General features: G+C 40.2%; 45 protein-coding genes (2 of these 45 running past the window's edge). 17 read left to right on the top strand and 28 right to left on the bottom strand.

Annotation, left to right across the window (positions count from 1 at the left end; genetic code table 11):
• Positions 1–784, bottom strand: the 5' portion of a protein-coding gene (lipA, locus tag SAE01_RS04670; protein ID WP_147202491.1) for a lipoyl synthase. The gene continues 152 nt to the left of window position 1, outside the view; only the first 784 of its 936 coding nucleotides appear in the window; it begins with the start codon at positions 782–784; the stop codon falls past the left edge of the window.
• A gap of 259 nt (positions 785–1,043) precedes the next feature.
• Positions 1,044–1,844, bottom strand: coding sequence for a hypothetical protein (locus SAE01_RS04665; RefSeq protein ID WP_147202490.1), 801 nt, complete (start codon positions 1,842–1,844; stop codon positions 1,044–1,046).
• Between the two features lie 46 nt (positions 1,845–1,890).
• Between SAE01_RS04665 and SAE01_RS04660 the strand changes: the two genes are divergently transcribed.
• Positions 1,891–2,295, top strand: a complete 405-nt coding sequence (locus tag SAE01_RS04660; RefSeq protein WP_147202489.1) for an OsmC family protein — start codon at positions 1,891–1,893, stop codon at positions 2,293–2,295.
• Between the two features lie 47 nt (positions 2,296–2,342).
• Here SAE01_RS04660 and SAE01_RS04655 read toward each other — a convergent pair whose 3' ends face one another.
• The 6 genes from SAE01_RS04655 to SAE01_RS04630 form a co-directional block, all read right to left on the bottom strand.
• A complete protein-coding gene (locus SAE01_RS04655; RefSeq protein WP_147202488.1) occupies positions 2,343–3,632 on the bottom strand; it encodes a DUF2851 family protein in 1,290 nt (429 codons plus the stop codon).
• Positions 3,633–3,688: 56 nt separating this feature from the next.
• Positions 3,689–4,291 (bottom strand): Maf family nucleotide pyrophosphatase, encoded by a 603-nt coding sequence (locus SAE01_RS04650; protein WP_147202487.1) that lies wholly within the window; start codon positions 4,289–4,291, stop codon positions 3,689–3,691.
• 46 nt (positions 4,292–4,337) lie between these two features.
• A complete protein-coding gene (locus SAE01_RS04645; protein WP_147202486.1) occupies positions 4,338–5,279 on the bottom strand; it encodes a geranylgeranylglycerol-phosphate geranylgeranyltransferase in 942 nt (313 codons plus the stop codon).
• A gap of 54 nt (positions 5,280–5,333) precedes the next feature.
• On the bottom strand, positions 5,334–5,855 hold the full coding sequence (locus SAE01_RS04640; protein WP_147202485.1) for a KdsC family phosphatase: 522 nt from the start codon (positions 5,853–5,855) through the stop codon (positions 5,334–5,336).
• A 204-nt stretch (positions 5,856–6,059) separates the two neighbouring features.
• Positions 6,060–6,299, bottom strand: a complete 240-nt coding sequence (gene iscX / locus SAE01_RS04635) for a Fe-S cluster assembly protein IscX (RefSeq protein ID WP_147202484.1) — start codon at positions 6,297–6,299, stop codon at positions 6,060–6,062.
• 44 nt (positions 6,300–6,343) lie between these two features.
• Positions 6,344–6,679 carry a 2Fe-2S iron-sulfur cluster-binding protein gene (locus SAE01_RS04630; protein WP_147202483.1) on the bottom strand — a complete coding sequence of 112 codons (336 nt, stop codon included), beginning with the start codon at positions 6,677–6,679 and terminating at the stop codon, positions 6,344–6,346.
• Between the two features lie 536 nt (positions 6,680–7,215).
• Between SAE01_RS04630 and SAE01_RS04625 the strand changes: the two genes are divergently transcribed.
• The gene (locus tag SAE01_RS04625; protein ID WP_147202482.1) at positions 7,216–9,309 is read left to right on the top strand and encodes a CHRD domain-containing protein; all 2,094 of its coding nucleotides are present in this window, start codon (positions 7,216–7,218) and stop codon (positions 9,307–9,309) included.
• Positions 9,310–9,396: 87 nt separating this feature from the next.
• On the opposite strand, the gene SAE01_RS04620 is transcribed toward SAE01_RS04625, so the two are convergent.
• Complete coding sequence (locus SAE01_RS04620; RefSeq protein WP_147202481.1) at positions 9,397–10,170, bottom strand: Rossmann-like and DUF2520 domain-containing protein; 774 nt, start codon at positions 10,168–10,170, stop codon at positions 9,397–9,399.
• A gap of 24 nt (positions 10,171–10,194) precedes the next feature.
• Between SAE01_RS04620 and SAE01_RS04615 the strand changes: the two genes are divergently transcribed.
• Complete coding sequence (locus SAE01_RS04615) at positions 10,195–11,067, top strand: alpha/beta hydrolase (RefSeq protein WP_147202480.1); 873 nt, start codon at positions 10,195–10,197, stop codon at positions 11,065–11,067.
• A 249-nt stretch (positions 11,068–11,316) separates the two neighbouring features.
• The gene (locus SAE01_RS04610; RefSeq protein WP_147202479.1) at positions 11,317–12,267 is read left to right on the top strand and encodes a carbohydrate kinase family protein; all 951 of its coding nucleotides are present in this window, start codon (positions 11,317–11,319) and stop codon (positions 12,265–12,267) included.
• A 38-nt stretch (positions 12,268–12,305) separates the two neighbouring features.
• On the opposite strand, the gene SAE01_RS04605 is transcribed toward SAE01_RS04610, so the two are convergent.
• The 11 genes from SAE01_RS04605 to SAE01_RS04555 form a co-directional block, all read right to left on the bottom strand.
• Positions 12,306–13,613, bottom strand: a complete 1,308-nt coding sequence (locus SAE01_RS04605) for an amidohydrolase (RefSeq protein ID WP_147202478.1) — start codon at positions 13,611–13,613, stop codon at positions 12,306–12,308.
• Between the two features lie 165 nt (positions 13,614–13,778).
• Positions 13,779–15,329, bottom strand: a complete 1,551-nt coding sequence (locus tag SAE01_RS04600) for a vanadium-dependent haloperoxidase (protein WP_147202477.1) — start codon at positions 15,327–15,329, stop codon at positions 13,779–13,781.
• 1 nt (position 15,330) lies between these two features.
• The gene (locus SAE01_RS04595) at positions 15,331–16,293 is read right to left on the bottom strand and encodes a hypothetical protein (protein WP_218029094.1); all 963 of its coding nucleotides are present in this window, start codon (positions 16,291–16,293) and stop codon (positions 15,331–15,333) included.
• A 49-nt stretch (positions 16,294–16,342) separates the two neighbouring features.
• Positions 16,343–17,419, bottom strand: coding sequence for a transporter family protein (locus tag SAE01_RS04590; protein WP_147202476.1), 1,077 nt, complete (start codon positions 17,417–17,419; stop codon positions 16,343–16,345).
• 30 nt (positions 17,420–17,449) lie between these two features.
• Positions 17,450–18,880, bottom strand: a complete 1,431-nt coding sequence (locus SAE01_RS04585; RefSeq protein WP_246113159.1) for a vanadium-dependent haloperoxidase — start codon at positions 18,878–18,880, stop codon at positions 17,450–17,452.
• 195 nt (positions 18,881–19,075) lie between these two features.
• Positions 19,076–19,642, bottom strand: coding sequence for a hypothetical protein (locus SAE01_RS04580; RefSeq protein ID WP_147202475.1), 567 nt, complete (start codon positions 19,640–19,642; stop codon positions 19,076–19,078).
• Between the two features lie 94 nt (positions 19,643–19,736).
• Positions 19,737–21,770 carry a kojibiose hydrolase gene (locus SAE01_RS04575; RefSeq protein ID WP_170234075.1) on the bottom strand — a complete coding sequence of 678 codons (2,034 nt, stop codon included), beginning with the start codon at positions 21,768–21,770 and terminating at the stop codon, positions 19,737–19,739.
• Between the two features lie 216 nt (positions 21,771–21,986).
• Positions 21,987–22,760, bottom strand: a complete 774-nt coding sequence (locus SAE01_RS04570) for a 3-keto-disaccharide hydrolase (RefSeq protein WP_147202474.1) — start codon at positions 22,758–22,760, stop codon at positions 21,987–21,989.
• Between the two features lie 69 nt (positions 22,761–22,829).
• A complete protein-coding gene (locus SAE01_RS04565; RefSeq protein ID WP_218029093.1) occupies positions 22,830–24,863 on the bottom strand; it encodes a c-type cytochrome in 2,034 nt (677 codons plus the stop codon).
• 12 nt (positions 24,864–24,875) lie between these two features.
• The gene (locus tag SAE01_RS04560; protein ID WP_147202473.1) at positions 24,876–26,726 is read right to left on the bottom strand and encodes a 3-keto-disaccharide hydrolase; all 1,851 of its coding nucleotides are present in this window, start codon (positions 26,724–26,726) and stop codon (positions 24,876–24,878) included.
• A 360-nt stretch (positions 26,727–27,086) separates the two neighbouring features.
• On the bottom strand, positions 27,087–27,437 hold the full coding sequence (locus tag SAE01_RS04555; protein WP_147202472.1) for a hypothetical protein: 351 nt from the start codon (positions 27,435–27,437) through the stop codon (positions 27,087–27,089).
• Between the two features lie 201 nt (positions 27,438–27,638).
• Between SAE01_RS04555 and SAE01_RS04550 the strand changes: the two genes are divergently transcribed.
• Positions 27,639–28,583, top strand: a complete 945-nt coding sequence (locus tag SAE01_RS04550; protein ID WP_246113158.1) for a GyrI-like domain-containing protein — start codon at positions 27,639–27,641, stop codon at positions 28,581–28,583.
• A gap of 144 nt (positions 28,584–28,727) precedes the next feature.
• On the opposite strand, the gene SAE01_RS04545 is transcribed toward SAE01_RS04550, so the two are convergent.
• From SAE01_RS04545 to SAE01_RS04535, 3 genes are all read right to left on the bottom strand, one after another.
• The gene (locus SAE01_RS04545; RefSeq protein ID WP_246113157.1) at positions 28,728–31,976 is read right to left on the bottom strand and encodes a VCBS repeat-containing protein; all 3,249 of its coding nucleotides are present in this window, start codon (positions 31,974–31,976) and stop codon (positions 28,728–28,730) included.
• A gap of 454 nt (positions 31,977–32,430) precedes the next feature.
• Positions 32,431–33,954, bottom strand: a complete 1,524-nt coding sequence (locus SAE01_RS04540) for a RagB/SusD family nutrient uptake outer membrane protein (protein WP_218029092.1) — start codon at positions 33,952–33,954, stop codon at positions 32,431–32,433.
• Positions 33,955–33,971: 17 nt separating this feature from the next.
• Positions 33,972–36,929 carry a SusC/RagA family TonB-linked outer membrane protein gene (locus SAE01_RS04535; protein WP_147202470.1) on the bottom strand — a complete coding sequence of 986 codons (2,958 nt, stop codon included), beginning with the start codon at positions 36,927–36,929 and terminating at the stop codon, positions 33,972–33,974.
• 479 nt (positions 36,930–37,408) lie between these two features.
• Between SAE01_RS04535 and SAE01_RS04530 the strand changes: the two genes are divergently transcribed.
• The 12 genes from SAE01_RS04530 to SAE01_RS04475 all read left to right on the top strand — a co-directional run bounded on the left by SAE01_RS04530 (position 37,409) and on the right by SAE01_RS04475 (position 51,806).
• Complete coding sequence (locus tag SAE01_RS04530; RefSeq protein ID WP_147202469.1) at positions 37,409–37,789, top strand: transmembrane 220 family protein; 381 nt, start codon at positions 37,409–37,411, stop codon at positions 37,787–37,789.
• Position 37,790: 1 nt separating this feature from the next.
• Positions 37,791–38,660, top strand: coding sequence for an EboA domain-containing protein (locus SAE01_RS04525; RefSeq protein ID WP_147202468.1), 870 nt, complete (start codon positions 37,791–37,793; stop codon positions 38,658–38,660).
• A 32-nt stretch (positions 38,661–38,692) separates the two neighbouring features.
• Positions 38,693–39,679, top strand: coding sequence for a TatD family hydrolase (locus SAE01_RS04520; protein WP_147202467.1), 987 nt, complete (start codon positions 38,693–38,695; stop codon positions 39,677–39,679).
• 135 nt (positions 39,680–39,814) lie between these two features.
• Positions 39,815–40,705 carry a UbiA-like protein EboC gene (eboC, locus tag SAE01_RS04515; protein ID WP_246113156.1) on the top strand — a complete coding sequence of 297 codons (891 nt, stop codon included), beginning with the start codon at positions 39,815–39,817 and terminating at the stop codon, positions 40,703–40,705.
• A 98-nt stretch (positions 40,706–40,803) separates the two neighbouring features.
• Positions 40,804–41,967, top strand: coding sequence for a 3-dehydroquinate synthase (locus SAE01_RS04510; RefSeq protein ID WP_147202466.1), 1,164 nt, complete (start codon positions 40,804–40,806; stop codon positions 41,965–41,967).
• Between the two features lie 37 nt (positions 41,968–42,004).
• The gene (eboE, locus tag SAE01_RS04505; protein ID WP_147202465.1) at positions 42,005–43,216 is read left to right on the top strand and encodes a metabolite traffic protein EboE; all 1,212 of its coding nucleotides are present in this window, start codon (positions 42,005–42,007) and stop codon (positions 43,214–43,216) included.
• 12 nt (positions 43,217–43,228) lie between these two features.
• Positions 43,229–44,584, top strand: coding sequence for an alkaline phosphatase family protein (locus SAE01_RS04500; RefSeq protein WP_147202464.1), 1,356 nt, complete (start codon positions 43,229–43,231; stop codon positions 44,582–44,584).
• A 166-nt stretch (positions 44,585–44,750) separates the two neighbouring features.
• A complete protein-coding gene (locus SAE01_RS04495) occupies positions 44,751–47,357 on the top strand; it encodes a PAS domain S-box protein (protein ID WP_147202463.1) in 2,607 nt (868 codons plus the stop codon).
• Between the two features lie 6 nt (positions 47,358–47,363).
• On the top strand, positions 47,364–47,792 hold the full coding sequence (locus SAE01_RS04490) for a response regulator (protein ID WP_147202462.1): 429 nt from the start codon (positions 47,364–47,366) through the stop codon (positions 47,790–47,792).
• 1 nt (position 47,793) lies between these two features.
• Positions 47,794–49,620, top strand: a complete 1,827-nt coding sequence (locus tag SAE01_RS04485) for an ATP-binding protein (RefSeq protein ID WP_147202461.1) — start codon at positions 47,794–47,796, stop codon at positions 49,618–49,620.
• A gap of 4 nt (positions 49,621–49,624) precedes the next feature.
• Positions 49,625–50,050 carry a response regulator gene (locus SAE01_RS04480; RefSeq protein ID WP_147202460.1) on the top strand — a complete coding sequence of 142 codons (426 nt, stop codon included), beginning with the start codon at positions 49,625–49,627 and terminating at the stop codon, positions 50,048–50,050.
• Positions 50,051–50,132: 82 nt separating this feature from the next.
• Complete coding sequence (locus SAE01_RS04475; RefSeq protein ID WP_147202459.1) at positions 50,133–51,806, top strand: helix-hairpin-helix domain-containing protein; 1,674 nt, start codon at positions 50,133–50,135, stop codon at positions 51,804–51,806.
• A gap of 91 nt (positions 51,807–51,897) precedes the next feature.
• Here SAE01_RS04475 and SAE01_RS04470 read toward each other — a convergent pair whose 3' ends face one another.
• The 5 genes from SAE01_RS04470 to SAE01_RS04450 all read right to left on the bottom strand — a co-directional run.
• Positions 51,898–52,920, bottom strand: coding sequence for a tetratricopeptide repeat protein (locus SAE01_RS04470; RefSeq protein ID WP_147202458.1), 1,023 nt, complete (start codon positions 52,918–52,920; stop codon positions 51,898–51,900).
• Between the two features lie 78 nt (positions 52,921–52,998).
• Positions 52,999–55,026, bottom strand: a complete 2,028-nt coding sequence (glgB, locus tag SAE01_RS04465) for a 1,4-alpha-glucan branching protein GlgB (RefSeq protein ID WP_147202457.1) — start codon at positions 55,024–55,026, stop codon at positions 52,999–53,001.
• A 176-nt stretch (positions 55,027–55,202) separates the two neighbouring features.
• On the bottom strand, positions 55,203–56,177 hold the full coding sequence (locus SAE01_RS04460) for an ROK family protein (protein ID WP_147202456.1): 975 nt from the start codon (positions 56,175–56,177) through the stop codon (positions 55,203–55,205).
• Between the two features lie 112 nt (positions 56,178–56,289).
• Positions 56,290–57,357, bottom strand: coding sequence for a class II fructose-bisphosphate aldolase (fbaA, locus tag SAE01_RS04455; RefSeq protein WP_147202455.1), 1,068 nt, complete (start codon positions 57,355–57,357; stop codon positions 56,290–56,292).
• 230 nt (positions 57,358–57,587) lie between these two features.
• A protein-coding gene (locus SAE01_RS04450; protein WP_147202454.1) for an arsenate reductase ArsC crosses the window boundary here: on the bottom strand, positions 57,588–57,671 show its end. 336 nt of this gene lie beyond the right edge of the window; 84 of the gene's 420 nt are visible here — the last part of the coding sequence; its start codon lies off the right edge, out of view; its stop codon occupies positions 57,588–57,590.

The raw sequence follows: 57,671 nt of genomic DNA, 5'->3' as shown, positions 1-57,671 counted from the left end.
ACTCATTAGGATGAACAAATCTTTCAACTGGTAAATGTTTTTTAGTTGGTTGCAAGTACTGACCGAGGGTGAGTACGTCTACACCTACCGCTACAAGATCCTGCATGCTTTGGACAACCTCGTCCTTTTTTTCGCCCAGCCCTAACATAATACCGGTTTTTGTTCTCATCCCTCCCTCCTTCAACATACGAAGTACTTCGAGACTTCTTCGATACTTAGCCTGGATTCTAACCTGGCGGCTTAACCTTTCAACCGTTTCCATATTATGGCTTACTACGTCGGGTGCTGCATCAATTATTCTTTGCACCTGGTCAGCATATCCTTTAAAGTCAGGTATTAAGGTTTCTAAAGTGGTTTCAGGATTTAAGGTTTTAACGGCTTTAATTGTATTATACCAAATTATTGAACCTCCGTCTTTCAGCTCGTCACGATCTACACTGGTTAAAACAGCATGTTTCACCCTCATCAAATTGATTGCTTCCGCAACCCTTTGCGGCTCATCCCAATCAACAGGGTCAGGACGACCGGTTGCCACCGCACAAAAGCCACAACTACGCGTGCAGGTATTACCCAGGATCATAAATGTAGCTGTTCCCTCGCCCCAGCACTCACCCATATTAGGGCAATTGCCACTCTCACAAATTGTGTGAAGCTTATGCGTGTCAACGAGGCCACGAACATGTTTATAGCTTTCGCCGATTGGCAGCTTAACCCTAAGCCAATCAGGTTTTTTAATCTTTGAATTTGCAGGATCGATCTTCGCTACTACAGGTAATTCTATCATGGAGTACCAATGAGATTAATAATGATAATTGTCTTACTTGAATTCTTTGTACTGGCAAGTACGAGGCAGCAAAGGTCTTATATTTCAACCGTAAAAAAGCTAGAATCCAATTGGAGTCTAAGGAAATTTGGCAAAAAGCACATCAAAGAGTGGAAAGTACAAGTGAGTGACACAACGATGTTGAGGCTGGTGAAACGCAGGGAAAAAGAACACCTTTATTTTCTATTAAACCAACTAGAACTTTTTGCAAGTTGCCTCGCTACTTCCTCTTTCCAAATTCAATTGCCGCGTATGCCTGAAAAAACATCTGCTTTTGTTTTTGCTCTAACATCCACCGCATCTTCTTGCTATAAAACTCAAGGTTTATACCAACTTCAATAGCGCTGACTAACTCGTTATAGCGACCGTAATCGAAGCGAAGTGCTGTCTTTGCATACAATCCCGGTGTGAATTTAATTTCTCCAAAACCTTTTGAAAAACCAGAGGAGCCGAGTACATAACCAGGGTTGTCTAAGAAAATAGAGTCGTTGTTATTGTATTTAACATCGGTTGTCGAGTTGCCTTGGCGACCAGCCACTTTTAAATAATACGGTTTTAATAAACCCGCGCTTAGACCTCCACCATAAATCGCTGAAACTGCAACTCCATTTTTGTTTCCTTTGTTGCCTATTAAACGTTGTTGTGCGTAGCCAAGTTTGGCGTAATAAAAGTTATTTATTTTTCCGTAGATGTAGGGATTACTCAAATAGGTACCAGTAATGGTAGAAAGTTTCTCCTCCTTTGAATGTTTTCTTTCACCTATTTCAAGGCTGTATAAATTTGCCTTTCTTGCAGTTTTCATTCGGCCCATTTCTAAAAACATTCCGTAACCATCTGTATTTAACTTAACCCCAAATACAGTTTGTTTTTGAAATATGATTGCCCCCTCTTCCTCCTGGCTAATCATGCGGTTTATTTGCTCTCTTTTCTCTGCTTTTTTCTGTTGTTTCAAATCCTTAGCCTGACTGTAACTAACCGTAACAATAAGGGTAGAGATTGCCACTAAAACTATATTCTTCACTTTCATTTGATTTGATACCTGTAAATTTAATGCAAAATCGCAATCAATGACATCCCATATAATATACGAAGGAAATTTAAGAACAGTTGCCACTCATTTGCAAAGTGGAACGGTTATAGAAACCGATGCACCTACTGATAACCAAGGCAAAGGAGAGCGTTTTTCACCAACTGATCTTGTGGCTACAGCATTGGGAAATTGCATGCTAACTATCATGGGAATCAAGGCAAGAGATATGAAAATAGACCTGGAAGGAACACAGATAGATGTAACAAAAATTATGGTTGCTAACCCACGCAGAATCGGCGAAATAAAAGTTGTCATAAATTTTCCTAAAAGTTTAGAAACCGATGAAAAACAGCGTGCGATTATTGAAAGAGCAGCGATGACTTGTCCCGTGTTTGAAAGCCTCCACCCGGACTTGAAAAAGGATGTAGAATTTAAGTGGTAGAAGGTTAGGAGGTTTGTAGGTGCCTATTTTCTTTTGTCGAAATTTATCTAGTAACTTCTAATGAGTTCGTGCCCTTTTAAAATGCTGTTCCCTACAGCACATTCCAAACATCTCTTTTTATTGCAATAACTATTTTTAAGCTCGATTAGTGCCTGGCTTTCCAAAGCACTATTGCTAGTTACACCAAACGAAGTCCATGTTTGTGTAATGCTATTTTTTTCAGGGGAGAGTTCTGCCAGCCACTCGAGCGCTTTGTCTTTGAGAAGAGTGTCGCCGTTTAATAAACCATAGGCAAACAAGACAGGTGTCACAGTATTGATAATGATATTTTCCACCATCTGCTTACCCAGCTGTTTTGGATGATAATCACCCGGCTCATCAAGTAAATAATGGTAATGCCAGTAATCATTTGCTGTCACGTTCAGCAACTTCTTTATCTCTGTAACAGAATCAGTCTCTTTTATTTTTGAAAAAAGATGAGAGGACTTATGAACCAGCATCGCCAACTGAGCTAATCTTATAGTTGGAAAATTGGCTGGTCTCATCCTAAGAAAAAACGGTTTAATAAAAACCCGCTTTAACTGGTATTTCTTCTGGTAAAAAAGATATTCTTTCTTCAAAAGGTTGGGATAGTCTTCCGAAAATTCGTGATTAAGGAGACCCGCTTGTCCCAGTAAAAAACCTTCTAGTTGATGAATTTGATTTTTGTGCCTACCGACAATGTTTAAAGGAAGACTTTTAGCAATTGCTTCAAAGATGTCTGCATTTACCCTAATTCCAAAGTTTCTTGCTAGCATCCACCAAAAAACTTCTTCCCAGTGATTTTTAGCTTCTTTCAAAAGCTCTAATACAAAAGCCGACTTTCGCTGCAATCTTTCTATTATCATCCGTTCTTTCCACGCCGTCCATTTCATTTCGTTAAATACTGGCAGGTAGGCTTCGCATGGTACAAAAGCTTTTCGGGCCATTAGATCTCTAAACCTATCTAATAATAACTTCGAGACGAGATTATGTAACTCAAGTGTAGGAAGGATTGAGCCGTTGTAATAAGCTATATCGCCATCATTGTTCCAGACGACGTGAAGAATAACGTTTGAATAATTTATATCATTACCGTGCGTATGCTTTATCCAATCAGAAGAATTTATATGAATTTCGATGTTACCTGCCCAGGTTGTATTTCCGATAGTTACTTTTCCATCAAGAAAGTCAGGCCCTTGGTGAGTATTGTAGGTGCCGGGATGAATAATGGTCAACTCTTGTCCCTGCTCTACCTTCAATGCAGTTTTATTAAAGTATTGAAATTGCCAAATGTATTGAAGTAAGCGCTCATTCATAAATGCCTATTATCTAAATATAATTTTATATTATGATAACTGCAAAAGTGTAACTCTTACTCCTTTAGTTCTTTTCGTTTCAACTTTTCTAGTTCTTGAACCACCCTACTCACAGGCAGTCCCATTACATTGTAGAAATCTCCCGACACAGATTTTATTCCAACAACTCCTATCCATTCCTGGATAGCATAAGCGCCTGCCTTATCGTAGGGCTTGTATTTATCGACATAAAATTCTATTTGTTGTTTCGTTAGCTCATGAAACTGAACGGAAGTAATATCGGAAAAAGCGATTTCCTGATCGCCCTGCTGAATTACCACCCCTGTTATCACTCTGTGCAAATTCCCTGAAAGAGATATAAGTATGTCAATTGCGTCTTGCCTGTCTACAGGCTTCCCAATTATCTTATCGCCAAGTACTACTACCGTGTCTGCCGCAAGAATAATTTTTGGTTCTTGCGAAAGCTTTACCATTTTAGTAATTGTTTCAGTCACCACAATCGCTTTTTGCCTGGCAATGTGTATCGGAATTTCTTCTATAGGTAAATCTTCGGGGTATGTTTCTTCTGTGCTCTTTACCACAATTTCAAATGGAATTTCTGCCCACTCTAATAATTGCTTTCTTCGGGGAGATTGCGACGCAAGTATAATTTTTTGCATGTGCAAATCTATTCCAAATGCCGATTTTAAATGAGTTTGGCGGTAATTAGCGTAAATAGATGCGAAAGAACAGCATTGATAGAATGCCTGCAAACATTACCATCTTAATAAGTGTACTCAAGTGATGGTAATCTTTACTGGTCTTTGCACTAACCAGTAATTTGAAGATATAGATTAAAGGAACGATAATCAGCACAAGAGAGTATGCGGCACTCCACCACCAATTCAAAATAAGCACATAAAACTGTACTACAAGCAGCATGGCGATCAATACGACAAGCCATACAGAAACAAAGACCTTTGTAGATTGAATACCCCAGGCAATTGGCATGGTGTTACAACCATATCGTCTATCGCCATCTACGTCTTCCATATCTTTTACTACTTCTCTTATTAAAGAAATTACAAACGCAAAAGCAGTGTAGAGAAATGAAATCCGCGTTATCTTTTGGGTATAAGAACCGGAAACATCAAGGTGTAAAAGGTTGGAAGTCTCACAAAAAGTAATCACAAGAATAGCCCATGCAGTTAAAACGGAAACGAGAATATTTCCGACCAATAGCTTTTTCTTCAGCGAAATCGAATAGACAAACAAGAGTCCGACAATACCCATATTTAACAATCCAAGGAAACGCACGTCTGTTTTCCAGTCGATGTAGAATCCTAAAGCAACTCCAAACACACTAAGAATGACATGCCAAAAGATAACCCACCTACGTGAAATAATTTTTTCGACGACTACTTTATCCGGTTTATTTATCTGGTCTATATTAAGGTCAAAGTAATCGTTGATGACATATCCTTCTGCATAAATAAGCACGTAAGACAAAACCAACAGCAGGCAATACACCCCTTTTATGTTAGGAACGGCACCGCCGGCAAACATAATTGGGTGAATAATGCAATACACAAAAAGGATTTGAGTAAGTGCAAAAAATAATAAATTCGGCCATCGAACGAGCCGTAGAAATGCAGGAGTAAGTCTCAAGCCAATATTGATTTACACACAAAATAATAATTGAACCTTAAACGAGATATTTATTTAGGCAGACGGTATGTGAGCGTCCTCGTTCCAGTTTCCCCTCATCTTCAAAACCTTTTCAATTACATCCCGTCCACAACCAAAACCGCCATTTAACGGAGAGATGTAGGCGGAAATTTCCTTAATCTCCTGAACTGCATCAGCGGGACAGCACGCAAACCCGACTTTTTTCATTACAACCAAATCGGGAATATCATCACCCATAAACAATACTTCATCCCAGCGAAGACCTTTTTTTTGAAGATAATTTTTCAACACGTCTGCCTTATCTGTTACCCTCATAAAAACTTCCGAAACACCCAGTTTGTGCAGGCGATCAGCAACCTCTTCCGATGCTCCGCCGGAGATCACTACTATCTCATAACCTCTCTTAACGGCAAGTTGCAAAGCATATCCATCCTTTACATTCATCTTCCTCGCCATAACACCTCGAGGTAAAACAGTTAGAGTTCCATCTGTCAGCACCCCGTCTACATCAAAAACAAATGTTGTAACTGCTTTAAACTTTTCAAGAAGCTTCATATAAGTCAATTGGAATTCTAAAAAAAGAGCAGAAGATGTAGCAGTCAACGTGCTACGATAGTTTTAACCTTTTGTAACAAGCTTTTATATTTTCAATAAAACATCTGTTGTGTCACTCACTTGTACTTCGCCTAAATATGAACATGAATGATTAAACTAAAATATCTCAGGTGAATCATACAATGACTAGTGAAACGCGTGCAACTACTTCTGGTTATCTCTCCATTCGTACACCCATGAACTTTGGATCATTTCCAAGTGCCCTTCTGTACTCTGTTCCCGGGTACCGTGAAAGTTTGGGATCTGTAGAACATACTCAAGTAAATCAGTGAAACGAATTCTATAAATTTTCCCTTCGTTAAATGCATCACCGAAGCGCTCATACAATTTAAGTGCAATGTCTTCGTAGTCGTTCCAGTTGATTGGCGGTTCATATTGAGCCATAGAAATTTAAGTTAATTGATTTTTAATCGGGGAAGCTTTAAAGGTTATTCTCCAAGAAATTGGGTTTGGTCAGGTAAAGTGACTTCTACTTCTCCGTCACCTTCTAACAATACACACTGGCATCCAAGCCGGGAGTTGATTCGTGGGTTTACGGCGCGATCAATAAAGTCCTCTTCTTTGTCACTTAGCTCTTCAAGATAGTCTTCGCCTTTATTGATGTAAACATGGCAGGTACTGCATGCGCATACACCACCGCAATTATGATGAAGCTCTATATCGTTTAATAATGCAACCTCCAGTATACTTTGATCAGGTTCTATATTTGACAAGGTCACCGGTTCACGTCCTTTCTCCTCAAACCTGAATTTAATTGTGTACATATTCCTTCTTTGCCTGCAAAAGTATTAGAAAACAGTGGCTAAATTCATTGAAATTCAAAAGCATCGGAAAAATTGGATACACTAGCTCATTTCTAAACCACAAAGAACATCTAATAGTTTCGAGCAAACTATTGGAATTTGAAAAATTACTTATAAAAACATTAAAAGAGTGTTTTTTGAACAGTTCCCCGCAACCCGTATTCACCTTAGTACTAACTTTTTTACAACTCCAGGCATTGAAAAAGAGAAAAACATTGTCCAATAAATCTATCGTCCTACGACTGATATTGGTTAAAAAAATAATCGGTCTAGTTGAATTTGTTGTACCCTAATTACCTATTTTTGTCCGCATGTTTAACCTTTTTTTAAATAATCCTAATTTTTATAACCTAACACTTCCAATACAATACTGCTTAGTTCCGACTTTTTTCACCTTTAATATTATTTTTACAAAATTAAAATTCTATTAAAACACCATTAATCTTTATTCAATCTTTGTGTTAACGATTGTTAATCACTTTCAAAAAAATGTACAAATGAGAAAAATTTTTACACTCAGTCTACTCTTAATCGTCACTATTGCGGCGAATGCTCAAATGCGGTATTTGAGAGGCCAGCTAAATGCAGGGCAAGTTGCGACCCCCTCCTCTTCTAGTGGAAGTGGGATAATAATCGTCAAATACAACACAACAACTAAAGTACTACAGCACTTTGGTAATTACCGTGGCTTGTCCGCTCCAGTCTCTAGTGCTCACATACATACAGGAGGCATTAATGTCGATGGACCTATTGTAATGACATTAGCGAATTCAGGTGGAACAGATGGAACGCTGATGGGTTCACAAGTTTTAACAGCTGCACAGGAAACAGACTTGCTTGCTGGAAATATGTATACTGATGTACATACAAGTGCCTTCCCTGCAGGTGAAATAAGAGCGCAATTGACGGTTACTGCTGACGGGCAGACTCTATTTTTCTCATCAAGACTACAAGGTGCCCAAGCAGATCCTCCTAATGGCTCTGTTGCAAGCGGTAATGTTTATTCAATTATAGATAAATCAACCAATCGGCTATATTTAACAGGTAGTTACAATAACCTTACAGCGGCAGCTAATTTTGCAGACTTGCACAACGGTGCGCCTAATACCAGTGGTGCATCTCTTACTACAATAAATTATAGTCCTAGTACCTCTGGAACACTAAACACAATAAAACAGCTTACAGCAGCTGATGTTGATCTTTATGTTAATGGAAACGTTTACGTAGATATTCACACTGGCACTTATAGCAATGGAGAAGTTAGAGGACAACTATCTATGCTAAGCGAGCTTCGTTACTTTGCAGGCGCGCTTAATGGAGCTAAAGAAGTACCGGCAAATACGTCACCAGCCAGAGGAACTGTCATTGTCAGGTATAACACAGTTACTAATTTGCTAGAGTTGACCGGGGATTACCAGAGGTTATCTGCTACCATAAGCGGCTCTCATATTCATGGCCCTGCAACACCAACCACTACTGCACCTGTATTATATGATGTTACAAACACAGGAGGCACAATGGGAACATTGACCGCATCAATAACAATTACAGAAGCTCAGGAAACAGATCTTCTTGCAGGTAACACTTACGTGAACGTTCATTCTACCACTTTTCCTAACGGGGAAATAAGAGCACAATTGTTGCCGTCTACCAGTGGACAAACAGAATATATCACAGGTAGATTTTCTGCCGCACAGTCTGTCGCTACTCCTGCAGTAGTATCATCAGGTACAGGTACCACTACAGTTTTACTTGATAAAGCGACGAGGAAAATTTATGTAACTGCAAATTATTCAGGTTTAACAAGTGGTATAACAAACTCACACATTCACAGAGGAGCTGCCGGAACTAACGGTCCAGTTTCAATTCAATTGTATTTCGTTCCTGGAACAACATCTGGTACAGTTACCGGCCCTGTAGATACAGTTATTTCTGCAACATTGGCTGACTCAATTATCAATGGTTTCTCTTACTTGAACATTCATACTACTAATTATCCTGCGGGAGAAATACGTGCCCAACTTGGAGACTTGGTTCTACCAGTGAAATTGGCTTACTTCAACGGCTACAAAGACCGTAACACGGTAGCGTTAATATGGGAATCTGCGCAGGAGGTTAATGTGAAGAATTATGAAGTAGAGCAGTTTAACCAGGAAACAGGCGAATGGATTAAGAAAGGCACCGTTGCTGCAACTGGCGGAAGTACATCAGCTAAATATCGTTTTGACGATATGCCTGCAATTGGTACTAAAGAGTTCATATTGTACAGATTGAAAATGGTTGATTTACAAGGAACAGTAACCTACTCATCTATTATCCGTATCAACTATTCTCAAACGAAAGCGGCTCTTAACTTACTGGCTAACCCTGTTGTAAATGGTACATTAGGATTTACTGTATCAGGTTTGGCTAATAATAATCAAAAAGCTGAGATTTCTATAATTGATTTCAGCGGAAGGATTGTACACAAACAGTCAGCTTCAACTTTACTTAATAATTTCGTAAACGTTAGCAAGCTTTCTAAAGGAATGTATAAACTGGTTGTAAAAACAAACAGTACTGTTTTACAAGAAACTTTTAGCAGACAATAAAAACTTGCTAGAAACATTTAAACTAAAAGAGGCTGCCTTAGAAAGCAGCCTCTTTTAGTTTTATAACTTAGTCACATCCTATTAATCCTACTCTTTGTCTAAATGGTAGAACCGAATAATGCTACTAGTAACGGCTTTATATAGGCCGAGAGCCTTTGGATGTTTTTCAAGCACTTTTTCATGTTTGGCAATTGTTCCAAAATCTTTCCTAATGGCTGGACCTGTTTGTACATCCTCTGCCCTATGTCCTTCTATTCTTGCTATTGTTTCTTTGATTAAGGGCTTCAAAAGGTTGAACTGAATTGAGTTTTTATCGCAGAGTTGTTCCGCAACTGCAATCAAATGATTAGTAAAATTGTTGGCGAACACAGCCGCAACGTGCAGTTGTAATCTCTCCTCATCGTTTGCTATAGACACATCATCAGCCCACCCTTTGGCAAATTGTGTTAGTAGTTCTTTTGTCTCATTGCTATTACCATCAATTAGAATTGGGATTGCAGGTGTTGTAATTACCTCCTTTTTTAGCGTTTGAACCGGATATAGAACTCCGTAAAAGTTTGATGTTTGAGCCAATACATCTTTAGATACAGCAGCTGCAGTATGTACAACCAATTTATCGCCCAATTCTAATTGTAAAGCAACAGAACTAATAGCTGCGTCAGAAACAGCAACTATATAAATATCGGCCGAACGATTAATGTTCGATAAATCGGTTGTGTATTTAGTGTGTAAAGAAGCAGCTAGCGCTTCGACCTGAGGAGCGCTTCTGCTTGCTACCTGTATTATCTCGTGTTCTGATCTAAGTATTTTTTTGCCCAGTACTGTTGCAACATTTCCGGAACCTATAATAACAACTTTCATCTAAATTTGAATTAATTACAACTGATGAAATTAACACAAAGAATCTTCCTTGCATATTATATCACTAAGATTAAAGTATTAGAGCTGGCATCTCCGGCAAGAGCTGCAAGGTCTGCTTTCCAGTTGTTTTGTACACCTTACTCCACAAGGAAAACCTATGAAGCGCCAGCTGTTTTTACACACGCGGAAAAATTGTCTTTCGCTTTCGAACAGCACGATATACATGGCTTTTCGTGGAAACCTAAAGTTCCGAACGGTCACAAGGTTTTGATCTGCCACGGCTTTGATAGCAATAGTTACCGGTTCGAGCGATATATTGATCCGCTGTTAAATCAGGGCTTTGAAGTGTATGCTTTCGATGCGCCGGCGCATGGATTAAGTACAGGCAGAACCATTAATGCACTGCTGTACAAAGAAATGATCCAAAAGGTTATCCACTCCTACAGGCCTTTTAGTGGTTTGATGGCTCACTCTTTTGGAGGAATAGCGGTAACGCTAGCTATTGAAGAAATGAAAGAGGATCTTCCAAAAAGGCTGATTCTAATTGCACCTGCTACAGAAACGACCCGATCTGTAAATGACTTTTGCCGCCACTTAAAAATAAGCCCGGCAGTGAGGCGGGAAATGGAAAAACTAATCGTGCAAATTGGAGGGCAGCCTCCTTCGTGGTATTCGGTTTCGAGAGCGATTAAATCTATCTCCGTACCGACACTTTGGTTGCATGACATAAAAGATCGCATTACTCCTTACGAAGACATGAAGCATTTGACGGAGCTCGATCTACCACACTGTGAATTTATGATAACTGAGGGCTTGGGTCATAGCTTGTATAGAGACGATGCGGTTGCTAACAGGATTATCGGCTTTTTAGTTACCCTTAAAAACAATGTTTATTAACGGTTTTTGCTGTAAAGCTAAAATCTCTAATCAACTGGGTTTTTTCTTTTTACCCGACATTAAAAGTTTTATTAGACATCGTTGCGTCGCACTCTTGTGCCTGAGTTTTCTGCATCAACCGCGATGCGCGCATAACGATGAGAGGAATCATATAACATGAATTTTTGTTGAATAAAGCATAAAAGGTACAAGTGAGTGACACAACAAAAGACCCAATAACGGTTTGATGCCGGTAACAAAAACAACCATATGAAAATTCTTTGCATTGGCGAGGCGCTGATTGATATGATCTGCACCGACGTTGGAACCTCCCTGGTAGAAGGTCAACATTTTTTAAAAAAAGCGGGCGGTGCACCCGCTAATGTTGCCGCTGCAATTGCTGCACTTGGAGGCAAAGTTGAACTTGCAGCAAAAATTGGCGCTGATCCTTTCGGGCATCACTTAGTTGATGTAATGAAATCGTTTGGCGTTGGTACTGCATGGATGCTTAAAGATGAAAACAACTTTACCACTTTCGCTTTTGTATCTCTGATGGAAAACGGGGAAAGAGATTTTTATTTTAACCGCGGAGCTGACGGACAGTTAAAAAGACAGGAAATCGAAGACATTGATCTTGGCTCATTCTCTATAGTTCATTTTGGATCGGCAACCGCTTTTTTACCTGGCCCACTTCAGGCGGCTTACCAGGGCTTGCTGCAAAAATGTCTGCAGCAGGAGATTTTCATCAGTTTTGATCCAAACTACAGAAACCTGCTGTTTCAGCACAACCAGCAAAGCTTTATCGACCAATCCTGGAATTTTCTAAAAAGCTGTCACTTTTTCAAACTAAGCGATGAGGAAGCCATGTTGTTAACGGGTAAACTTACGGTGAAAGATGCAGCCCACGCGCTGCTTCAAAAAACGGATGGTGTGTTTGCCATCACTCTTGGTAAAGAAGGGACTATGCTGGGATTTAATAACACGACTCATATCATAGAGAGCATTGTAGTTAAACCTGTAGATACTACCGGTGCCGGCGATGCCTTTGTTGGCGCTGTGCTACACCAGTTAAGCGATAAAACACTTACCGGAATCAAGGCTATGCTGTTAGATGAATGGCGGCAAATCATGTACAACGCTAACAAAGCTGGTGCTCGCACGTGTGAGTACATGGGCGCAATGGAAGCTTTCAAACATTTAAGCAGCGATATCTTCAAATGACATATTTGCTTCTGTAAGAAACGGTATCAAAAAGGTTGTTACCTGGCCGGCATCTCCATATAATCCAGGGTAAGGTTTGCTAGTGCCTTTACTCCCAACAGCAGCCCGCTATCATCTATAAAAAAATCAGGAGTATGGTGAGATGGCGCGGTTAACGGATTGGCGCCCTTGGGCATACCGCCAAGGAAGAAGAAAAGCCCCGGTACTTTTTCCTGGAAGAAAGAAAAGTCTTCAGCACCTGTAACTGCAGCCTTTAACTGCACATTTTCGGTACCCGCTGTCTTCTGTAAAGACGGTAGCATTTTTTCGGTCAAAGCAATATTATTGAAGGTAACAGGGTAATGGTTTGAATATGGAATGAGAACTTCAGCGGTGGCGCCGGCACTTTCGGCCGTCTTGGTAACTACCTGCTTAATTCGTTCAACAAACATTTTCTCATCTGCGGCACTTAGCGTTCTTACTGTTCCCATCATTTCGACCTGCTCAGGAATGATGTTAGAGCGATTACCTCCGTGAATGGTACCGATTGTTACCACACCGGCGTTTTCAGTTACATTTAAATTACGGCTGACGATTGACTGTAAGTTGTTAATGATCTGAGCCGAAACAACTATCGGATCAATTGATGACCATGGATAAGCGCCGTGTGCAGATCGTCCCTTTACAGTAATCTTCATATCGTTTACACTTGCCATAGTTCCCCCCGGGCGATAAGTAATTTTTCCAACCTCTGTCTGCGAATTGATGTGTAAGCCAAATATTACATTAACCGTTGGATTTTCAAGTGCACCTTCCTTTATCATACGTTCAGCTCCTCCCGTTTCGCCTGCGGGGGCACCTTCTTCTGCAGGTTGAAAAATAAACTTCACCGTTCCCTTTAAATCATTTTTCATCGATAAAAGAAGCCGGGCTACTCCCATAAGGATGGCTACGTGCGTATCGTGTCCACATGCGTGCATCACTCCTACTTCCTGGCCATTGTAAGTCGCTTTCACTTTCGAGGCGAAAGGAACGGGCGTTCTTTCTATCACCGGAAGTCCATCCATGTCGGCCCTTAGGGCGACAACAGGACCAGGCTTGCCGCCCTTTAATATTCCGATAACGCCGGTTTTTGCGACGCCTGTTTTCACTTCAATTCCAAGCGATTTCAGATGCTTTGCGATGATGTCAGCAGTTCGAATTTCATTATTACCAAGCTCGGGGTGTTCATGAAAGTCGCGGCGCCAAGCGATAACCTTTTGCTCAAGCTGACCGGCAGCGCTTGCTACCTTAGCTCTTCGTGCATCGTTCTGGGCAAATGAAGTAAGCGAGATCACGAGGAAGGACGACAGAAAAAGTTTTCTCATATACAAAGGTTAAGAGACTAATCTACATTATTGCAGTGAAAGGAAAAGCTATCCTCCAAACAAACTTTATTGATACGATTTTTTTAACCCCTTCATTCGAACACTTAAAAAAATTGCCTCCTGTTTTCGCAGGAGGCAGTGAATATAAAGAAGGTTAAAAAGATACTAGTCAGCACCATCGGTCCGGGCCCTTGAAACAGCGAAAAGGCCGACCTTTTTACCAGTTACAAGCCCGGCTTCACAATCGCTTCTGTAGTGTATGCCACCATACATTCTCGATACTGATGCTTCCTGTGCCAAGCTTTGGTAAGCAGCGGATCTCTCGGGAATCATATAACCCAGAACTTCAGCTGCCGCTCCGCTGAAAGTTGAATGACCTGAAATATAAGCGGGAAAATTAGGGATGCCGGTAATGGTTTTTATAGCCGGGTTCATTTGGGAGGGTCGTGGATTAAAATAATAGTACTTCGTTTCCCAGCATACAATTGCAGCATCCATTAGCGCCATGTTCAATAATGCCAGGTTACGCGCCCATCGAATTTCACTATAATTTCTTGGTATAAAATCTTCTGCGGCTATCGCATTCCAATGACCGGGAGGAGTGTAAGTACCAGCTCCATCAGCCCAATAATGAACGATCCTTATTTGTTCTCTCGAAGGATTCTTTACAAACTGATAAATTTCTTCTGTTTCTTTTTTCATTAAGTCACTACCTGTTGCAGGCGGTGGGCCCGGGCGAAGGGCGACGCATGTGGCAGAGTCAAATAAGAAGGCCTTTACTTTTCCATAAAACGGAAGCATGGGCGGCCTGATAGGGGTTTCAAGACTTAACCAAGGCTTTTCGCCTTTCGCTATACAGTCCATTTCCAGCTTCGACCAATCTGCCTGTGTTCCAACTGCTTTACCAGTATTATCAGTTCTGCCGCGTGCAGCAAAGGCTTGTGCTACAGCTCTTCCCAAAGCTTCTCCGGCGGCAATTTCACTACGAACATTAGCACCTGCCATCATACGGCTTTTTGTGGCTTCCGCTGCCCTTTGTTCTATATACGCTACTTCGGTAGGGAAAAACAGTTTCATCATTTCAGCCATTACACCGGCAACCACTGCATCTTCAGATGGGTAAGAAGGCAGATCACTTGTTGGAACCAATGTTTTGATCGAAGGATCAAATTTATAAGGAGCAGCCCTGTTATATACCTTTTTGTAATGCCATGCTGCTACCAATGCGTCATATTGAGCAGCACTAATGTAAGCATAAGCACGAGCAGCATAAGGTGGATTGGAAAATGGAAACTCAGGATATGAAAATGGGTTAGCTGCGTTGGGTAAGGGATAGGAACCATCTTCATTTTGGTAAGGAGGCAAATTGTGTTTTGCTACCAATTCTCTTAATATTTCATTCCAGCGCAGCACACAACCGGCGCTCCAATAACTAATGCTGTTCTTTTGGTCATCTGATAAATTTTGCTGGAGTCCTTTGATCTCATTTAACTCTCCAACATAGCCGGGAGAATTAGTAGCCACAGGTGCAGCGACGTCGAACTGGTTGGGCTTCGATAATAAAATTGTTTTCCAGGTTCCTGCGTTTAGATCATTATTTGATGGGCTTAGGGCGGGTATATCGTCAGTACGGCCCTTTACAGCTTTTGAGCAGGAGGTGTATAGTAAGGTAGATGCTACTACCAGTATTGTGATAGGGAGAATAACTCTTTTCATACTAAAGGGCTTGAGTATTAGAAATAACTTTTTTTGTCTTGTAAGAAAAATCGATAATATAGAAAACCCCTCCGTTTACCGTTAATGCGCGTCCGACATTTCTGCCTGCTATCACCTGGTTGGCGCCCGCAGTTAACTCCAGGCCACGTACTTTCTCAACTGTATATTTCATATTAACACCGGCCGTAGTTGCAATCATTTTGTTGGAGGGAAAAGGCATGTCGTTTCTTCTTATATCAAAACCACCAAGAGTTGTCATGTTGGCCAGTACTACCTCTGCTATAAGATACTTACTTCTAAGCCCGGTTCTGAAGTTAGCAGAAGCAACATCTGGCATTTCCACCTGGTTAGTAAGATGGGCATCAGTAGTGTAGTAGGATGTACGGTCTACGCTAACATTACTTCTCCTGGTGTAAGTGCCGGATCCCGTTACAAAAAACTTTCCTGTTTGATAGTCCGCCATTACCCTTGCGGAAAGGCTCTTATTATGCAAACCAATAGACAAGGGCAGATAGTCGGCTACATAGTTAGATAGTGGAACAGATAAACCGGTAATACCAAAGAGGGAGAAAGTTCCTTTGTCCATTTTTATTTTTAGCGCTCTCCACTTCAACCAAAGCGACAAATCCTGGAAGCCTTCCATTCCTCGCATGGTTCCTTCTGACGCCTTTGTCTTTACATATGGAACAGAAAACAAAACGTTTAGGTTATTCGTAATTCCGTAATTCCCCATTACTGCAAACATCTGCGTACTAACTCTTCCAAGGTTGCGGTTGTCCCTTTTATAAGTGCCTTCCCAGTAATTTGTCCAACTGCTATAGCTGTAAGCCGGCCCAACACAGATATTTCTTTTTGCCATCATTATAGCATCAATATCAGTTTGAGCTTGCAGTTGTTTAAAAGAAAGGATGCAAAGAAGTATTATAAGGGAAGCAGGAAGCTTGCCCTTGGATATAATTCTCATATAAGTGAGTATTAAGTTTGGTTAAAATCGAAAAATGATCCGAAAAGATTTAAAACTTGAAAGAAGCACCAACATTTATACTGTAGTCAGCAAAAGCAGCGTCGCCCTGAGTGAACTTTCCTGTACGAGCAGTTGATATTTTGTCTGGTACACTTTGAGTACGGTTGCGTGAAAGAGCCGTAGGCACATAAGCAAAGAGACTAACCTTAGGCAGGCTATAAGTAATACCGGGCTCAACTGTCAAAATTCTACCTGGCCTTCTAAAGCCATTGCTTCCCCCGATTAAGTCATACACCGGTAACACTTCTTCACGCAGACCTGCAGAAACAGTCAGGCGATGTATCATGTAATTTACACCTGCCCTTATCATCATTTGGTCAGGAACGCTCATCACATCACTGCCGTTGAATACTGCAGTTGCAGATGGAGTACCACCTCTTGCAGTAGATACGCCGTTTTGTTCTCTTGGATTGCTTAGGTAATAAAAGTTACCATAGAGCCCTACAGAATGGGTTACATTATAGAAGCCGTTTATTTCAAGAGTCAATCCTGTTCCACCATCACCTAGTTGAATCGATTGGTCAACAGGTCCTAATCTCTTTGTACTATCTGTTACCTTGAAGTAGTCCTGGTAATTGTAAGCACCTGTTGGCAATTTAATACCCAAGCCAACTTGTATGTTTCCTTTATACAATTTTTCAGGGTTCCATAACCAACTGTATAGAGCAATACGCATGTCACCAAGACCAAATGAATGTGTTGTGTTTCTACCCAAGTTTGCGTGCTCATATAACGAAGACCTTGCGTTAGAAAGAATGGGCATATCTAACATAAGCGACCATCTTGAATTGAGCTTGCGGGTAATAGCAATATCAGTAGCTGTTGAATGATTGATTACTTCAGTACCCAATTCCATTCTTTGCTTTTGTTCATCAGTTCCGACAAAGTGCCTAAAAGATTTAAAGTACCTGTTATTAATGCTGAGCTGCCATTTGCTGCTGTCAGCTTGTTGCATGCTGCAATATCCCCCGGTGCTGCGAATAGCCACACAACCTTGTGCACTCGCTTGATTCGCAGTAAATATGATAGAGAAAGAAGTAATTAGTATAGATAATTTTTTTTTCATAATCTTTATGTTTTGATCGTTTGTGTTAGTTTAGTTTTTTGCCAAGAAACCTTTTTTAAGGTCCTTCATTTTAAGACGTTGTAAAACCAGTTCTCCAACCTTAATGCCCATGTCGCGCCCAACTTCGCAGGAGTGTTTGAAATGGATTCCTCCAAATACTCTTGACATTCCCGCTTCGTTTGCTGCTGCACGAACAGATTCAAATGAACGACTGGGTATACCAAATTCGAGCTCAGAAGTATCGGTGTAGTTGATGTTATCTCCAAAGTAATGAGTCATCACCTCTGCTGCGGCTGCTGAAATAACTGCGTGTCCACTAGTATATTCAGGAAACGGTGGAGTTTGAATATATGGCTGCCATTCAGGATCGACGTACTTGTTAATTGCAGTTTCGGGCCTGATATAATTGCTTCTGAATTTCTCGTCCCAACAGCTAATGAATGCATCAAACAAAGCAATAGACGTTTGAGCATAGGCCGAAACGGTCGTATTAAAATCTGATTTTTTGTTTGCTGCTATGATACCTACAATGTTCATCCAATGGCCGCCGGGAGAAAACTTCTTAGTGGCATACATTACGTGACCGTTTACATTTAATTTAAAAGAATTGTCATCCCAAAAATCCGCCATGTGCTTTTGTTCGGGAGTAAGGCTGTCAACTGCCTTCTTCACCAGCATCATCGCATTGTAGAAAGTACTCGAAATGTTTTTTGGGTCGTACTTAGGCGGACGAACAGGTTTAAATTGAGAACAAGAATCAAGCACAAGGGTTCTTACTTCCATCCAGTGCGGCTCAACGGCCTGGGCATACATGGGCGGCGTTGGTATCCACCTGCCATCCTCGTTCGTAACCGTAAATTTGCTTGAACTACGTATTTTGGCGTAGTTGTCTTTTTTGCTCCAGCTCATAATGCTGTCAGCAACCAGACTGGCATAGCTTACGCTGCCTTCAAAAATATCCGAAGGCATTCCCGCATCTTTTGCCTTTTTTTTCAATTCATTCACGTAAACATCCATACTACCCTCAGGAAAAGTAACGGCGTTGCCGACTTTGCAAAATGACAGCAAAGCTGCAAACGGAAAGTCTACTTTGTTTGGCGCGACAGGTTTGGGTATAGTTGTAAGACCATGTATTTGCCCGGCAAGAGATGGATAACTTTTATCCCCGGCAGCTATTACTTCGTAAGCGGCAATATTGGCGTAGGCGTAATTACGCGCAGCAATCATCGGGGGAAAATTGTTTTCCAGCACTATGTCATTGAGCTTTTTAACAGTCTTGCTATACAGGAGAGGGTCGTGTGTAACCTTTGCATATTCTCCTGAATTCTTGCATGCCTGTAGCAGAACCATAAATATTACAACGAAAAGAATTATCCTCATAAGGTCTTTAAATACGATGAATTCTTTTAAAATTTTTTTGTTGCCAACGGTATCAATAAGGGCAACATCGTTGCGTCGCACACTTCAACTTTCTCTGGATTTTCTCTGCGGTTTCTAAGGGAAGCTCTTTCCAATGTTACTAAGTTTCCCTTTAAAGGATTCGAGCACATTTTTGGAAACAAAGCAAAATGCAGCAAGCAGTAGAAAGTTGATCAAGCCAGGTTTAAATTATCATGATAATAAGATCGACCTGCCAAACAAGTATAATGTGTGCCTTTATAGCAACGTCAGCTCGGGCGGCTGCTCAGGGGAAGAATGGGGTGAAGAAGGAAGGCAGCTTAACTGTTCCTTTATAGAATAAATGCGGTTACTTAAAATTAAAATTGCAGGCGCTGAAATGCTTGTATGACAATCATACTCTCCAACAAGGTTTTTAAAAAATCCTTTTGAATTGTTCGACTTTTTAGAATTGTCGTTTTGCGCGATGTCATTTGTATTTTTGAAAAAGTCGTGCTTGGCAGACTCAATCCTCATTTTATTATTATCGGGCAAGCATAACAAAACCAGGTTGCCATCAGCAATCTTCCTTTTTACATACTTGTAAATTTTACCTTTTACGGTAATCTCGCCATCCACCCGCTCAAAGTTTTGCTGGTTGTTTAGGTAAGGAAGAGAAAGAGGAATTTTTATGGCGACAAGCTCAGCTTCATTAAAATCGTTCTTATCAAATGATGCTTCAAGTCTCGTGTCCGATTGCTGTTGAGCGTAATTGAAGAGTAGCCTATAACCAAAAAGATTAAAGAGGAAAATAGAAATCAATAATATGGCAGCAAGTTGTTTCACAAATCTTTAGGAAAAATACTTATTCTACAGTTACGGGCAAAAAGTATTAAAAATTTTTAAGACGATCTGCCCGGAAACTTGGTCCATGTACATTTTACTTTACGATGAATGTTTTTTTCTCCGGACCAATTCCTGTTAATTGTAAAGACTTCCAGTGAGGAGGCAGCTTTGTTGGCAACCGCACAATACCTCCGGGTGTTATTTCAAGTCCTCCAAATCCGTTTAGCATCGCCTGAATCATTCCGCCAGCTCCTGTTGCGAAATAAGGGTTGTTACCTGTCGCTGTTTCGGCAATGACACCAAAAGGTGGACGCATATTAGGAGTATATCCTACTTTAAAAGCTTTGAAAGCCTTTTCCGGATTTCCCAAACGTTCGTGCAAAATAGTAAAAATGGCATGGGTCATAGCTGGCCCCTCACCTACTCTAGGTTCATAATATTCAAGGTCTCTTCTAACGGCTCCAGGGTCTGTGATTTCTTTCAATGGATAAGCTAGCAGGTTTACATCAGCTTGCTTAATCTTTTCACCTCTGTATGCTTCATGTTCTTTTGTTACGCCATCTGCAAATTTTAGAATAGGAATATTTTTATAAACATTCATCCAATCCGGATCAGGTGTAAGACCAAGTATAGTAGCTGCATCCGTCGCATACTTTAAATTTGCTTTTGCAGCGGCATTCGTAAAGGCATTATTGTCTACGTTTTCAGCCCATTCATCTGCTGCCACCACATTTTTAATTTCGTATTTTCCGGGGCCGTTTCTTTCTACCCGGCTGGCCCAAAAGTCTGCCGTTTCTTTTAGCAACGGGTAACCTCTCTCTCGTAACCATTCCTTATCGTGAGTAACGGAATAATAGTTCCAGGTGGCTATCGCGACGTCAGCAGTGATGTGATGCTCAAAAGGTCCACTAAGCGCCCAAACGGGTGTTTCCTCGTTACCACTAGCGGCACTCTCCCACGGAAACATGGCGCCTTTATAGCCATGTGAAAAAGCGTTGTGCTTTGCAGTTTGTAAACGTTGGTACCTGTACTCAAGTAAAGACTTTGCTATCCCTGGTTGAAGTAATAGCAAAGAAGGATACATCCACAGTTCTGTGTCCCAAAAAGCATGACCATTATAACCAAGACCACTGAGGCCCATCGGAGATAAACTATAAGCTGTGCCTTCTCTTGCAAAGGAATATAAATGGTAAATCATACTTCGCACTTCACGTTGGGAAGCATCGTCTCCCTGTATAATTATATCGCTTTTCCAAAGTTCGTCCCATGCCTTATTATGAAATTGAAGCAATCGGTCTCGTCCCTCAAGCTTTGCAAAAATGGTTAGGCGTTCGGCTTCGTTTAATGGATCATCATGATGAGCAGAAGTAATAGCCGAACCAACGACAGCAAAATGATATGTTTGACCTGCTTTCAATTTCTTTTTAAATTTCAACAGGTGCATGTTGTTATCCCACATTTCATGAATGACCGAAGGCTCGCTTCCATGTTGTTCATCAAACAAAAAACTGTTTGATGCAGCCATTAACAATTTTCCTGTAGGGCTTTTAGCTGTCGAAGTGAGTAAGGATATACGAATGTGAGGCCGGTCAATTTCGTTGTAATAGTTCTGTACATCCTTCAGCATATCTGGTGCCTCCATTACGCTTGCCGGAGTTATCTCAATATCTTTTTTTGCAACAATTGTCACATCAACCAAAGCAGTGTAAGGCAGGTGGCGCAAAGAATAATGAGTATAACTGACAGTTGCTTTATCACCATAACTGAAAGTAGTTGTCATATTAGCGTGTTTCATGTCAAGCACCTGCTGTACGTTTTGAACCTGGCCAAAATTTTCTATTCTTGCACCATCCACTTCCAGGTACATGTTTACGAAATTGAAAGTCTTCAGAATATTGCTAACCCTGCCGCGGCCATATAAATCGAATGCACCGTTTAAAACAATGTCTTTTACTTTAAAGGGCTCAGGAGAAGAGACAATGCCAATCATTCCGTTTGCCACCGTTTCTCCAAAGTAGTTAGAAGGATTTATTGATGATGCCTTAATGGTCCAGGTGTCTTGGGCACTACCGGTTTTCAGCAGGAGATTAAAAAGACAAAAAAGTAAAAGGCGTGATTTTATGTGCATTCGGGTTAAGTTTTAAGGAACGGTACTTCAAATGTTTTTAAATACAAAAACCAAAAAATCAAATATTTGTTTGCCCCGGCCAGCAACTTGTGCTGTTGATGCTGACGCAAAATTGTCAGAACTATATAACCAGCTTCTTAGACAATTGCCTTCAAGAAGAAAAGCTGCCACATCTGTAACAGCTTTTCTTCGATTTATGAAATATGTCTTCAATTCTTACAAAAGTCTCAACCAAATATTTCTATAACTAATTGGCTCGCTCTTGTCTCCATGCGATTGTAACTTAATTGGTGCTGCGCCATGTTTTCTATAAGAGGGTTGACCGATATAAGGAGTATCACCCAGCAGCGATGTGTTGTTTTGTACAAGCACGCCGTTGTGAAAAACTGTAACCCTTGCCATCGATTTCAAAATGCCATGATCGTCGAACTTCGGTGCAACCCAAACTACGTCGTACGTCTGCCACTCACCCGGCTTCTTCGAAGCGTTGGCTAATGGAACAGCCTGCTTATACATGCTTCCTACCTGCCCGTTTACGTAGGTGGTATTTTTATAGTTGTCCAGCACCTGCAGTTCGTATCCACCGGCTCCCCATGGAAGTGCTGCTAAGAAGATTCCGCTATTACCACGGGCCTGCCCGGAACCGGTAATGTTAGAGGGAATACGGTATTCGATATGGAGTTGATAATCCGTGAAAGAACTGCGGGTTTGAATGTCGCCTACACTTTTATTTACCGTCATCGCATTATCGCCAAGCGTCCATTTCGCTGCAGTTGAGTCTTTTGAATTAATCCATTGATCCAAATTCTTCCCATCAAATAAGATGATCGCGTCAGATGGCGCATCACTAAAACCTGCACCGGGTGTAACTACGGGAGGTACCGGCGAATAATATTCCGTTTCCTCAGGCTTAGCTCTCTGGGGCTCTTGGGCCGCGGAGGTAAGAGTTAAACCTGGTAGGAGAAGTGCTAAGATTAGAAATTGTTTCATTTCCATTTTGTGTTTAAAAACTATAAAACTGTTCATTGTTATTTTGTCGAAAAACTATTTTTGCCCTTTTTACTTCGACTTATTCAAAGAGTTAATCCACTCTGCAATTTTACGTGCCTCCGCATTTGGCACCTGCGGCATCGGAGGCATTGGCGTTGAATAATCAGGCCAATGCTCTGGCTTTGGATTATGAATTAAATCTATGATTTGAGCAACGGTATACTTACGTTTTGCAACATCCTTGTAGGCAGGACCTACTTGTCTTGTATCAGGATTGTGACAAGCGAGACAAGTGTTCTTTTGCAGCAGATTTTTAACTTCTGCAAATGATGGAGCTTTCGTTGCTTTTGTTTTTGATGAAACTGGCGTTGCTGTAGTGGGTGTCTGGTCAGAGGTGGCAGGATTTGCAGCCGCGCCTTTTGTATTTTTGTAGCGGACAGGGACGGTACTTTTTGAAGGAAGTGAAGAACCCTTCCCACCCTTGCCCGAGTTCTTTGTACTTACTTCACTTGGAAGCAGTTTTTTACCCTCAGGGATATTATTCAAGGTGTAATAAGCTACCGGGTGAACCAGTGAAAAAAAAGTTTCTTTATCCTGAACGCCGTTAATCGTAATTGTATGGATGAAATTTTTACGGAGGTTACTAACTACTATTCTTGCCTTCATTCCATCATCTGACACCTTTACGCCAGTAATCGTACACTTTTCCGTATTTACAGGAGGACTGCCGTAGACTGCATGATATTTATAAGTATAACTTTCTACCGAATAAGAAGCTATATCTTCTGCTGTTTTCTGATCGGCAGGTTTCGTGAACTCAATTTCAAATCCATCAGGCATTGCACGAACTGCTCTCATTTCAAATGGAATTGAATTGTTCCAAACAAGTCGCTGAAGTCCTTCTGTGGCTTCGCCTGCTGATCCCCAGCCGCGATTTGTTTCACCAACCATTAATGACCCGTCTTTCGCCCACGCCAAACGAACGATACCTGATTGAAAGCCACTTCGAAATGCCCATGAAGCTCCCTGGTATTCGCCGTTAACTTTTTCCATAAAGACGCGATCAATAATACTTTGCCCCTGGTCACCAACCAACAGCTGTCCGGCAAAAGGTCCAAAAGAACCTTCCGGTATTTTTACGATTTCAGAATTGGAAATTCCTAGAATACCGTGGGGCAGCCATACAGCAGCTGCCTGCAGTTCAGGTACGAATTGCTTCATATCCGCTTGCGTCATAAACTGTTCGTTCACGATATTTGCTGGCTTAACAGGACGGCCCTCTTTATCTACATCCAACCTCGGATTTATTTTCGACAATATCTGCTCCTGCTTAACCTTTACAGGTGAGTTTGGTAAATTAGCCCAAACCAGACCGGCAGGATGACCTAGAAAAGCGCCTTTTCTTATTGGCTTCAAGCTGCCGGACCCTACCCAGTCGCCCTGGTTATCGGTATACCACAACTCACCGTCTATCATGCTTATGCCACAGGGAGAACGCAGACCGGTTGCCCATGGCTCCATGCTGCCATCCTCCTTAATATTAAGCGCCCAACCTCTCCATGGCACAAAACTTCTTGGGTGCCACCAATCCTCGGGAAAGCCTAAATTCAGTGTCACAAAGAAAGAACCGTCCGGCGCTAGCTTTGGTCCGAAACTATATTCATGGTAATTTCCGGATACCGGCCATGCATACACTGTTTCGTATACATCCGCTTTACCATCCATATCTGTATCAACCAGTTTTGTTAGCTCTCCCCGTTGGGCACAATACAATGCACCCTCTTTATACACCAGTCCCAAGACTTCGTGCATGCCACTTGCAAATTTTCTAAAGTACGGACGTTGGCTTGTCGGATTTTCCACAATAAACACGTCGCCGCGCCTCGTCGTGACGCCTACGTCTCCATTAGGCAACGTACAAAGACCGCCTACTTCGAGTATAATACCTTCCGGTGCTGGCACCCTCATTATTTTGAAGTAATCTTCTTCTTTAGCACTTTCTGCCTGTGCCCATCCTTCAGTCTTCAGTCCTGATATTGCCAGCGTCAGCAACACAACAGGGAGCATTTTACTGAAGACATTCTTCTTATTAAAACGAATCATTTTTACTATATTTTAAAAAAGGATAGAATAACTTATTTTACTTTGAACAGGCACCAACAATTCTTTATGCCCATTAGAGTCTCTTATTATTGCCTTACCTGTTCCACTATCATCTATTCTTAAATAGTATGATTTGTCATTTACGAGGTAAAGATTTTCGGCGGATGTTTCGATTTTAAAACCTTCAGCTAGTCGCATATACAAGTTTGGAACAGCTCCAACCACAGATATCTCGCGGTGAAGGCCTTCGTTTTTATCCATTATCCTCGTTACGTCGTTTACCATTGCGTTGTAAATCTGGTAGCGAAAAGTGGGTCGGTCACTAGCATCAAGAATGTATCCCTTTGGACGATAACCAGTGCCTGCAGTATCAAACGACCAGGATGCCGTAGGAGAGCTCAGCGTTTGTAAAGCCATAATCGGCTTTCCAAATTTTAGTAACGAGCCCGAAGGTCTTGACGACCCGTCGCCTCTCGAATGCCACATAGGTGTCGCATCCAGAAACCGTCCACGCCATGCCTGCACAATCATCCCTTTGTCCAGGTCATAGGTGTAATTAACCTCTGATGGACTTCCAACATTTACAGCATGCGTTACTCGTACTGTGTCAACATCCATGAAGCTGCGAAGGATGGTGTTAACGGGTGCATTTATTAAGATAGGATCAATCGGATCACCGGAAGCCACATTGGCGTCACTAATCAGGTATTCTCTTATTCCAGGACCGGCAATAGCAAGGCCTAAAGCGGGTTTAGCAAAATCGAAGATTTTTGAATAAATAAGCTGAAACGGAAGGTCGCCAGCAGGCAAAGTCACTTTTCCCCGCCCCCTCTGCTGGCCTACATTTACTGCCACATTGTTATTAATGGTCATGGACCCGCGGCCCGCCAAAAGACTTAGATTGAAATTGTAATCACCAGCCTCTTTAACTCTAAGCGTACCTGTATAAACTATCGTAAACTCATTCTCTAGCTTACTAATATTAGACGAAAGAATTACAGAAGAACCCTCAGCATCAGGAGGCAACTTTTTAAAATCAGGTTGCGTTTCAAACTTTCCTTTATACACTTTATACTTCAAGTCAATTAATTCAGGGCGAGGCTTATCATAAGTTGTTAGTTTAATGTTTCTAAAGGCAACAGAGCCGTGATCTCCCTGCAGACGCAAAGGCCCTGAGGCTACTTCATCATTGCCTAACGCACCTCTTGTAGGGCCCGACAGTTCGACATTCTCTTGTATAGAAACACCGTTCAACTCTACACGTAAGATTTTTGCGCCCTCCAGCTTTAGTCCATTACTATTTACGCGTGGTGCCTGAAAAGATATTTTAATGTGTTGCCATAAACCTGGTGCGCGGCTCGCATTCTGCCTTGGAGCGTGTCCTTCATATCCCTTTTGCCCCTCTGGCTTTCCTTCATTCCAACGCTCGTAAATTCCTCCATTGTCGCCCGCTTTAGGGTTTACTACTCCCCAGCTATCTAACAATTGAATCTCATAACGGCCTTGCAAATAAATTCCCGAGTTAGAGCCTTTAGCCATCATGTAGTCCAGCTCAAGATCGACGTCGCCATGCTGCATGTTCGACACAAGGTCTTGCCCGGGATTATTGAAATCAGTGATGTTTGCAAGCACCCCGGTTCCCGGGGTCAGAGTGAGCACTCCGTTTTTTTCAAGATCTCCCTTTACATCTCCGGCAAGTTTCCAGGTAGAGCCGGGGCTTTTAAAAAAGGAAAGGTCTGTAAGCGGTAAAGTAGTTTGCGCTGCTAAAACATTGTAACCGAAAGCGCCGGCAAAAAGTAGAATTGCCTTTGCATTAGTCACTCGTTTCAATCCCGGCGGAAAACAAGAAAATGGAAACTTCATGTGTTTCAAATTGATTATAATTAATGATGTAAATAGTTTTATTGTTTGAAAAACTTACGTGGAAACAATGGAAATTTTCGAAATTCACTCTAATCGATATCCAAGGCAGCACTTGTGATTTTATAAGTTGCATTCGCAAGGCGAATGCGGGAGAAAACACACTTTGAATGAAAGGCAGGCATAAAAGGAAATTTTAAATAATCGTTGAAATTAAAGTTGAAAGTTATGATTTACCGAATAACATTATTACAAATAATTTCTACAATATTCCACTTGTATCATGTCCATTCAATTTATACAGAACTAAAATGTCTAACCATTCGAGCGTCGTCCGGTTAATGCTCGACGTCTTAGATTTCTCTATCGATTACTTTTTCTTTTAAATAAACACAGTTTGTCGTTGTTGATTGCTACAGCTATATACTCTGCCCCATTGGCGCCTCTTATTGTCGCAATATCCCGCGCTTCACCTTTCACTAACAATCCACTTATTGCCGGATGTACATAGTTAAAGGTATTGCCCCCAGCACCCAAAAAAGTACTACCATAAGAAGCATCAAAACGGCCGGTTTGAGGCTTCAGGCCAAAGAAGTTTCCAGCAAGAAAAAGATCCTGTCTGCCATCCTTGTTTAGATCATTTGCTAGGATACCAAATACCGGCAATAGCTGAGCCATTACCGGCAAAGGGCTTTCGGACACTGTAATAAGCATTAGCAATTATTTTTAATCAGTAACATGAACCAGTAATAAAAGAATAGAAGGCACAACGAATCCTGAATTGAAAGAAGTAGCTATTAAAAAATGCACTATTAGTTTATCAAATAATAATACTACCGTTAAACTTTTACTAGGAAATGTCATGGTAAAGATGCTCTTGCATTACTTTGCATCATTTGTTCAATTTATTTTTTTATGAGAAAAATCATGGTGGGGTTACTTATAATTGTAGCACTCTCCTCTATAGCTACTTTCATTTTAATACCAGGGCAATTATCAGTTTCCTCAATATCTATAATGAAGGCAAATGAAAACGCCACATTCAGAAATCTATCAGACCAAAACAATTGGACAAAGTGGTGGCCATCTCAAATAAAAGAGGATCTTCGAAAAGGCTATTTTTCATTCAATGGGTATAATTACGAGCTAACGAAAAAACTCTACAACGCAATAGAAGTAAACATGGTGATGGGAAATAAGGCGTTTACAGGGGATATTATATTAACACCAATTGCTCCTGACTCAATTGCTGTAAAATGGGAAAGCACCTTAACAACAGGCAATAATCCTCTGAATAAAATTTTAAGCTATCAGCAGGCTAAAAGGATTAAAAACAATATGCGGGTAATACTTGATAGCCTAAAATCTTTTAGTGAAAACGAACAGAGAGTTTATGCGTGCAATATTCAAAGGACTACAGTAAAAGACACTTTTTTAGTTGCAGCTAAACTAACCACAACCCATTATCCTTCAACAACAGAAATTTACAATTTAGTTGAAACTCTAAAAAAATATATTGAAAGCCGGGGAGCCAGTAAAACAAACTATCCCATGCTAAACGTTACCACTAACGATAGCATTGAGTATACAACAATGGTAGCCATTCCGACAAATAAAGTTCTTCCTGACAATGGTAATATTGCTTTTAAAATATTGATGTCTGATAAAGACAAAACATTAACAACAGAAGTAAAAGGAGGCGTTCAAAACATCAAAAAAGCGTACAAAGAGTTAAACATGTATATGAAGGATTACAATCTCTCAAGTCGTGTTATTGATTGGCAATCACTGATTACAGACAGGTCTAAAGAAACAGACAGTACTAAATGGATTACTAAAATATACATTCCTATTGTGTAATAAAATAAGGTGTTCGGCAAGTGCATATAGAATAAACTGTACAAGAGTGCCACGCAAGAATGCTAGATACAGAGGAGCGGTAGGTCTGAAAAAAAATACCTCTTTTTATTGTTACTATAAATAACTGTTACGTAAGATCACCAACTACCTGCGGCTGTCTTTGAAACTAATAATCATCGTACTATCGTTATTTCTTGCTAAGATATATGCTTCCTTTTTTGCTATATTAATTGAAGAAATGTTTCGAACCTGACCTTTTACTTTTACGCCATTAAAGCTTTCGACTGCAAAAGTACCCGCGCCTTTGTTTAACAACAGCGTGCCAAAATCAGCGTCATATCTTCCCATTTCAACGTTGCTTTCATAGTAATTACCAACCAGCAGAATGTCGGGAAGATTATCTCCGTTCGCATTGACAACGGCTGCGTCGCGGTAAGAAGAAAACTGGGCATTCCATGGTAAATCCTGAATCTTAAAAGCCATCTTTCCATCATTCATAAGAACAGCGTTGGATAAATAATTTGCAGTAAAAAGATTGGCTTCACTCAGTTTTTGATCAGAAAAAATCTCACCAAGTGAGGCGTCAGCAAAATCTCTTGCATACAGGAATTTCTTCTTAAGAAAAGGCATTTGCTTTTCTAATTCCGCTTTGTTCGCGAAAGGAATTTCTTTTCCGTTTAGATAATATGTCAGCACCTGTTCCTTTCTTTCATTTTCATCAAAATCGTTATAGTAAAGCTTTACCTCTTCTTTTTCGGAAGCTTTTAACCTGCTGTTTCGACCTAGATTACCTGCTATTAGGTCAATATCTCCATCATTATCAATATCACAAGGGGTAATAAAATTCCACCATCCTTTCTTTTCGGTTAATAACTTCTTTCTAAAACTTCCCTTTTCATTGATGAATGCAATAATACGGTCCCATTCAAGTGAGAGAACCAGGTCTTTGTCGCCGTCTTTATCCAAATCGAGCCATATACCGTGTGTCACAAATCCTACATCATGCAATTCTTTTGCATAAAAAGAAGTAATGTCTTTGAACCTGCCGGTTTTATCGTTGAGCAAAAGATACGAGTGAGGAACTTCACCATAACTCATAGGGACAGAACGTCCACCGATAAACAAATCAATAAATCCATCACCATTAAAATCACATGGAGCAATTGTGGAAGCATTAACGAACAAATGATTAAAAGCATTATTCAAAACAGTAAAATGTGCCTTTCCATCGTTTAGATAAACACGGGGACTTAAATATTTATCCTCGCCATAATATTCGTTTCCCCCACTTGCCACGACAAGATCTGTATTGCCATCGTTATTTACATCTGTCCAGCAAGCATCTACATCTTCATAGGTACTATCATTATCTAAAACAGGTATATCTATTTTATTAAATTTTGCCTGCTTATTTTGAATAAAAACCGCGCTCTTTTTTCCTTTCGAAGAACCGATAAAGACATCGTCAAGTCCGTCATGATTGATGTCAGCTACTGCTAGCCCCGGCCCTTCAGTGGATAGCATGTGCGGTATTAAAGGTTCGCGGTCGAATTCGTTAAAAGAATTTTCTTCATGTTTAAAAGTAAGCCCCGTAGCAGCGGTAATATCCGCCATAGGAAAACTTTCAGGCTTTTTAAAAGAAGTAATTTTGCTGTAATCAAATTGGGGTAAGTTAGTCCGATAGGTCAGCTTAAGTAAAGATGTATCGCCGGGAATTTGTATAGACTGATAGGTATTATCGGGCCAAACAAGAAAAATAGAATCTATAGTAGTTTTATCAAGGCCTATGTGCATAGGTATTTCCATACTTGAAAGGAAGCCATGTACTGCATTTTTTTCATAAATCCGAATGCCTTTATCTGCATAAACAATCACTTTAGCTCCAACTCCATTAATATTTTTTACATCTCCCTTTAAAGCTATTTCGAGCGCTTTTTTCTGGTGTAAATTATTATTTTTATTCTCATATAACAGTGCGGGCTCATCTATGTTATTTACAACTATATCCAAATCTCCGTCATTATCAAAATCAGCATAAACAGCACCATTCGAATAAGTGGATCTATCGTTACTGATATTTTGTTCCATATCAGAGAACAGTAGCTGTCCCGTGTTTTTAAAAAACTTATTTGGTATTTTTATTTTAGGAAACTCATTCATGAGTGTCGCATCGTTTCCATAAATTTTTTTGTCCTGTATCTTTTGTTGTACTTCCTGGTCAGAAATAAAATTGACATAATCAATGTCATTCATCCGCTTTGGTATTCCGTTAGAAATAAACAGGTCTTTAAGGCCATCATTATCAAAATCAACCCATAAAGGAGCCCATGACCAATCAGTGGCAGCAATTCCAGAATACAAACCTATCTCACTAAACATTGCATTCTTTCGGTTGAATTGAAAGTTGTTACGTGTATACTGGTAATTATAACCATGCTTTATCTTAAGGTTATAGATATCATATTCATTTTCTCCAAAAGAGCTTTTTAAAACGTGAGGATCTGATGGCAACATATCCACGGAAATAATTTCAGGGTAGCCATCATTATTAACATCAGCAGCATCTACACCCATCGTAAACTTGCTGGTGTGCATTATTTCATTATTAATTTCTTCTTTAAAAGTGCTGTTTTTCTGATTAATGTATAAATAGTCATTTTCATGAAAATCGTTTCCTATATACATATCAGGATAGCCATCAAGGTTAATATCTGCTACGACTACTCCTAATCCATAACTAATGGCAGAACTGTTAATTCCTGTATAATGAGTAACATCTGTAAAACGATTTCCGTCATTACGAAACATCCTATCTCCAGACAACTCACTGTATGTGCCGATAAAATCTTTTCTCGGGCGAAATGACCCGTTTTCGTGAACAGAATGGTTTAATAAAAACATATCGAGGTCACCGTCCATGTCATAATCAAGAAAAGCCGCTTGTGTGCTAAAGCCTGAAAAATCAAGGCCATATTCATGTGCTTTATCAACATACTGTGGAATTCCGTTTTTATTAATCCCTTTGCAAATCAACAATTCGTTTCTGCTATTTAGAATCTCATACTTTCCGACCCTGGAGATATAAATGTCAAGAAAACCATCATTATTTATGTCTACAATAGAAACGCCTGAGTTCCACGCATTTTCTTTTGGTATTTCCGCTTCATCAGTAACATCCTTAAAATGCAACTCTCCTGTGTTCAAATACAGACTATTGTTGCCTTGGTTCGAAGAGAAAAATAAATCGATCTTTCCATCATTATTAAAATCGCCTGCACCCACTCCAGCACCATTATAAAAGTACATGTACTTCAACATGTTGAAAGTGTCCGTTGCGGTAAGTTGGTTGGAGAAGTTAAGACCCGTTCTGTTGTTATCCAGCACTGCAAACATTGGCGGAACAGCGGGTTTAGATTTACATGAAATACAAAATGAAATTACCAGTATTGAATGTATAATGAAGCGGTTTCTATTTTTAATAGTCCTGAAAAACCTCTTTCTAATATCTTTTACAAAAGCATGGATTATTAAGCTTCCTGTATTTTTTTTTATACCAACGTTAGTTTTCATGGTGTCATCGTTGCGGCGCAATCACATTATCCGTAAATTATTGTTGATCTTTCTTCCGTGTCAAATCTATTTAAAGTTTTCTATTACTTCTCCAACTAGCCGATTGTATTGTTTGTACAACACCTACCAGTTCCGCATGTAAAAGTGGTAAAAGTTTCCTTTGTCTGCATTCCTGTTCTAGCGGCACTTAACCTTTTATCGAAAGCAACCATTCAGTACAAAACGAAAAAAGGTCACTATTACATGACCTTTTTATTTTTAAAATTTAGTTCGTTATTTAATAGCCAGGGTTTTGAGTTAGGTTTGGGTTAACTGCAAGTTGGGAACTGGGGATTGGAAATAATAGGTTTTTAGGATCATCAGCTGGTTTTTCTTGCCAAGGCTGCAAAAATTTTCCGTAACGGATCAAATCCTGTCTTCTCCATCCTTCCCAATACATTTCGCGGCCACGTTCATCCAGCAACTTAGCGAGATCAACAGAAGCCATTGGAGTAGCACCTCTTTTCTGACGTACACTATTTACAATTACCAAAGGACCCGCTGTATTTCCTGAACGAAGTTGAGCTTCCGCCTTCATTAACAGTACATCGGCGTACCTGAAGATTGCCCAATCGTTATCGCTCTGTTGATTTAGATGAGGATAGTCGTAGGGATATTTAACTACCCTGATACCTGTTCTTTCCAGCATATTTGGGTCCGTTTCTCTAATTTTCACCTCCCGGAAAAAGATTAAAGGGTTGCCTTTCCTATCTTGCAAAGGAGCGTCAGTAGTCAAATTGTACTGTTGCCCTTCCAGAAACCCAACGTTTATCCTTTTGCCAGGGTTAGGTAGCCCTGCAGCATAATTATAATAAATACCTCTTCGTTGATCTGTTGCCTCAAACTTGTCATAGAAATCAGATAGTGTTGAAAATCCATTATTGCCTCTGGGACTCATATTATAATGAAAGCCCTGGATTGCTGAATTTGCAACTCCACCACCGCGGTCGCCATTTTGATTATAAAGGGTATAAATATTTTCTGCGGATTTAGTGTTATTGTCAGGAGCAAAGTTGTCAAAGAAATTATCATCCAACGAGTACTTATTGCTTCCGATTATTTCATCAGCAAGTGAAATTACCTTTGTCATATCTGCCGCGTCGAAAGTCGGTGCAGCCCGATTAACGTACGCTCCCTTGTTTAAATAAACTTTCATTAATAAAGCACGGGCTGCATTTTTGTTTGCAACGTAAGCTTCACTATTCTCAGGAAGGGTAGAAATAATGCTGGTTAATTCAGAAATAATAAGGTCTGTCGCCTCAGTGCCTTTCAATGTCGTGGGTGTTATTCTGTAGTCGGTCAGATTTTCTCTGTAAGGCACTTGTCCCCAACCGTCAAGTACCATATACATTGATAATGCCCTGATAAATCTCGCTTCTGCAGCTTGCTGAGGCGTGGGGTTGAATTGGAGTACATTTGAGGCGGCAAACTGTGCACTTAGTAAATCATTAAAGGCATTTCTTATCTGGCCCTGGTCAGCGTTCCATGTGTGTGCGTGCAGCGCTCTCCATTGGCCATTGTCATCCCAATCCGGACCCCGTGTTGGAGCTATTGTTTCATCGGTAGTATGCTGGTTAACATGCCAGATATTGCCGTTTTGAAAGGTATTAAGAGAATTATATGCACTAATTAATAATTGAGCAGCAGAGATTGTACCGGAGTTACTTTCTTCAAGTTGACTCCGGAAGTTCTCTTCCAGCTTGGTACAAGAAAAGACTAGTAGCGTTAAGAAAAAACAAAAGAATAATTTTATATATTTCATAGCCATCATTTTTTAAATTATAAAGAGAAGTTTAACCCTAAAAGGAATGTTCTTGCAGAAGGGTAAGGAATATATTCAACCCCCAATGAAGGTATGCCGTCAAGACCGGCATCTGTATTTACTTCAGGATCAAATCCGCTGTACTTGGTTATTACAAACAGGTTTTGGCCTGTTAACGAAATATTTAAATTCCTGATACTGTTTCCAATATTCCCGATTCTATAACTAATGGTTGCGTTAGCCATTTTAATATAATTCCCTTTTTCGAGGTTACGGGTAGATGGGGATGGAGCATTAGAGACGGCTTCTTTGATACCTGTTCCTACTAGGTTTTTGGCAATATTCCTTGTTCCCAGGTTTCCAATGCCTAACACTGAGGCTGCTGTGTTGTTAAACAAGTAATGTCCAAAAGTTCCGTTCATGTTAACGGTAGCGGTTAACTTTTTATAATTGAAGTCAGTTGTCAACCCTAACAACATTTTTGGATTTGGACTGCCAGAGTAGAAAAGGGTATTACCCCCATCCGTATATATACTTTGCCCTGTCGTTTTATCAATTCCTTCGAATCTTCTTAAATACCAGACATTCAATGGTTGTCCGTTTATAAGACGCTGACCTCTTACATCAGAAAAACCTTGTCCTCTTAATACACCAGTTTCATAGAAACCTTTTAAACCTTGCACATCATTTTGCAGAAAAGAAGCATTACCACCAATGTTCCAGTTTAAATCCTTGCTTTGAAGTACTGAGCCAGTTAATGAGATTTCAACCCCTTTATTTAGAACATATCCGGGAAGGTTAATCCATATTCTTCCCGAAGGCGCAGGTTGCGCAATAGTTTGTTCAAATAAAACGTCGGTAGTCTTTTTATAAAAATAATCTACCGATCCAAAGATCCTATTCCCCAGGATACTAAAGTCTATACCAGCGTTTGTTGTTGTTGAGGTCTCCCACTTCAGGTCTGGGTTTCCAAAAGCTGCCCGGGAAATAGATTGCTGACCAAATCCAAACCTGTTTAACGAAGCTCCGGAAGGAAACTCCTGGTTACCCGTTTTACCCCAACTGGCACGCACCTTAAGATTGTTTATAAAAGTATTGTTCTTTAAAAAGTTTTCGCTGGAAGCGTTCCACGCTACTCCTACTGAGGGAAAATAACCGTACTTATTGTTCTCTCCGAACCGCGTAGAGCCATCTGCCCTGAATGTTCCGGTTATCAAGTACCTGTCTTTATAATTAATTATCGCCCTGCCAAAGTAAGACTGTAACTCAGTTGTAGGTGAGGCAGAGGAACCAATTCCGCGGGTGTTTTGAGCAGAATATCCGATGTAATCATAATAATTCAACCCTACATTGGTAAAATCCTGACCGTTTAAAGAATTTCCTCTTGAGTCGAAGGTGAGCCATTCGTGTCCTACCACAGCATTTAGATTAAAATCAGAAGTAAGCTGCTTATTATAATTGAGTGTATTAGTTATTTGAGTATTCGTTTGCTCCGAGTTGCTTATAAAAGCGGCACCTCTGTTAACAATCCCCGAAGCATTTAATAACCGGTTTACCTGACCTCGTCTTACTCCCACCTGCCTGTTAACGCTATAAAGAAACTTATACTCAAGATCCTTTGTAATTTTATACGAGGGCGATATACTGGCTATGATAGAATTTACCTTCGCTCTATCATCAAAGTATCTTAGTTGGGCAAGAGGATTAATGGTCGTTTCTCCGGCAAGGGGGTCGATCCAGGCTGAGTCAGTCCCGGGTTTTATTAATGGATGAGTAGGATTCCACTGTAAGGCTTGCGAAATGAGATTACCTTCAAAACCAACAAAAGCTGAAATAGGTGCAATTTGCTCATCAGTTTGACTAACCAATATGTTTATATCAAGGCCTAATTTTTTACTTTCTAAGAACCTGAAATTACTGGTAAGATTAGCGGTAAACTTTTTTAAATTAGAAGTTTTAATAATGCCCTGCTGATTAAGGTAACCAGCGGATATTCTATATCGTCCATTTTCAGTACCACCGCCTATTGCTGTGCTGTAATTTTGAGTAATACCTTTACGGGTAATGGCATCAAAAGCATTAACGTTGCCTCCAAAATCTCCGCTTGTAAGCCCGTAATCCTTCAATGCAGCTCTGTATTCATCCCCATTCAACACTTTCAATGTTTTAATAAGAGAACTAACACTGGTTGAAGCACTTGCATCTACTTGAGGAGCGCCTGATTTGCCTCTCTTAGTAGTAATTAATACAACGCCGTTTGCGCCGCGGGAGCCATAAATTGCAGTCGCAGAGGCGTCTTTTAATATCTCGATACCGGCAATGTCACTAGGATTTATAAAGTTCAAAGGATTTCCGGCATCATTACCATAAGAACCTGAACCAGCTCCACCGGGACGGGCAGAACCGCCTGATAGAGGCACGCCATCTACGACAAATAATGGCTGGTTTCCGGATCTGATAGAAGAGGCCCCGCGGATTCTTACTGTTGTAGAACCGCCGGGTTGTCCGGTATTGTTGATGACCAATACGCCTGCAGCTTTACCCTGGATCAACTGGTCAGGTGATGTAAAAACACCCTTATTAAAATCTTTCTCTTTTACAGAAGCGACAGAGCCTGTAAGGTCTTTTCTTCTTGCAGTACCATAACCTACTACAACAACATCGGTAAGATTTTCTGTTGATGCAGCCATAGAAATGGTGACATTACTTCCGGTAATGCTTACCGTTTGGTCCTGGAAACCAATATAGGTAATCCTTAATTGGTTAGAACCTGAAGGTACATTGATGGAAAAACTTCCATCTGCTTTCGTTTTTGTGCTGACTGATTTTCCGACAACTGAAACTGTCGCATCAACAAGTGGAGAATTATCCTTACTATCTGTCACCTGTCCCGTAACCGTTCTGGATTGCCCAAAAGAGAATACAGACACACATACCAGAATAACAAGGCATAGTAAGAGTTTAATTTCTTTCATATAGCAGTAGAGTTTATTGTGTTAAAAGTACATGTACTTTTTAAATTATTGTTGGTATTTCTTTAACTTTTTTTTGTTATAAACCAATTTCTCAAACTGTCTTGATACTTTATTTGATCTAAAGCATGGCTTTTTAAAAATTTTGAAGAATGGTTATTAGAAGCCTCAGTTTAAGATTTCTTTTTAGACTGTTTTGCTGCACCTCGGTCCTAAATATTTTTTATAAAATATTATAATAGTACCAGGTTAATTACAATTTGGAAGTACAAGAGTAGAAGTACACAAGTAGAAGCCCCGGAAGTGGTATAAGTGTTAATTGATCTGTAAACAAAACAAATTCTGAAATTGATGACAATTATAATTGTATTACTCGTCCGTCCGTTACTTTCAAAAGTTGGAACGTTGAAAGAATATTTCTCACTATTACATTCTATTTTTGCTTTAGAAATTATCCTGTAATGATTGCTAAATAAAATCCCATGTTTCTAAGTATTTTAAACGGCTTCTTTTGTATAGCTTTTATTTTATTCGCTTATGTAAATCTCAACGACAACGACTCCTGGCTTTGGGTACCTATTTACATGGTTGCAGCCATCTGCTGTGGGCTGGCAGCTTTTCATCTATATTACCCGCTTATCTACCTTATTGCTATCACATTCTACATTGTGTATGCTATCAAACTTTTTTTTGCCAAAGACGGGGTCAGAGATTGGATCATGAAATACAATAAGCCCAGTATTGTAGAGAGCATGCAGGCGACTAAACCGTATATTGAAAAGACGAGAGAATTTTTTGGTCTCATTATAATAAGTGCCGCTTTGGCTATTAACTATTTTGCCGTTAATAATCTTCATTCCTGATATGCAGCAGAATAAAGGCGACTTTTTAAAAGAAGTATTTGGCGATATTTTACAATACAATGTATCCTCTGACATTAACAGCTGGCTGCAGGAAAAGGCTTCGCAGGTACAAGAAGAGAAAAACGCTTTACAATTAAACCTTGCTTTTGTAGCAGTTCCGCGTAAAACAGGCAGGCAATTAATTAAGGTGCTTCCGGGGGAACAAGAAAAATTAAAACAAATACATCCTGAATTTAACATTAATGACTGGACCATCGACAGACTTTGCAGGGTTTGGATATTATTGCAAGTAAATTCGTCAGACAAGGAAATCTACTTTAAGAAGTTAGAAAATCTTTTTAGGGCAGCAGAAATGAACGAACAAGTCGCCCTCTACTCTGCTTTGCCAGCTTTTAATTATGCTGAAGATTGGCAAAAGCAATGCAGCGAAGGCATCAGAAGTAATATTGGTGTTGTGCTGGAAGCAATCATGTACAACAATCCTTATCCTTATCAATATTTAAGTGAGCAAGCTTGGAACCAACTGGTGATGAAAGCTTTTTTTACCGATAAAGATGTAAAGAGAATTATTGGTTTAGACGAAAGAGCAAATGAAGAATTGGCATCTATCTTAATTGATTATGCCAATGAGCGCTGGGCTGCGCACCGCCTGGTTAACCCCCAGTTGTGGCGGCTCGTATCACCTTTTATAAATGAAAGTAATTTCAGTAACCTGGAAAAAGCTTTCAAAAACAGTGAAACCTCTGAGAGAAAGGCAGCCGCACTTGCTTGTTATTTCAGTGCTTACAAGCCCGCAAAGCAGTTGGTTGAAAAAGAACCGGATTTGAAAAAGGCTATAACAGAAAATACACTTAACTGGAACACTTTATAGTTCCCATTTATTAACTTATTTATCTCTGCCATATGTGTTGCAGTTCTAATGACGGTGAGAACAGAAATTCGACAGATGCCTCAACGCCTGTTGATTTAGAAGGTATCAAAGGAATGCGTTTTTTTGACCCACACGTGCACATGACCTCGCGTACTACCGACGATTACCAGGCGATGTACGATGCAGGCGTAGTCGCACTGATAGAGCCGGCTTTTTGGCTCGGGCAGCCAAGAACAGGAATCGATAGTTTCCGCGATTATTATAGCAGCCTTATCGGCTGGGAAAGATTTCGCTCATCTCAATTTGGCATAAAACATTATTGCACAATAGGCCTCAACTCTCGCGAAGCAAATAACGAAACTCTTGCAGAGCAGGTAATGGAAATCCTTCCGTTATTTATAATGAAAGAAGGCGTCGTGGGTATAGGTGAAATTGGCTTTGACGACCAGACCGCAGCCGAAGAAAAATATTACCGCCAGCAATTGGAACTGGCGAAAGATGCAGGACTTCCCGTCCAAATTCATACGCCTCATAGAGACAAGAAAAGGGGCACGCGCAGAAGCATGGACATTGCTATTGAGCATGGATTAAGTCCTGATATGGTTGTGGTTGACCACAACAACGAAGAAACAGTAAAAGAAGTCCTTGATCGCGGTTTTTGGACGGCCTTCACCATCTACCCTTTCACAAAAATGGGTAACGAGCGGATGGTTGAGATTGTAAAACAATACGGCTCAGAACGAATCATGATTAACTCCGCTGCAGACTGGGGCATCAGCGACCCACTTGCGGTCCCCAAAACTGCCGCCTTAATGAAGCAACGTGGCATCAGCAATCACGACATTCATTTGGTTACCTACCAAAATGCCATCACGGCTTTCGGTAAGAGCGGGCAGATAAATGAGGAAGATTTTGTGTCAATTAAGAATATCGACCAGTCAGTGAAGTTCGAAGGCAACACGGTGTTACGTGGAGGTCAACAGCCACGCATTGACAAGGCATCTATCATTATCAGTTAAGAGAAAATGTTGGTTACAAACATTCGTTCTTACACCTGCATCGTTGCGTCGCATTCCGTTTATCGGCAACGCCTCAAGCAGCTTCAGTCTGAATATTAAAAGCGCTTTTCTTATTCCAAACAGCTTTCAACTATAGTGAACAAAACATCAGGCTATTTACGGTTAATGCGACCTGCTAACATTGTTACATCCATTGCCGATGTCTTAGCTGGTGTTGCTATTTCAGGCTATTTTCTACATCAAACCAATCAACTTCAAAACCTCGTTCCTGTTGTCTTGTTGTGTCTGTCCACCATTGGTTTATACGGAGGTGGTGTAGTTTTCAATGACGTTTTTGATGCTGAACTAGACAGGGTTGAACGCCCCGAACGTCCAATTCCCAGCGGACTTATTACAAAAAAAGAAGCAGCCACTCTGGGAATTGTTTTACTGGCTGCAGGTATTATCCTTGCTTTTCTTGTTAGCGTTATCGCCGGCTTACTGGCTTTTTGCATTACGGTGTCAGCGCTTGTATACGACAAATTAGGAAAACATCATCGGCTGCTAGGGCCGGTCAACATGGGACTATGCAGAGGTTTAAATCTTTTATTAGGAATAAGCATCATTCCACTTGCACTACAGGGCCATTGGCTTTTAGCCATTATCCCTATCATTTATATCGCATCCATAACAATGATTAGCAGAGGCGAAGTGCACGGTGGAAGTAAAGCCACCCTCTATACCGCCGCACTTTTATACGCTATTGTTTTAACTGCCATCCTAAACTACTCCTTTCTGAAAGGCAACCTACTGTTCACCCTTGTTTTTGTTTTGCCCTTTGCCTGGATGATTTTCAAACCTTTGCTAACTGCTATTAAAGAACCTGTCGGAAGAAACATAGGCAAAGCTGTAAAAGCAGGCGTTTTAGCTTTAATACTTATGAACGCCGCCTGGGCTGCAGCTTTCGGAGCCCTTTATCTTGCTATTGTAATTGTTATTTTATTACCCCTGTCGCTAAAACTGGGACGACTATTTGCAGTTACCTGATATATTTGCATCCTTAAAATCAATGCTTATATACCTTTGCTTATAAGTATTACCCCAACAAATTTAAAAAGCCATTAACCGGCAGACTACATTGCATCATGCATGATTATTTAGAACAGTCGTTTTCAGTCAAATTTGAATACAGAGTACATTTTACCAGTGGACTATTCGATACTACTAACACCCTTTTAGAGGACTTTTTCAAGGAAAGACAAATTGAAGGCATGCAACAGAAAATACTGTTCGTGCTTGATGAAGGAGTTGCGCAAAGTCATCCGGGTCTTGTAGATAAAATCAATGCTTATTTTGATCATTTCAAAACTGTAAAGCTTGCTGAAAACATTGTTTTAGTTCCCGGGGGAGAAAAGGTAAAAAATCATTCATACTACAACGAGTTCCTGATAAATACTGTAAATGATTTCGGTATCGACCGTCATTCCTACCTGGCCGCAATTGGCGGAGGTTCGGTGCTTGACATGGCGGGCTTGTCGGCAGCTGTGGCTCATAGAGGTGTAAAACACATTAGGATACCTACCACTGTATTGTCTCAAAATGACTCCGGGGTTGGAGTGAAAAATGGAGTGAATTTCAAAAACAAGAAAAACTTCATGGGCACATTTGCTCCACCGGTAGCTGTCTTTAATGATGACCAGTTTCTAACAACACTCACTGATCGTGATTGGCGGTCAGGTATGTCTGAAGCAGTAAAAGTGGCTTTGATAAAAGATGCTGAGTTTTTTAATTGGCTCGAACTGCATGCTTTCGATCTTTCAAAGAGAGATCTTCCTACAATGAATTATCTCATTAAGCGCTGTGCTGAACTTCATCTTCAACACATTCGCAGTGGAGATCCTTTTGAAACCGGCTCTGCCCGGCCCTTAGACTTTGGCCATTGGAGTGCTCACAAACTAGAGCAGTTAACAAACTTCGAAGTAATGCACGGTGAGGCCGTGGCAATGGGCATCGCATTAGACAGCGTTTATTCAGGACTTAAAGGAGACATTTCTGCAGATGAGGTAAGACGAATTATTAATTTACTTATCAATCTAGGCTTCGATATAACTCACCCGATGATGGAAGTGCATGAAGAAAATAGTCCCTTATTACTTGGCCTGGACGAATTTCGTGAACATCTGGGCGGCCGTCTTACAATTACTTTGCTTACAGCTATCGGAAAAGGAAAAGAGGTAAATGAAATGGATTGGCATTTGGTGAAAAAAGCTTCGGAACAATTAAAAGCGCTCAACCTCGAAAAGGCTTAATTCTTAGAAACAACAAGTAAAAGTTGCCAGGCAAAATATGAAAACGATCGGCGGTCATTTAACTTATTGCACAAACATACATGCAGGAGAAAACTGGTTTGATCATTTTGCTGCCTTAAAACAAAATTTCCCAAAAATTAAAAGCGAGCTTTCCCCTGAAGCTCCTTTAGGTATCGGATTAAGATTGTCAAACGTCGCTAGTGTTGAGCTTTCGCAAAAAGAAGAATTAGCAATTTTCAAAGAATGGTTACTGCAGAACAATGCGTATGTTTTTACGATGAATGGTTTCCCGTTTGGTGGCTTTCATCATACCGTTGTTAAGGACCATGTGCATGCGCCAGATTGGACTACCACCGATCGTCTCGATTATACTAAGCGCCTTTTTGATATCCTTGCAGAATTGCTTCCTGAAGATCTTGACGGTGGTGTTTCTACCTCTCCCCTTAGTTACCGCTACTGGTTCCCATCTGATGATGCTTTGGGTTTGGCTAAAGAACTGGCAACAAACCATATTCTTGAAATTGCAGAACACTTAATTAATATTCACAACTCCACCGGAAAAACTTTACATCTTGATATAGAACCTGAACCCGATGGTATCCTGGAAACAGGCAAAGAATTTTTTGAGTGGTTTCAAAATTATTTGCTGAATGCGGGCATTAAAAGGATTGCATTAAAATATAACGTATCCCATGATGAGGCAGAAAAAATGATAAAGAAGCATATCTGTTTGTGCTACGATGTTTGTCATTTCGCAATCGGCTACGAGCCCCATGCAGAAATAATAAAGCAATTGACAGCCGAAGGAATTCATGTAGGCAAAATCCAAATAAGCGCCGCATTAAAAGCAGGGATGAGTGATGATATTCCAGAGCGTTCAAAAATTAAAGAAGCCTTTTCAACTTTCAACGAAGCAACTTATTTACACCAGGTTATTGCTCACAAAAAAGAGGGCGGCTTCGTTCGCTATCGCGATCTTCCCGAGGCTTTAGCGGATGCAGAAAATTCTACCGTGAATGAATGGCGGGCTCATTTTCACGTACCGGTTTTTCTACAAGAATTTGGATTGTTAGCCTCAACTCAAAGTGATATTGTTCAGGTTCTTGAAATTCAGAAATCTAATCCCTTTACCAATCATCTCGAGGTTGAGACTTATACATGGGAAGTACTTCCGGAGTCTTTAAAATTACCAATTGATCAATCTATTATAAGAGAGCTAAAGTGGGTAAGTAACCAACTTTCGCTGTAACATTAGTAGCATATGAATAAAACTGTTGTCATCGATATTGTAGGCTTGTCCTCTAGTGTGATTGGAGAGTTTACGCCGTTCATAAAACAATACATTTCAAAACAGCAGCTAACAACGATTGATCCGGTTTTACCTGCAGTAACTACTACGGTTCAATGTACCTATCTCACAGGCAAGTGGCCCTCAGAACATGGAATAGTAGGAAACGGTTGGTACGACCGTGAAGATTGCGAGGTTAAGTTTTGGAAGCAATCAAACAAATTGGTTCATGCAGAAAAAATTTGGGAACGGGCAAAAAAAGAAGATCCAAATTTTACTTGCTCAACTATGTTCTGGTGGTACAATATGTACACATCTTCTGACTATTCCGTTACGCCACGACCTAACTATCTTGCTGACGGACGCAAGATGCCGGATTGCTACTCCCACCCTGCCGAGCTAAGAGACGAATTGCAGCAGAAACTAGGACAGTTCCCTTTATTTCAATTCTGGGGACCGGGGGCTAATATCAAATCAACAGAATGGATTGCAGATGCATCTATACTAACAGATGATAAGTACGATCCTACCCTCACTTTAATATACTTGCCTCATTTAGATTATTGTCTTCAAAAGTTCGGTCCTGACTTTTCTAAAATCAGTAAAGAATTACAGGAGATTGACAGCGTCGTTGAGAAGCTGGTTACTTTTTATGAGAAGAAAAATGCCTCTATTATTCTGTTGTCTGAATATGGCATAGCTCCGGTAACTACTCCAATACATTTAAACAGGTTATTCAGAGAAAATGACCTTTTACAAATTCGCATTGAAAGAGGACTCGAATTGTTGGATCCAGGAGCGTCAAAAGCTTTTGTCGTAGCAGACCACCAGGTTGCGCACGTTTATATAAACGATCCTTCGGTTACAGAAAAGGTTAAAAAACTCCTTGAAAAAGTTCCGGGAATATCGCTCGTACTTGACAGGCAAGCGCAGGCAGATTACCATATTAACCACGAAAGGGCAGGTGAGTTTGTATTGATGGCAGCTGAAAAAAGTTGGTTCACTTATTACTTCTGGCTTGATGATGCAGTAGCACCTGATTATGCACGTGTAGTTGACATCCATAAAAAACCAGGTTATGATCCGGTGGAAATGTTTATGACTTCAAAGGCACGAGCAGGATATAAACTACTTCGCAAAAAAGCAGGATTTAGGTACGTAATGGATGTAATTCCGCTGGATGCAACGCTGATAAAGGGTTCACATGGAAACATACAAGTACCGGTTGATTTTCATCCAGTCTTAATTACAAATCCAGCATTCGGCCTTAACAAGACGGTTAATGCTACAGAGGTTTACCAGGTAATTTGGGATCATTTAAAAAAGTAGAGACTTCCTGATTTAACCTACTTGAATCAATTATTGCGCGTGTTTTTAGAGCATCATTGGTTCATAGAGTGTAAACCTGAAGAATACAACTATTAGTTCGGAAAGAAATAAAGGATGGGTTAAACAATCATAAAGTAATACCTACCTTCATGCATATCACAATTCTATGAATCGCTTTAGTGTCTCTGACAAACTTTTAAAGAGTCTTAACTGCTTTTTTATTCTTTTAGACGATGGATTAAAGGTAAAAACAGCTAACAGCAAATACTCCCACATTGCCTCTCTTGCATTCCAACCCGGAACTTTGTTTACAAACTATTTCAGCGAAAAATACCAGGAAAAACTTGCCCTGGCTTTTGCTTCAGCGCAAAAAGAAATAGACTGTGTTACAGTAGTTACGGCCCCAATCGAACTAGAAAAAGACATTATTACCATTAAATGGAGCGTCTGTTGTATCAGGGATGAAGATGAGACATTGCAAGGCATGGAACTGTTGGGTATTCAATCCAAACTGTCACCAAAAGAAAGTGAGTCGGATGGAGAAAGCCCTAAGTCTTTATTTGAGAATACTTCTCAACCTTTTTTTTCCTTCGACCTTAGTGGTAATTTGACAAATGCAAATAAGGCATTCGCAGATTTGCTCTCTTACACCTGCGAAGATTTGGCCGGTACCTCTTTACTTTCATATGCAATTGACACAGATGTCCCCGCTTTAAAAAGCCTTGCTGCTGATGCCTTGGCTGGAAAGTCTCTCGAATATAAATTTGGATTACTAGACAAAAAAGGCAGAAAAGTAGCTGTTAAAATTGTGAACACACCCCGAATAGAAAATGGAACTTTTGTTGGTGTTAACGCCTACGTTAAAAAACCATCGGTAAAGGTTCAAACTGAAAAGCCATTTAGCAGAGATGAAAGAAGGCTTAATCTTATTCTTGGAAGGCTTAAAAAAATACTTGACTCTTCGCTGGATATGATTTGCGCCATAGATGAGAATGGAAAATTTACTTATGTAAGTGCTGCGTGCAAAGAGATTTTAGGTTTTAGCGCAAAGGAGTTTATTGGTAAAAGCTTTCTGGACTATGTGCATGAAGAAGACGCGGAAAGCTCTACGAGTGCATCTATCAATATTAAAAACGGTATAGGAACAACAAACTTCGAAAATCGCTTTTACCGTAAAGATGGTTCTATTGCCCACCTGGTATGGTCCTCAAAATGGGAAGAAACGGATAAGAGATTTTATAGTATCGCAAGAGATGCTACCGAGAAAAAACTGAGTGAGGCCAACCTAATAGCGTCGGAAGAAAAATATAAAATTCTCTTTTACCATCACTCCGTTCCGATCTATATATATGACACCGAGTCTTTGATGTTCCTTGAAGTAAATGATGCAGCGATTCGGCAGTACGGCTACACGCGCGACGAGTTTTTAACGATGAACTTTAAAGATATCCTTGCTGATGAAGAAACTGATAGAGACAGCGACTCTTTAGCGCAGGAAGATTTTCCTGAACAACTTCCAAAAGAACTATGGATACATAAAAAGAAAAATGGAGAAAGTTTTTATGCCGAGATAAGTTCTAACCGAATTGAATACCTGGGCAAACAGGCTAAACTCGTTTTATCGATTGACCGAACAGAACAAACAATCGCAGAACAAGAATTAAGAAAAAGCAATGAGAGAATTACTTTTTTAAGCCAGGCAACTTTTGATGCTATCTGGGACTGGGATCTGCAAACGAATAAAATTACCTGGAACGAGGGAGTGTCGAAGATGTTCGATTTAGCAGATCCGGCCGAGGCAACGAAATTCAACTGGTGGTCCAGTAATCTTCATCCTGAAGACAAAGAAAGGGTGGAGCAAAAGATCAGCTATCATTTAGAAAACCTCATTCCAAGATGGGAGGATGAATATCGAATGAGGGCAGGTAATACTTATAAGTATATCAATGACCGTGGTTATATTATTTTCAACGAGCAAAATAAACCTGTGAGAATGATCGGTGCCATGCAGGATCTCACCGAACGAAAGTCTCACGAAATAATGCTTCAGAATCTGAATAACTCGCTTGAAAAAAGAGCAACGGAACTGGCAGAGTCAAATACCGAGTTAGAAAGATTTGCTTACGTAGCATCTCACGATCTGCAAGAACCATTAAGAATGGTAAGCAGCTTTCTGCAGTTACTTGAAAAAAGATACAAAGACAAACTTGATAACAAGGCCCACGAGTATATCAACTACGCAGTAGACGGTGCAGAGAGAATGAAGCGCCTGATCCTGGATTTGCTTGAATACTCCCGCGTTAACTCAAGTAAAGCAGAGGTAGAAGAAGTTGATCTGAACGAGGTATTGAATGATTTGATGGTCACGTATAAAAATCTGCTGCACGAGACAAATGGCACAATAAAGGCTCAAACCTTGCCCGTTATAAAAGGCAATAAGACTCAAATTCTACAACTGTTTCAGAACCTTGTAGGCAACGCATGCAAATACCGGAAAAACGAAACCCCGCCTGTTATTGACATTTCTTACGAGGAAGAACAATCATTCTATAAATTTGCCATAAGTGATAATGGGATTGGAATTGATCCTAGATTTTTTCATAAAATTTTTATCATATTTCAAAGGCTTCACAACCGTGACGAGTATTCAGGAACAGGAATAGGATTAGCAATTTGTAAAAAAATCGTTGACAAACATGGTGGAAAAATTTGGGTAGCATCTACAATGGGCGAGGGAAGCACATTTTATTTTACTTTACCAAAATCCAAATAACTGTCTATGAAAGACATTCATATTTTACTTGTTGAGGACAATGAAGGAGACATTGTTCTTACAAAAGAAGCACTCTCAGATGCTAAAATAAAAAACAAAGTTTCGGTTGCTAAGGATGGCGAAGAAGCAATCCGCTTTGTAAATGCAGGTCTCGATGATGAAGACATTCTTCCGGACCTGATACTGCTAGATATTAATTTACCTAAAGTTGACGGAAAGGAAGTTTTACACTATTTAAAGAACAATCCTCTTTTAAAGAAAATCCCCGTGGTAATGCTTACCACCTCTTCTTCTGAGCTAGATGTTGTAGACTCTTATAATAATTATGCTAATTGCTTTATTACAAAGCCTGTTGACTTTAATAAGTTTTTTGAAGTTGTACGAATGATCGAGGATTTCTGGATAACTATAGTCAAACTACCAACAAAAGATTAAAATGCGACAATCAGCACTTCAAATACTTGTAATAGAAGATAACCCGGGAGATTACCTCCTGGTTAGCGAATACCTTGAAGAATCATTTCCTACAGCACACATTTTCCATGGTGATACTTTAAAGAAAGGAATTGGTTTTTTAGAAAAAGAAAACATTGATGTTATTCTACTAGACCTTACTCTACCCGATGGAATGGGCATTAGTTCTTTTCACACGATTAACTCCAGGTTCCCACAGGTGCCTGTTATCATTTTAACCGGCCTTGGCGATACAGAAGTGGCGCTTGAAATTTTAAAAGTCGGTGCCCAGGATTTTATTGTGAAAGATGATAGCAATCCTGCAGTGTTGGCCAAGAGTATCAACTATGGAATAGAGCGAAGTAAGATTCACGAGCACTTGAAAAAATCGGAAGAACAGTATAAGTTTCTTTTCAATAATAATCCATTACCGATTTGTGCTTATGAGATTGATGGGGATAGAATTTTAATGGTTAATGAGGCGGCTATAGAACATTATGGCTATAGCGAAAGAGAATTTCTTAGTATGACCATACACGATTTAAGACCTCGTCGTGAACCTACTATTGATTTTTCTCCCACCGTCAGGAAAAGTCGTAACCTCATTTTAGATATTCAGCACCAGAAAAAGAACGAGGAAATTATTGACATTGAGATGCGCACCCATGAAATTTTAATTGAGGGGAAAAGAGCGTGTCTTGCAGTCATACACGATGTTACAGAAACAAACAGGGCAAAGGAGCAACTAAGGGAAAGTGAACAAATGTTTCGCACGATTTCAGAAAACTTTCCTAATGGTGCAGTAGCTATTTTAGACAAAGATTTCACTATCCTCTACACCGCAGGAAAAGAATTCCATATAAAAAATGTAGAGGCGTCGTACTTCGAAAACACCGACTACACCTCTCACTTCCATTCTCCCATAAAAGAAAAAGTAAGAGACCATCTTATAAAGGTTTTTAATGGAGAAAACGCAGTGTTCGAAACAAGTTATGAAGACCTGAGTTACATGATTAGTGCGGTGCCCTTGTACGAAACTTCGGGAAGTATAAATAAGATTTTGATTGCCTCTCAAAACATCACTGCGCAGAAGAGGAATGAGATGGAGAAAGAAATGTTGATAGAGGAACTAACACAAAACAACAGCGACCTGCGGCAATTTTCTTATATCACCTCTCACAATTTAAGAGCCCCGCTTTCAAATTTGTTAGGCATCATTAAGCTGCTAGATACGTCATTAATTACTGATCCTATGAACCTTTTGTTACTGCAAAACTTCGAGGAATGCACGCTTCAGTTAAATGAAACAGTGAATGATCTTCTAAATGTTCTCATTATAAAAAATAATGTAAACGCAAAAAAAGAAGAGCTCGACATTAGGAAGGTTTTTGAAAGAGTTCTTCATTCTGTTCAAACCGCGATAGAGAAAAAACAGACAACAGTAATTACTGATTTCGACGAGGCTTACGAAGTCCTTTTCAACAAAACTTACCTTGAAAGCATTCTCTTGAATCTTGTTACAAATGCAGTTAAGTATAGCTCTCCTGATCGGCCCCTTGAAATAAAAGTCAGAACAAAAAAAACAGCAGATGAGGTGATTCTATATTTTTCCGACAATGGACTTGGCATCGACCTGCATAGGTATAAGGACCGTATATTTGGGCTTTACCAACGGTTTCACGATCATGCTGACAGCAAGGGTTTGGGTCTATATATTGTGAACTCACAAATCCGCGTTATGGGAGGGGAAATAAATGTTGAAAGTGAGGTTGACAAGGGAACTACATTCATCATCACCTTTAAAAACTAGTTGAATGATAAATAAGGTTTTGTGTATAGATGATGACCAGATTACGCTTGTATTGTGCGAGATGGTAATAAAGAAAGCAGGTTTCGCTGCAGAAGTTTTTACAGCTAAAAATGGGAGGGAAGGGTTAGCATGGTTTTCAGCCTATTTTTCTAAAACCAATAAATCTGAAAAGCAGGATCCTCCTCAACTTATTTTTCTCGATCTGAACATGCCCGTTATGAACGGGTGGGATTTCCTGGAAGATTACCTGATGAAATATGCGGACCGGTTACCTGACACTAAAGTGGTGATTATTTCTTCAACAGTAAATCCGGAAGACTTTTCAAGAGCCAACAGGTACGAGATTGTGATAGACTTTATCAATAAGCCCTTGACTACAGAAGGCCTTGACGACCTGATGCAACATGATCAATTAAAGGACTTCTTCTAAAGTTTTCATTACAATAAATTATATACAAACCCTCCTTTTCGGGGGTTTGCTTTTTTAACTTAGCCCGTGATAAAAAGACAATATGGATAATAGCGCAATTGCCGATAACTTCTCACTACTTGCTAAACTAATAGATATTCATGGCGACGATAGCTTTAAAGCAAAATCGTACTCTTCTGCTGCGTTTACTATCGATAAACTTCCAATGCAATTGTCGGGTTTGCCCGAGGAAAAGATGTTTGCCCTAAAAGGAATTGGACAGGCTACCGGGAAAAAGATTCTTGAGCAACTGCAAACGGGAAGACTTTCAGCGTTGGATGAATACATTCTAAAAACGCCGGCAGGCATATTTGAATTACTCAAAATAAAAGGCCTCGGACCAAAAAAGATTGCCACGATTTGGAAAGAATTAGGTATTGAAAGCATGGGTGAATTGCTATACGCTTGTGAAGAAAACAGGCTGTTGCTCTACAAAGGCTTTGGAGCGAAGAGCCAGCAAAATATTCAGGAAGCAATTCAGTTTTTAATGGCATGCAAGGGAAGTTACCTGTACAGCCAGATTGAACCTTTTGCTGCACAATTTACGGAACGGTTAAAAAGAGATTTTGAGGGAACAAGGTTTGAAATAACAGGAGATTTAAAAAGGCATGCAGAAGTGATACACAAACTTGAATGGGTTACTGATGCACCACTTGAAAAACTAGAAACTTTCTTCAAAGAAGAAGAATACGAAACCAACATAACAGGTGAAATTTTATGGGCAAAAGGCGCTGAAAACGTGACGATGGAATTTCATCAAACAGATGAAAAAACTTTTGTTCCCACACTTTTTGAAAGAAACAGTTCGCCTGAATTTTTCGCTGCCTGGAAAGAAAAGTACGGGCTACCCTTAGATGGAGGTCTTACACAGGAAGATCAACTATTTGAAAAAAACAGCTTGCCGTTTATTCCTCCATTCTTACGTGAGACGAGTTCAATACTTGAATTGGCGGAGAATAACAATTTGCCTGATGTTATCCAACCTGGAGATATTCGGGGCATCATTCATACCCATAGCGACTGGAGCGATGGAGGAGATACTATAGAGGCCATGGCCAAAGGAGCAATTGCAAAAGGCATTGAATACCTCGTCATTAGCGACCATTCTCAATCTGCTTTTTATGCCAACGGCCTTTACCCTAACCGCATAAAAGCGCAGCATCAACTGATAGACGAACTCAACGAAAAATATAAGCCGTTCAAGATATTTAAAAGCATAGAGTCGGATATCCTCAATGACGGAAACCTGGATTATCCTGAGGACGTCCTGTCCTCGTTCGACCTTGTGATAACTTCGGTACACTCAAATCTTAAGATGACGGAAGAGAAAGCAATGGCGAGGCTTTTAAAGGCTATCTCAAATCCGTACACAACCATTTTAGGACACATGACTGGCCGTCTGTTATTAAGCCGGAACGGTTACCCCGTTAACCATGATAAAATAATAGCCGCTTGTGCGGAACGTAATGTAGTGATTGAGCTTAATGCCCACTCTCGCCGACTTGATATGGATTGGCGACAAATACCAAACGCCTTAGCGAAGGGTGTGCTGATATCTATTGATCCGGATGCACATGCAGTAGATGCTTTTGAAGATATTAAGTATGGTGTACTGGTTGCTCAAAAGGCAGGACTAACAGCAAAAAATAATCTAAGCAGTTTTACTCTACCTGAGTTCGAAGCCTTCCTTGAAAAGCAAAGGACGAAGAGACGTTAACTTCTTTTTGGCGAGGCAACCTTTGTCAAAAAAACAAAAAAGAGCAGCTGACATATCAACTGCTCTTTCTAAAAATTTATTGTTCGTTATGCTAAAATGCGAACTTCTGCGATTTTAATTGCGCCAGGTTTGGATCCATTTGTATAGCCTTCTCGCACAATTCTATTCCTCTTGTCTTATCACCTTTTTTCTGAAATGCAACACCGGTCATGTACAAAGCACGGCTGTTTGTAGGGTCGTTTTGGTAAACCTTATAATAGGTTTCGGCCGCATCCTGGTACTTTTGAACTTTATAGTAGGCTTGTGCAATTTGGAACAAAATTTCAGGATTACCGGGCTTACTTTCCAAAACTTTGCTTAGCGTTTCAACGCCTTTGCTTAAATCATTATCAAGATAAGCAAGACCTAAATTTTCATAATAATCGAGATCTAGTTTGTATCCTTTTTCCGCAGCTTTTTCAAAATAGGTAACTGCAGTTTTCTCTTCATTCATCGTGTAGTACAGCAACCCCAACTCATACAACAGGTTACTATTGTTAGGATCAATATCAAGCGTTTTATTGTACACCGCAACTGCCTCTTTATAATTGCTTAACTCAATTAAAACCTTGCCTAACAAACTTACCGATTTCAAATCGCGCTGATTTTCGGCCAGCGCCAGGTTTAAATAAGACTGTGCCTGTCCGTAGTTCTCAAGCTCATAATAGCTTTTGCCAATTATGTATTTTAAATCTTTGCTGTTACCATTTTGTGACATTTTTTTTCCATACATCACCGCATCATTCCAGCGGTTTAGTTGAAAGCTTAACTCTGTCATCTTCTGAAGAGCGAGAGGATTATTGATGTTTGCTTCAAGCACTTTGGCGAACTGCTCTATTGCGGGAAAGTATTTGCGCTGCTCTACTAAATAATTGCCGTATTCCATACGGGTTTCTACGTTAGCAGGATCAAAACTAACAGCCTTTTGAAAGCTCTTATCAGCTTCCCAAACTTTATGCGCCCGGTTTAATTCAATTGCCTTTTTCACGTAAAATGTAGCACTATCGTCAACATTAAAACAAAAACCTGCTAGCGAGTATCCAACAAATAAAGCTGTAATAAAAATTTTCTTCATGTTAGAAATACTTGGAATATGGTTTAAAATGTCAAAAAGGCAAGCCCAGAAATTTCCTAAAAAAGAGCTCTTTTCACCTTACCGCAAAACAATTCCCGCAAGTGGGGGTAAGTTTAGCGTGAGTTTGAGTGTGTCGTCTTCTTTGCTTATAATCTCAGTTCTTACTTTAGGATTATAAACGTCCCCGGTTCCATAATATTTCGTTGCATCGCTGTTAAACACCTCTTCCCAGCTCTTTTTGCCCTTTACGGTCACCTCAAAATCCAAGCGGGGCTGTGGAAGCATGTTTAAGAATACAATTATTTCGTCTTTCGGGTTCAAACCGATTCTCCTATAAACAATAATGCACTCATTCCGATGGTTTAAATCAACCCATTCAAATCCGCCTACTTCGAATTGCTTCTCGTGCAGAGACGGCTCCTTACTGTATAAAAGGTTTAGATCTCTCACGCAGTGCTGTAGCAGACGATGAGGTTCGTGGCTTAGCAGGTCCCACTGCAATTCGCTCTTATAATCCCACTCTTTTGTCTGGCCAAACTCGCTCCCCATGAAGAGTAATTTTGCCCCCGGGTGAGTGTACATGTAGGTGTACAACAACCGAAGGTTTGCAAACTTCTGCCATTCATCTCCCGGCATTTTATAAATCATTGGACTTTTGCCGTGCACCACTTCATCGTGGCTAATCGGTAACATGAAGTTTTCGTCGTAGAAATAAGCCATGCTAAAAGTAATCTGGTCCTGGTGGTAAGGCCTACCAAACTGATCGCGCTTGAAATAGTTTAAGGTATCATGCATCCAGCCCATCATCCATTTCATTCCAAACCCAATTCCACCTGCAAAGGTGGGTCTTGATATACCAGGCCAATCGGTTGATTCTTCAGCAATTGTTTGTACGTCCGGAAAATCACGATAAATAGTTTCATTCAAATCTTTGATAAAAGCAATAGCCTCAAGATTTCCATTTCCGCCAAACTCGTTGGGCTCCCACTCTCCTTCTTTGCGACTGTAGTCGAGCCTTAACATAGAGGAAACAGCATCGACTCTTATTCCGTCGATATGAAATTTCTCAAACCAAAACCGTGCGTTACTTATTAAAAACGATTTTACCTCTCCCCTTTTGTAGTTGAAAATGTATGAGTTCCAGTCCGGGTGAAATCCTTTACGGCGGTCTGCATACTCATAAGTATGTGTACCATCGAACATGTACAAGCCGTGTGAGTCATAAGGAAAATGCGAGGGAACCCAATCTAAAATAACACCGATACCTGCATGATGAAACGCATCTACCATTGCTGCAAAATCCTGCGGAGTACCGAAGCGACTAGTTGGTGCGTAGTATCCCGTTCCCTGGTAACCCCAGCTACCGTCAAACGGATGCTCCATTACCGGCATCAACTCCACATGCGTAAAACCCATCTCCTTTACATATGGAACAAGGCGCTCGGTTATCTGTGCATACGTGTTATAACTCTCCTCATCATATTTGGAAGGCCGCATCCAACTCGCGAGATGCACTTCATACACCGACCATGCAGAAGTTAACGCGTTATGACGGGCTCTCTTCTTCATCCACTTTTCATCTGTCCATTTGTATTCGACGTTTCTAGTAATAGATGCAGTGTAAGGACGTTTTTCCCAGTAGTGCGCATAAGGATCGCCCTTGTCTAAAATAGCTCCATTGAAACCATGTATGTGGTACTTGTAAGCTTCACCCTCAAGAACACCGGGAATGAAGCCTTCCCAGATGCCCGACTTATCCAACCGCACAAAAAGAGGGTGTGATCTTTTATCCCAATTATTGAAGTGCCCTATAACAGATATGAATGTGGCATTAGGCGCCCAAACGGCAAAGTAAGTTCCTGTTTTTTGCAGGACCTCTAATTGCTTGTTTCCAAACTTATTGTAAGCAGAATAGTGAGTGCCACTTTGAAAGTTTTTTATATCATCTTCAGAAAATAAAGAATAGTTCCAGACGGACTTTGTAGTGTCAACGAAGTGTATCTCTTCGTACTTTAACTGCGTTGAAGCTGGTATAGATTTGTCAATATTAGCGGTGGTGATGGCAGAGGCCTTTTCATTAAAATCGTTAGTATTATTAGCGGCCATAATATTTTTTAATTTTTATAAAGATAAAGAAACGCTTGTTGTGCTGTAGTGTGAAAAACGCCTTTCATTTCGGGTCTAAAAAGTTTGGAGGTACTTATATAAATGATAAGGGCAGAAGATGTTATCCTCTGCCCTTAAGTATTATCAAACTAATTTTCCGCTTTTCTAAAATACTCTTACACTTCTCTTTTTTCCCACACTAATGCGCTAGCACCTAAAATAGCAGCATCTGCTTCCTTCAACTCACTTAAAACAAGTTTTACTTTGTTCTGAAAAATATTGAGCAGGTTTTTTTCCATGTGCTCCTTTGTAGGATCCAAAATAAGACTGCCTGCTTTTATGACTCCCCCAAATAAAATAATGGCTTCAGGTGAAGAAAACATTATAAAATTAGCAAGCGACTCTCCTAAAATTTGCCCTGTAAAACGGTACACTTCCTGCGCAATTTCATCTCCCTGCATTGCGCATTCATACACTAGCTTCGAGTCAATTTGCTCAAGAGGGTAATTGCGAAGTAGAGTAGGTTTATCTGTTTGCTGCAACATTTCCTTCGCCGTTAAAACTATACCGGTCGCAGAAGCATAACTTTCTAAAGATCCGTGAGCACCGGTGCCTTCGTGTTTACGTCCACCAGGTCTTATAATCGTATGCCCCAGTTCACCGGCAAAACCATCATGACCGTAAATCAACATTCCATTAGAAACAATACCGCTTCCAACACCGGTACCGAGCGTAATGACAATAAAATCTCTCATCCCACGCGCCGCGCCGTACATCATTTCTCCAACTGCAGCTGCGTTAGCATCGTTGGTTAGTGAACAAGGTAGACCGAATTTATCCGATATCATTTTTGCCAGCGGAATAACTCCCCGCCAGGGTAGATTAGGAGCAAAGTCAATCGTACCTGTATACACGTTTCCGTTAGGCGCACCAACTCCAATGCCTTTAATATTTTCTATTCCAACGGCATCAATTGAAGGCTTTAGCTCTTTATACAAATCATCCACAAAATCATTCACATCGTCATATTCGTTGGTGCGAATATTACTTCCCCTGTATGAAATATCACCACGATGGTTTACCAAACCATACTTAGTACCCGTTCCACCAATATCAATTCCAATAGCGTATTGATCGACCCTATTTGGCATTAGCAAAAGTTTTAAATCTGAAAATAGTTGAAAAGTTTAAAGTCTAAAGTTTAAAGTTTAAAGTTCATCAAAACCGAAACGGCAAACTTTAAACTCAAAACCTTAAACTTCTTTACGCATTTCTATTAATGCAATTCAAATCATCAAAAGCTACTTCAAGCCTTTTAATGAATGTTTCTTCACCTTTACGTAACCACACGCGAGGGTCGTAATATTTTTTGTTCGGTTTATCTGCTCCCTCTGCATTACCCAACTGGCCTTGCAAATAGCCTTCATTCTTTTTGTAATTATTTAAAACACCTTCCCAAAAAGCCCACTGCATGTCGGTATCAATGTTCATCTTGATCGCGCCATAACTAATCGCTTCACGAATCTGGTTTTGAGGCGAGCCACTTCCACCATGAAATACGAAGAATACAGGCTTTTCCTGGGTATTGAAATGTTCCTGGATGTATTGCTGACTGTTCCTCAAAATCTCAGGCCTTAGCTCTACGTTACCCGGGCTATACACACCGTGCACGTTACCAAAAGCTGCTGCCACAGTAAATAGGCTACCTACTTCGCGAAGTTCCTGGAAAGCATGAGCCACTTCTCTTGGCTGTGTATATAGTTTTTCATTTTCAACATCACTGTTATCAACGCCATCTTCTTCACCACCTGTAACACCCAATTCAATTTCTATAGCCATTCCCAATGGCGCCATTCTCTTAAAAAACTGAACCGATGTCTCAATATTTTCTTCCAATGGTTCCTCTGACAAATCGAGCATGTGAGAGCTGAACATTGGCTGGCCTTTTTCTTTATGAAATTGTTCGCCGGCATCAATCAAACCGCTGATCCATGGAAGCCATTTTTTTGCAGCATGGTCCGTATGAACCACTACAGGAACACCATAGTACTTAGCAACATTGTGAATGTGCAATGCACCAGAAATAGCACCGGATATGTTTGCCTGCAGGTTGTCGTTGGGCATCCCTTTACCGGCTATAAATTGGGCACCGCTATTTGAAAATTGAATAATAACAGGAGAATTAACTTTAGCCGCTGTTTCAAGTGTAGCATTAATCGAATTTGTGCCGATGCAATTTACTGCTGGCAGGGCAAATTGATTTTCCTTCGCATCTTTCAAAAGAGCTTCGAGTTCTTCACCGAAAACTACCCCGGCTTTGTACTTTTTCATTATTAAGAATTTTTAAAATTGGATTGCAAATTATGAATTATCATTTACTAAGTTTATAAAAAGTAGGCCTCACAACATCGTCACTGTAATTCCTGATATTTATAACGCAGTACTATCAATGTTTTGCAGGATTATTTGCCAAACTTCAAAATTCTATTAAACATCGTTGCGTCGCACTCTTGTACAGACAATTCAATAAGGAGCAGTCACTAAAGCCGGTTGCCACAACATCAGATATCGAGATTATCCTCGACGAACTTTCTACAATAATCTTTTATCATCTCCCTTACCCTTCTAAACTCGCTTGAGATTTC

Origin of the sequence: Segetibacter aerophilus (assembly GCF_007991655.1) — a bacterium.
GTDB lineage: Bacteria > Bacteroidota > Bacteroidia > Chitinophagales > Chitinophagaceae > Segetibacter > Segetibacter aerophilus.
The sequence above is the reverse complement of the archived record's forward strand: the minus strand, read 5'-3'. Positions and strand labels throughout refer to the sequence as shown.

Bases quoted from the DNA above. Each gene is read 5' to 3' on its own strand.
- SAE01_RS04520 (WP_147202467.1), top strand. From the start codon at position 38,693: ATGTGTTGCAGTTCTAATGACGGTGAGAACAGAAATTCGACAGATGCC.
- SAE01_RS04620 (WP_147202481.1), bottom strand. From the start codon at position 10,170: ATGAAAGTTGTTATTATAGGTTCCGGAAATGTTGCAACAGTACTGGGC.
- SAE01_RS04655 (WP_147202488.1), bottom strand. From the start codon at position 3,632: ATGAATGAGCGCTTACTTCAATACATTTGGCAATTTCAATACTTTAAT.
- SAE01_RS04460 (WP_147202456.1), bottom strand. From the start codon at position 56,177: ATGCCAAATAGGGTCGATCAATACGCTATTGGAATTGATATTGGTGGA.
- SAE01_RS04550 (WP_246113158.1), top strand. From the start codon at position 27,639: ATGAGAAAAATCATGGTGGGGTTACTTATAATTGTAGCACTCTCCTCT.
- SAE01_RS04660 (WP_147202489.1), top strand. From the start codon at position 1,891: ATGACATCCCATATAATATACGAAGGAAATTTAAGAACAGTTGCCACT.
- SAE01_RS04555 (WP_147202472.1), bottom strand. From the start codon at position 27,437: ATGCTTATTACAGTGTCCGAAAGCCCTTTGCCGGTAATGGCTCAGCTA.
- SAE01_RS04545 (WP_246113157.1), bottom strand. From the start codon at position 31,976: ATGTTTGCAGTGCTGGATAACAACAGAACGGGTCTTAACTTCTCCAAC.
- SAE01_RS04640 (WP_147202485.1), bottom strand. From the start codon at position 5,855: ATGAAGCTTCTTGAAAAGTTTAAAGCAGTTACAACATTTGTTTTTGAT.
- eboE (WP_147202465.1), top strand. From the start codon at position 42,005: ATGAAAACGATCGGCGGTCATTTAACTTATTGCACAAACATACATGCA.
- SAE01_RS04625 (WP_147202482.1), top strand. From the start codon at position 7,216: ATGAGAAAAATTTTTACACTCAGTCTACTCTTAATCGTCACTATTGCG.
- iscX (WP_147202484.1), bottom strand. From the start codon at position 6,299: ATGGCTCAATATGAACCGCCAATCAACTGGAACGACTACGAAGACATT.
- SAE01_RS04470 (WP_147202458.1), bottom strand. From the start codon at position 52,920: ATGAAGAAAATTTTTATTACAGCTTTATTTGTTGGATACTCGCTAGCA.
- glgB (WP_147202457.1), bottom strand. From the start codon at position 55,026: ATGGCCGCTAATAATACTAACGATTTTAATGAAAAGGCCTCTGCCATC.
- SAE01_RS04630 (WP_147202483.1), bottom strand. From the start codon at position 6,679: ATGTACACAATTAAATTCAGGTTTGAGGAGAAAGGACGTGAACCGGTG.
- SAE01_RS04485 (WP_147202461.1), top strand. From the start codon at position 47,794: ATGCGACAATCAGCACTTCAAATACTTGTAATAGAAGATAACCCGGGA.
- SAE01_RS04510 (WP_147202466.1), top strand. From the start codon at position 40,804: ATGCATGATTATTTAGAACAGTCGTTTTCAGTCAAATTTGAATACAGA.
- SAE01_RS04480 (WP_147202460.1), top strand. From the start codon at position 49,625: ATGATAAATAAGGTTTTGTGTATAGATGATGACCAGATTACGCTTGTA.
- SAE01_RS04610 (WP_147202479.1), top strand. From the start codon at position 11,317: ATGAAAATTCTTTGCATTGGCGAGGCGCTGATTGATATGATCTGCACC.
- SAE01_RS04650 (WP_147202487.1), bottom strand. From the start codon at position 4,291: ATGCAAAAAATTATACTTGCGTCGCAATCTCCCCGAAGAAAGCAATTA.
- SAE01_RS04605 (WP_147202478.1), bottom strand. From the start codon at position 13,613: ATGAGAAAACTTTTTCTGTCGTCCTTCCTCGTGATCTCGCTTACTTCA.
- SAE01_RS04530 (WP_147202469.1), top strand. From the start codon at position 37,409: ATGTTTCTAAGTATTTTAAACGGCTTCTTTTGTATAGCTTTTATTTTA.
- SAE01_RS04490 (WP_147202462.1), top strand. From the start codon at position 47,364: ATGAAAGACATTCATATTTTACTTGTTGAGGACAATGAAGGAGACATT.
- SAE01_RS04565 (WP_218029093.1), bottom strand. From the start codon at position 24,863: ATGATTCGTTTTAATAAGAAGAATGTCTTCAGTAAAATGCTCCCTGTT.
- SAE01_RS04615 (WP_147202480.1), top strand. From the start codon at position 10,195: ATGAAATTAACACAAAGAATCTTCCTTGCATATTATATCACTAAGATT.
- SAE01_RS04495 (WP_147202463.1), top strand. From the start codon at position 44,751: ATGAATCGCTTTAGTGTCTCTGACAAACTTTTAAAGAGTCTTAACTGC.
- SAE01_RS04570 (WP_147202474.1), bottom strand. From the start codon at position 22,760: ATGAAACAATTTCTAATCTTAGCACTTCTCCTACCAGGTTTAACTCTT.
- SAE01_RS04535 (WP_147202470.1), bottom strand. From the start codon at position 36,929: ATGAAAGAAATTAAACTCTTACTATGCCTTGTTATTCTGGTATGTGTG.
- SAE01_RS04600 (WP_147202477.1), bottom strand. From the start codon at position 15,329: ATGAAAAGAGTTATTCTCCCTATCACAATACTGGTAGTAGCATCTACC.
- SAE01_RS04500 (WP_147202464.1), top strand. From the start codon at position 43,229: ATGAATAAAACTGTTGTCATCGATATTGTAGGCTTGTCCTCTAGTGTG.
- SAE01_RS04525 (WP_147202468.1), top strand. From the start codon at position 37,791: ATGCAGCAGAATAAAGGCGACTTTTTAAAAGAAGTATTTGGCGATATT.
- SAE01_RS04575 (WP_170234075.1), bottom strand. From the start codon at position 21,770: ATGCACATAAAATCACGCCTTTTACTTTTTTGTCTTTTTAATCTCCTG.
- SAE01_RS04560 (WP_147202473.1), bottom strand. From the start codon at position 26,726: ATGAAGTTTCCATTTTCTTGTTTTCCGCCGGGATTGAAACGAGTGACT.
- SAE01_RS04540 (WP_218029092.1), bottom strand. From the start codon at position 33,954: ATGAAATATATAAAATTATTCTTTTGTTTTTTCTTAACGCTACTAGTC.
- SAE01_RS04590 (WP_147202476.1), bottom strand. From the start codon at position 17,419: ATGAAAAAAAAATTATCTATACTAATTACTTCTTTCTCTATCATATTT.
- SAE01_RS04475 (WP_147202459.1), top strand. From the start codon at position 50,133: ATGGATAATAGCGCAATTGCCGATAACTTCTCACTACTTGCTAAACTA.
- SAE01_RS04595 (WP_218029094.1), bottom strand. From the start codon at position 16,293: ATGAGAATTATATCCAAGGGCAAGCTTCCTGCTTCCCTTATAATACTT.
- fbaA (WP_147202455.1), bottom strand. From the start codon at position 57,357: ATGAAAAAGTACAAAGCCGGGGTAGTTTTCGGTGAAGAACTCGAAGCT.